26 protein-coding genes and 3 pseudogenes are annotated in these 42,132 nt (G+C 62.1%); 9 read left to right on the forward strand and 20 right to left on the reverse strand.

Going from position 1 to position 42,132, the window contains the following annotated elements:
• Positions 1 to 183: 183 nt before the first annotated feature.
• The 6 genes and pseudogenes from Pla108_RS21065 to Pla108_RS18750 all read right to left on the reverse strand — a co-directional run bounded on the left by Pla108_RS21065 (position 184) and on the right by Pla108_RS18750 (position 8,624).
• Positions 184 to 381 carry a hypothetical protein gene (locus tag Pla108_RS21065; RefSeq protein ID WP_197526698.1) on the reverse strand — a complete coding sequence of 66 codons (198 nt, stop codon included), beginning with the start codon at positions 379 to 381 and terminating at the stop codon, positions 184 to 186.
• Positions 382 to 410: 29 nt separating this feature from the next.
• Positions 411 to 512: pseudogene (locus Pla108_RS21685) on the reverse strand (hypothetical protein); the annotation flags it as partial.
• Between the two features lie 542 nt (positions 513 to 1,054).
• On the reverse strand, positions 1,055 to 3,955 hold the full coding sequence (locus Pla108_RS18735) for a hypothetical protein (protein WP_197526699.1): 2,901 nt from the start codon (positions 3,953 to 3,955) through the stop codon (positions 1,055 to 1,057).
• 44 nt (positions 3,956 to 3,999) lie between these two features.
• The gene (locus Pla108_RS18740) at positions 4,000 to 6,315 is read right to left on the reverse strand and encodes a BNR-4 repeat-containing protein (protein WP_146446508.1); all 2,316 of its coding nucleotides are present in this window, start codon (positions 6,313 to 6,315) and stop codon (positions 4,000 to 4,002) included.
• Positions 6,316 to 6,850: 535 nt separating this feature from the next.
• On the reverse strand, positions 6,851 to 7,828 hold the full coding sequence (locus Pla108_RS18745) for a DUF1559 domain-containing protein (protein ID WP_146446509.1): 978 nt from the start codon (positions 7,826 to 7,828) through the stop codon (positions 6,851 to 6,853).
• 100 nt (positions 7,829 to 7,928) lie between these two features.
• Positions 7,929 to 8,624: a hypothetical protein gene (locus Pla108_RS18750; RefSeq protein ID WP_146446510.1), complete on the reverse strand. Its 696-nt coding sequence runs from the start codon at positions 8,622 to 8,624 to the stop codon at positions 7,929 to 7,931.
• Positions 8,625 to 9,055: 431 nt separating this feature from the next.
• Here Pla108_RS18750 and Pla108_RS18755 point away from each other — a divergent pair, with 431 nt between their 5' ends.
• Complete coding sequence (locus Pla108_RS18755; protein ID WP_146446511.1) at positions 9,056 to 9,577, forward strand: sigma-70 family RNA polymerase sigma factor; 522 nt, start codon at positions 9,056 to 9,058, stop codon at positions 9,575 to 9,577.
• A complete protein-coding gene (locus Pla108_RS18760; RefSeq protein ID WP_146446512.1) occupies positions 9,574 to 11,409 on the forward strand; it encodes a LamG domain-containing protein in 1,836 nt (611 codons plus the stop codon). The genes Pla108_RS18755 and Pla108_RS18760 overlap by 4 nt, the downstream gene beginning before the upstream one ends.
• Before the next feature lie 206 nt (positions 11,410 to 11,615).
• On the opposite strand, the gene Pla108_RS18765 is transcribed toward Pla108_RS18760, so the two are convergent.
• The 4 genes from Pla108_RS18765 to Pla108_RS18780 all read right to left on the reverse strand — a co-directional run bounded on the left by Pla108_RS18765 (position 11,616) and on the right by Pla108_RS18780 (position 14,948).
• Positions 11,616 to 12,806, reverse strand: a complete 1,191-nt coding sequence (locus Pla108_RS18765; RefSeq protein ID WP_146446513.1) for a zinc-dependent alcohol dehydrogenase — start codon at positions 12,804 to 12,806, stop codon at positions 11,616 to 11,618.
• 54 nt (positions 12,807 to 12,860) lie between these two features.
• Entirely contained in the window at positions 12,861 to 13,619 is a 759-nt protein-coding gene (locus Pla108_RS18770; protein ID WP_146446514.1) for an SRPBCC family protein, read from the reverse strand.
• Positions 13,620 to 13,664: 45 nt separating this feature from the next.
• Positions 13,665 to 13,940: a hypothetical protein gene (locus Pla108_RS18775; protein ID WP_146446515.1), complete on the reverse strand. Its 276-nt coding sequence runs from the start codon at positions 13,938 to 13,940 to the stop codon at positions 13,665 to 13,667.
• A gap of 162 nt (positions 13,941 to 14,102) precedes the next feature.
• Positions 14,103 to 14,948 carry a manganese catalase family protein gene (locus Pla108_RS18780; RefSeq protein ID WP_146446516.1) on the reverse strand — a complete coding sequence of 282 codons (846 nt, stop codon included), beginning with the start codon at positions 14,946 to 14,948 and terminating at the stop codon, positions 14,103 to 14,105.
• A gap of 480 nt (positions 14,949 to 15,428) precedes the next feature.
• Between Pla108_RS18780 and Pla108_RS21690 the strand changes: the two are divergent.
• Positions 15,429 to 15,614 (forward strand): annotated as a pseudogene (locus Pla108_RS21690) (transposase); the annotation flags it as partial.
• Positions 15,615 to 15,875: 261 nt separating this feature from the next.
• Here the strand turns inward: Pla108_RS21690 and Pla108_RS21695 are convergent.
• Positions 15,876 to 16,259 (reverse strand): annotated as a pseudogene (locus tag Pla108_RS21695) (M48 family metalloprotease); the annotation flags it as partial.
• Between the two features lie 1,049 nt (positions 16,260 to 17,308).
• On the opposite strand from Pla108_RS21695, the gene Pla108_RS18790 reads away from it, so the two are divergent.
• The gene (locus Pla108_RS18790; protein WP_146446518.1) at positions 17,309 to 18,595 is read left to right on the forward strand and encodes a hypothetical protein; all 1,287 of its coding nucleotides are present in this window, start codon (positions 17,309 to 17,311) and stop codon (positions 18,593 to 18,595) included.
• A gap of 65 nt (positions 18,596 to 18,660) precedes the next feature.
• On the opposite strand, the gene Pla108_RS21070 is transcribed toward Pla108_RS18790, so the two are convergent.
• Entirely contained in the window at positions 18,661 to 18,840 is a 180-nt protein-coding gene (locus Pla108_RS21070) for a hypothetical protein (RefSeq protein ID WP_197526700.1), read from the reverse strand.
• A 12-nt stretch (positions 18,841 to 18,852) separates the two neighbouring features.
• On the opposite strand from Pla108_RS21070, the gene Pla108_RS18795 reads away from it, so the two are divergent.
• The 5 genes from Pla108_RS18795 (at position 18,853) to Pla108_RS18815 (ending at position 24,524) form a co-directional block, all read left to right on the forward strand.
• Complete coding sequence (locus tag Pla108_RS18795) at positions 18,853 to 19,245, forward strand: integrase core domain-containing protein (protein ID WP_197526701.1); 393 nt, start codon at positions 18,853 to 18,855, stop codon at positions 19,243 to 19,245.
• A gap of 343 nt (positions 19,246 to 19,588) precedes the next feature.
• On the forward strand, positions 19,589 to 21,751 hold the full coding sequence (locus tag Pla108_RS18800; protein ID WP_146446520.1) for a GmrSD restriction endonuclease domain-containing protein: 2,163 nt from the start codon (positions 19,589 to 19,591) through the stop codon (positions 21,749 to 21,751).
• Positions 21,752 to 22,561: 810 nt separating this feature from the next.
• A complete protein-coding gene (locus tag Pla108_RS18805) occupies positions 22,562 to 22,729 on the forward strand; it encodes an SEC-C metal-binding domain-containing protein (RefSeq protein WP_146446521.1) in 168 nt (55 codons plus the stop codon).
• 134 nt (positions 22,730 to 22,863) lie between these two features.
• The gene (locus Pla108_RS18810; RefSeq protein ID WP_146446522.1) at positions 22,864 to 23,304 is read left to right on the forward strand and encodes an HD domain-containing protein; all 441 of its coding nucleotides are present in this window, start codon (positions 22,864 to 22,866) and stop codon (positions 23,302 to 23,304) included.
• 101 nt (positions 23,305 to 23,405) lie between these two features.
• Positions 23,406 to 24,524 (forward strand): Fic family protein, encoded by a 1,119-nt coding sequence (locus Pla108_RS18815; RefSeq protein ID WP_146446523.1) that lies wholly within the window; start codon positions 23,406 to 23,408, stop codon positions 24,522 to 24,524.
• A gap of 400 nt (positions 24,525 to 24,924) precedes the next feature.
• Here Pla108_RS18815 and Pla108_RS18820 read toward each other — a convergent pair whose 3' ends face one another.
• From Pla108_RS18820 to Pla108_RS18855, 8 genes are all read right to left on the reverse strand, one after another.
• Positions 24,925 to 26,118, reverse strand: coding sequence for a DUF1501 domain-containing protein (locus Pla108_RS18820; RefSeq protein ID WP_146446524.1), 1,194 nt, complete (start codon positions 26,116 to 26,118; stop codon positions 24,925 to 24,927).
• Between the two features lie 14 nt (positions 26,119 to 26,132).
• A complete protein-coding gene (locus tag Pla108_RS18825) occupies positions 26,133 to 27,458 on the reverse strand; it encodes a DUF1800 domain-containing protein (protein WP_146446525.1) in 1,326 nt (441 codons plus the stop codon).
• Entirely contained in the window at positions 27,455 to 37,090 is a 9,636-nt protein-coding gene (locus Pla108_RS18830) for a M56 family metallopeptidase (protein WP_146446526.1), read from the reverse strand. The genes Pla108_RS18825 and Pla108_RS18830 overlap by 4 nt, the downstream gene beginning before the upstream one ends.
• Positions 37,091 to 37,102: 12 nt before the next feature.
• A complete protein-coding gene (locus Pla108_RS18835) occupies positions 37,103 to 37,480 on the reverse strand; it encodes a BlaI/MecI/CopY family transcriptional regulator (RefSeq protein ID WP_146446527.1) in 378 nt (125 codons plus the stop codon).
• Between the two features lie 650 nt (positions 37,481 to 38,130).
• Positions 38,131 to 40,026 carry a S16 family serine protease gene (locus tag Pla108_RS18840; protein ID WP_146446528.1) on the reverse strand — a complete coding sequence of 632 codons (1,896 nt, stop codon included), beginning with the start codon at positions 40,024 to 40,026 and terminating at the stop codon, positions 38,131 to 38,133.
• A gap of 22 nt (positions 40,027 to 40,048) precedes the next feature.
• The gene (locus Pla108_RS18845) at positions 40,049 to 40,741 is read right to left on the reverse strand and encodes a hypothetical protein (protein ID WP_146446529.1); all 693 of its coding nucleotides are present in this window, start codon (positions 40,739 to 40,741) and stop codon (positions 40,049 to 40,051) included.
• 6 nt (positions 40,742 to 40,747) lie between these two features.
• Positions 40,748 to 40,930 (reverse strand): hypothetical protein, encoded by a 183-nt coding sequence (locus Pla108_RS18850; protein ID WP_146446530.1) that lies wholly within the window; start codon positions 40,928 to 40,930, stop codon positions 40,748 to 40,750.
• Positions 40,911 to 41,786 (reverse strand): hypothetical protein, encoded by an 876-nt coding sequence (locus Pla108_RS18855; protein ID WP_146446531.1) that lies wholly within the window; start codon positions 41,784 to 41,786, stop codon positions 40,911 to 40,913. Before Pla108_RS18855 ends, Pla108_RS18850 begins: the two co-directional genes overlap by 20 nt.
• Between the last annotated feature and the right edge of the window lie 346 nt (positions 41,787 to 42,132).

Genomic DNA, 42,132 nt, shown 5'->3' on the forward strand with positions numbered 1-42,132 from the left:
CTGCCCTCCCTCCGCTCCGGAGACTGCTTCGGCTACGCCTCAGCAGTCTCCTCCGCTACGGCAGGGCAGCGGCGTTCCCCAAACCGTACTCTCATAGCAACTGGTACAGGTTTTTGGGGCAGGCCAGCATGTCGATCGGCGTCGTCGTCACCCACACCTGCGTGTTCGCCAGGTCCGCTGCGATCATCGCTCGGGCCTCGCTTCCAAAGCGAGCACCAACTCGGCAAGCCACGCCGCCGGAGTCGAAGCCGGCAGCTTCAGCACTTGACCGCCGACCAACTCGATGGCGATCGATGTGTCACTCTTCGGCTGATCACTGACCACGACTGGCACGAACGAGGGCGACGACTCACCGTCACGCTCGGAGATCGTTCCCGCCAAGCGTAGAACTGCGACTCCGTCAGCCGCTCACGCTTGCAAAACTCCCGCACCGACAAGCCGCTCGCAGCCTGCCGGCCAAGCACCTCACGCCACCGCCGCTCCTTCGCCGCATCCCGCTGCAACTTCGCCATGGACTTCCTCCAGAGTCGAGAAAGCCAAAGCTTGACCCGCTAGCGGGCGAGGGAGAAGATGCAGTTCGCGGAACGGACACTTCTCAGGCGGAATCCCATAACGCCCGGCATAGCCTGGATTCAACGGGCTTTCAGTTGCGAGAAACTGGCTCGATCCGGCTTCGCTTCTGCCAAGCCGGCCGCCCTTGTAGGCGGTCGCACCGCCCTGGAGCTGCGCACGCGTACGAAGAGCTGCTTCCGAGCCGTCCTGAATGGCTGCGCGATACGGCGTTCCGATTGAACTGGGGTTCGCGGATCGGACACCGCCGATCGATCCTCATAACCTTGAGGTCGGCGGCGTCGCTCAACCATCTCTCCCAAACGCCTAGGCCGCAGCGGAGGTCCGCGGGATAGAGATTACCGCGGACCTCTTTCCCGCTGCGTCTAACCACCCCGTCGGTTGCTGAGCAGTCGGCCACGGCTCAGTAGTCGGTGTCGACGGCGCCGAAGCAGCATCTCGGGCATTGTCTGGAAAGCCTAGTGCATCGACGCTGTCTGCCTGTTTAAATTCGGCTTCCCTTTGACGCGGCCAAACTAAGAGCTAAGACGATGGCCACGCAAGAAGCTGGCTCGGGAACAGCCGTTGAGTTAGCTTCGGAAATCGAGGTAGCGCCGTAGTTCGCAGCCCACAGGTCGTAACCGGCCTGCGTATCGTCGGGCGAGTTGCCGTCGCGCCATACCGTGTAGTCGGCCGCGTTGACCCTACCGTCGTTGTTATAGTCACCAGGCAGTCCCGCGACGGTGACGAACTCGACGAACCCGGTGTGCAAGTCATCGCTGCCAGTTACTCCATAGAGGAACTCCAATGAGTCGGCATCCGATTCGACACCCGCGAACGCTTGGCCAATCGATACGCTATCACTCGGCGAGAACGACATGCTGCCAAGCAAATTGGTTTCGGCAATCAGCGACGCCGTGCTGCCGCCAGCCTGCTCCCAAGTGATATCGCTCGCCGTGACCGCTCCGTCGATACCGGTCCATGAAGTGCTAAGCACGGCAGTTGAGCTGTGGATCTCGTAGTAGTTCATATCAACGGTCTCGATTGTGCTGCCGTTGACGATCTCAACCTGACCGTTGCTCAGCACCCGAAGGGCAAGACGCTCCGGAGCAGGGGCGACTGACAAAGCGCCGGTCGCTTCGTTGAACGTGTAGGTGCCGTCGAACCAGATGTCGCCGAGGTTTGAAAACCCCGGAATATTGAACTGATCGTTGAACGACTGGCTGGCGACGTTGGTGATCTGCCAAGTGTCGCCCAGAGTCGCACTCGCCCCAGTCAGGTCGAAGTTGAAGGCCCCGTCGAATCTCGCGGCGCCATCCCCAGCGATGCTGTTGTTGACTCCGGCCGATCCGATGTTGAACGTCATCGACCCAGTCGCACCGAGAGTGAGGACGCCTCCGGCGTTAACGGTAAGGTCACCGGTGTAGGTGTTGTTTCCCAGCAGGTTGACGAGACGTATCGACGTATCTCCTGGAACGTCGCTGGTCTCGATGATCAAACCGCCGGTTCCACTAATCGACGCGAGAATGTCGATGTTGCCTTGCTTTGCACGGATGGAAGAAGTGCTGGCAACCGTAATGGCGCCGTCAAGCTGGAACAGATCGCCGAGGCCGTTCCCGTGCGAGATCAAGCCGCCGTCGAGAATCAGATCGTCAATCGTGATAACGCCTGTGTTTCCCGTCCCCTTGTAAAACAAGCCCTGGGGGTACCCATTCGTGTTGTTCACCGTGAGCGAATCCCCGGCAAAAGTGTAGCTGCCGCCGTCCGCAGGGGTGCGGAGGATGAAATCGCCTGTGAAGTAGTCGTTGCCGGCGCTCGGGGCTTGCCCGTTTGACCAGCCAGCGGCGTTGTTGAATGAGGTGGAGCCGAAGCCGTTGCTCGCCGTCAAGTTGACGTTGATAGCGTAAGTTGACGCGGTCGTCAGCAAGAGAACCGTGAAGGCTAGGACCGCAAACAAAAGAGGACGTGTCATCGGAGGGACTCTCGTCAAAAGTTGGGGGCTCGATGGTTTATTCAAATGGTTGCTTCCGTCGTTCGATTTCCTCCGGCATCGACCCACTGCGAAGACAGCAATCAGCGATGCGAGTAATCCCGAAGAGGGCTCGGGAACCGCGGCTAACGCCTCGGCTAGAGAGCCCGGGAAGGCGTTACGGAACGAGATGAAGTCGCTGTGATTGACGACGAGGTCACCGTTCATGTCGCCACGGAGGTAAGCTTCCGCCTGCGTGAGCGCTGACACGTCCGTGAGCAAGTTGGAGCTGAACACGGCGTAGTCGGCCAGGTCGACGGCGCCGCTGTTGTCGAAATCACCGAGAAGATGCGCGTCGCCAGTGTAAGTCGGCGTCAACGCTATCGTTGTTCCACCGGCAAGGGTGAGCTGAACGGTAACGTCTTCGAACCTCGTGTCGTTCCAGACACTGCCAAAGCTAAGGGACTGGCTAGCCGAGATCGAAGACGGCCCGGCGGCGCCTGCTGACTGAACTTCAGTAAGTGCGGCGGTGAAGGCGGGCGTGCCGAGGGGGGCGGTTACTTCCCAAGGGTCCGAGCCGATCGTCCCCTCATCGTAGTTGTCGGTGATGGTGAGCCACGATGACGCATCGAGGGCGCCCGAGGTTGATGTGATTGACAAACCGGTGAAGTCGTACGCCGACGAGGTTCCATTAGAGAGCGTAAGAAGCCCCGTGTTGCGGTCGATTGTGGCGGTAAGCGAGATGGCGCTACCGGATGCGACGTAGGCGATTCCATCGATCCAGCTACGGTCGTTGGCTGTGTTGTTGGGAAGGTCGTCGAAATACACGTTGGCTTGTCCCGAACCATCGACGGTGACCGTACCCGCCAGAGCGAGGTACATAATGCGATCCGCCTCGGTATAGATCGGGGTTCCTCCGGAGGTGGGGGGCGACGCCCAGGCGGCGCTACCCGCCTCAATGCCGGCCACTGCCCCGTCGAGCGTTCCGTTGCGATCGTAAAGCGTGAGATTGCCCGGGGTAATTCCGGTACGGATTGGCCAGTTCGCACCGCCGCCCGCTGACCAGAAAACCGCGTATAGGTCGTAGCTGGTTGATGGGGTCAAGCCCGACACCGTCTGGAAAATCTCAGGAGCATCTTCAACGCCACTGGCAACGCCTCCCGACTCGTAAATGAAGCGTCCACCGGGCCCCTCGGCGCCGAAATTCTCTCGATAACCCCATCGGTTATCTTCGATCGCCTCAAGGTCGTTCAAAGCGGCTGACGGGAAGAGGGTCTGCGTCCCGATAAACCCGTCGTTTGCATCGACATACGTGAGCCCTTGCGCACTGGCCGATGATCTCGCTAAGAACAACCATGCCAGACTGGTTGTGAAGAGGGCTGCGTATCCCAACGATCGCTTGAGATTATGTCCGCCCATTTTCTCAATGAAAAGCATTACCTTGGTGTCCTATTAAGTGTGCCGTGGAAGAGATCGAAGGTCTATTGATGCACTGCGTTCCGAGTATTTCCGTGCCGAGTTTCACCAACAGGTGTTACGGAGTCGCCCGGTCCTGCGCGATAAGTCATAAGTCTGCCGATTAGCAGTCCCGAGGCGACTAACAGACCGCTCGGTTCTGGAATCGTGAGGGCAGCGAATGCGCCAGCTCCATTCCACTCGTCGTACATCCTTCGGAAGACTGTGAAATCGGCAAAATCGGCTTTTAGGTCGCCATTGATGTCGCCACGTGAGTAGGCTTCTTGCGACGTCAAGCCAGCGAAGCTGCTGTGCAGGTTGGCGCTGAGAATAAAGTAGTCCGCCACGTCAAACAGGCCATCGCTGTTGAAGTCGATGGGAGGTCCGATGAACGGCGCCGAGGCGGCATAGAGTTCGAGTCCATTTAGCGGCACGGAGCTTCCGACGAGCGACTCAAGGTTCAACACGACGTCGCTCTGTCCATCGGCATGGAACCAGTAGCGGGCCGATGCGACGCCAATCGACGGCGCTGAACCGTCTGTCGGAGCTAGCACTCCAAGTTGCTTGCCAGATTGGGAAACGCTGTACTCGCTCTGGGCAAAGTCTCGATCGTGGGCGTAGAGAACAATCTGATAGTCGCCCGCTTGAAGGTCGCTAAAGGTCACTGATAGATCGTTGTTCGCGAAGACGAAGTCGTTGACCACGTCGCCAACGGGGCTATCGACGTCGCTCCCCCGATTGCGGAATTGCGGGTCGCCGGCCAATGTCACAACGATGCCTGCGGAGCCCGCAGCGAATGCCGAGGGGTACGACTCGGTCTGGTCTCCCGAGACGCCGCTGCCAGCGCGGCTAAATGCCTCAAACCCTGGCTGAACGGATTGGCCGGTCGCACCGAAGTCAATTGACAGCGCCGGTGTTGGCGCCGCAACATTTGGGTTCACCATCGCGACGACGTCGAGGTCGTAGTCGACGTAGGTCGAGTACGTTCCACGCATCCAAAGAATTGCAGAGTTTTCAGCGTCCCACTTGGGGACGACTGGACGCAGATTGTCGACCTCGGAGTTGAATGTCAATGGCGTCCATTGCCAAGTTTGGCCGCTATCCTGCGTGTTGCCGCGGAACAACTCGTAGTGCCGCTCGCCATCTGCGCCTATCAGCTGAGCCTTGGTCGCCGGGTGCACTTCGGACGATAGATACACCGTGTTAACGTCGTCGGGGTCGATCGCAACTAGGCCGGTGTAGTCGCTTTCGGCGCCGTAGAGGTAGGACCCGGCGAAACCGAGCTGGTTGGTGTTCCACTGCGATCCGTCCCATCGGCTGTAGAAGAACCGGTGATCGCTGGTGTCGTTGTTAGCCCGCGCTTGGTGGATTGCGACCGGGTTGCCGCCGCCGTCAATCGCAACATCGAGCGTCCAGCCACGCCGCATCGTGTCGTCGTCGAACACGGCGCCGGTTGGCAGGACTGGAGTCAGTTGGCTCGGCGCCACAGCGGTTGAATTGAACAGGTTCGAGTCCAGCACGTTCCCTGCCGATCCAAAGAGCTGTCCGTCTTGCACATAGCCGTGATAAATGCTGTTATCATAGTTGCGCGGATGCCGCTCCGTGGCGATGAAGTGAATCTTATCCCCATCGGAGAAGTAGCGGACATACGGTCGGTCTCCACCGCCGCCTTCGCTGAGCAGCTTGCCGCCATAAGACCACGTAGCGCCTTGGTCTGCAGACGTCAGGATATTTGGATCGTAGTTTTCTGTCCGCGTGAAATTATACAAGCGACCCGCCCCGCCATCGTCGGCGGGCAGGAAGTGAAGATTAGAGTAGGTGGCGCCGGCGCCGTTAGGGAATGTTTCCTCGTCCTCCCAGGCCGTGGCGTCATGGGGATTCTTTGAGATTCGATAACGACTGAATGGGTCGGATCCATGTTTGGCGTACATCGCGACATAGCGTCCGTCGGGACGCACGTAGAGCGACGCCGAATTATGATCGTCGTCTTCGAGGCCGGCATGAAGCACGAAGGAATCGACGTGACCCGTATTGATATCGAGAGAGACGATGTCGATATCGCCGTCTCGATTGACGCCGCCAGACCCTGACGCGTCAGCTACCGAGCTAACCAGTAGTTTACCACTCGCCACATCAACAATGGCACGCTCGTCCTCGAACCAAGACCACGCGCCGTTGTCATTAAGCAAGATCGGCTCCGCCGCCACCTCATTGGCCGCATAAGCCTCTCTTAAACAGGCGTAAGGCGCAGCAAACGCCAGCGTCATCGTCGCGACGATGGCAATCTTACGATGAGGTGTTCGGCGAGTCGGTCGATTCTGCGTCATATGGTAGAGGTTCAAGGTGTCGATTTTATCTTTGCGTCAGTTGAGACGCGGGTTTATTGGCACGTCGAACTGAACCTCCATAGCGCGGCTGTCCTTCTCGACCACGAGTGGATCTGGCTCGTAACCTGGCGCCACGTAGGAAACGGAGGCCGTGGAGTCCCGTTGGCTAACGTCTGGGAGTCCCCTTAAGCAGCTGACTTTCACTTTGTAGGTGCCGGGGACCAGCCCGTCGCCATCGCGGAATGAACTGACTACGAACGTGCCTTGGCTGTCAAAACGCCCTAATCCGGGCCGTCGAGGCAATCCCTCGAGGACTTCGGTCGGAGTAAAAGTGATGCGTCCTCCCGCTGGAGGTGGCCCCCCGTCAAAAGTCACGACGCCGCTTACAGGGATCATGGGCAATCCATTCCCGCCACACCCGATCGCAATTAGGCAAACCCCGGTAGTGAGAGCCATCGCATAGCGAAGGCACTCGTCGAACAACCCCTTCGTCTCGGTCCGCATAACCGCTCCTACCTTGGCTTAGCTATTCCGCAGTCATGCACTGCATTCACTCTGTTGGCGCCACTTCGGCTCCCGCTCTCGTGCCGTACGCGTTGTAGACGTAGTAGTCGATCGCCTCGCTGACGAAACTGACGCTTCCGTCGACGAGCAACATATTTACCCCGCTAGGGTGGAAGCTCTTGAAACCGCTACTGGTCCAATAGCTGTCCTGCAGTCCCTCATAGTTCTCCGTCAGTAGGTTCAACGGTATATGGGTTGAAGCAACCGGGAAATTCTCGCAGAACACGCAGTTCCAGTCGGTGTGCCATGGGATTGTCTCACCAGCTAAGAAGGTGTGCGAGGTGCCGTCCACTATCTCTCGTAATTCGACACCCGTCGCGACCCGGCCTATGACTCCAACCATTCTGCGGTCGTCGGTGCAGGAGAGCCGTGAACTGAGTTTGCAAGGAGCGCAGGCGGTATCGAAAGTGCCGAAAGCACATCCCATGCAAACCTCCCCCGAGCGCGATGAGGTCGGGGTGAAGTCACATTGATCCGGAATCGTCGGGCCCATGGACGCTGGATACCAAAGACCTTGCGCCGTTGCCGGGTTGTGATTCAGGTCGGTGCGACGATTCTCGAGGATCGGCGTGGCGGAGCGGGCGTCGGACGGACAGGCGAATCCTGGAAGTACCGCCCTCGAAATCACTGCCAAGTTGTTGGGCGTGTCAAAGAAGCTCGTTAGGTCCAGCTGGTCTACAAGCCCCTGCTCTTCCATGTAGGGCATTACTTCAACGGTCCAAAGCCCCGGTTCGGTCTGTCCATTGAGGTTCCACTTCGACCCGTAAGGCAGCGACCCCTTGGTCGACTCGTAGTTGAGCACGGCTAGTCCGATTTGCCGGAGATTATTCAGGCATTGTTGCCGTCGTGCCGCCTCGCGGGCCGCCTGGACCGCTGGCAGGAGAAGGGCGACCAGTATGCCAATGATCGCAATCACTACCAGCAGTTCGACGAGCGTGAAACCGCGCTGCTTCGTGCTCTGCATCAATACGTTTCCTGTAAACTAAGGCCCTTCACCCAGAGAGAAGATTTCTCTCTGGGTGAAGGGAATTGATCACTTACAAGTAATCAGAGACGTCGTGGTTTCAACCCGCTTGCCGACGCCTCTCTGCGACCAATGCGAAAAGCGGCGAAAAGATCAAAAGGGCGGCGGTGGGTTCTGGCACGGCCTGGTAGGACACGCCGTCGTACCAAGAGCGCCGGTTAACTTCGCTGACGCCGAGATCATCCACGTAAACGATAATCTCGCCTGCACCATTGGCGGCGGTGACGCCTAGATCGCCGGACAGCATTTCTCGGCCTGAGTTCGGACCGAACTGCGTTGGCGCTACGTCGAACGCGAGCGAGCTAGCAAGCACGCTCGCAACCGATCCAGGCCCCGTCGCATCGGCTTCACGTGAGTAGTTCTGTAGGCTGGCGGGGGTGAAGCCCGCGCTAACGTTCCAGTCTTCGACTTCCGACTGCGGATCCCAGAAGTGGACGTTGACTTGATAGCTCGCACCAGGGGTCAGGCCAGAGATAGTCGTTTGGATCAGGGGAGACGGCTCGACGCCTTCGAAGACCGATCCGTTCGGCCCGGAACCGAAGGCCGCATCATCGCGCTGGCGCCATGTCGCGCCACCAGAACCGTCGGTCGCATCTAGCAGGCCGCCGCCGTCCAGAGCGGTATTGCCGCCGACGCCGTCTTCGGCATCAACATAAACGAGCCCGGCCGTCGCGGTGGCCGACATTCCAAAAAGGCCCACAACTGCCATCGTCAGCAAGCCAAGTGATCGGATCATTAGTCGCAGTCTCCAAGATGTGTGGTGAGGAGGTACGCTCGTCTCTGCTCCCGGAGAAGCACGAGTCGAGCTGCAGACGAGCTCCGGCATCCGTGAACGTCGCGGACGCTTAGGGTGGACAAAGCCTCGATTCGTCGGAGCATGCGGTTTGCACACTGCTATCTGCACAGACCAATCTGCCTAGGGACTGGAAAATCTGCGCGCAAAACTCGCAAAAGAAGAAAAATCCACAAAAAGACTTCGGGCACGTCCTTCATGGTAGACCCGGTCAACTCAAATACGGCGTCTTTTCTTAGTTTGCGCGCAAATCCAAGGGCTGCTTAGTCGAGTAGATCGAGGAAGTAGCCCGCCGATGCTCTTTTGCGCTTATACTGCCTGTGCGCGCTGAGGGAGCGTGGCACGGCCTCATCGGTTGCCATGAAGCGAACTGAATGGACGACACACGACACGACGAGTTTCTACGACTGTACTCTCAGCATTCGCGGAGACTGTTTGACTTCATCTCGATGCTGGTCTTCTGCACCAGCGACGCCGACGACATTTTTCAGAATGTCTGCGTAGTCCTGTGGAAGAAGTTCGACAGCTACGATCCGGACGGGTCATTCTACGCCTGGGCTTGTAAGATTGCTTACCTCGAAGTGCTGCATGCCCGCCGGAAGAGTAAGAAGCTTCGGATCTTTAGTGAGGAGGTCTTGTTGGGTTTTGCCGACGACATGGTCGCTCGAGCGGACGATCTCGACGCCCGCCAGCACGCCCTTGAGCACTGTCTGGCTAAACTACGGCCGAACGATAAAGAATTAGTCAGAGAGCGGTACCACCTGCGAAAGCTTCCGAAAGAGATCGCCGCCGCGCAGGGAGCGTCGGTCCATTCGATTTATCGCGCATTGGTTCGGGTCCACGACGCGCTGCGCGGCTGCGTCGAGAGCACCCTGGCGAAGGAACGACACGCATGACCCAACAACAGAAACAAGCCGACGTCACTTCGATCGTCCTCGCCGCGGTCGCGGGGGACGCTCCGATAGAGGACCTGCAGCGCCTCGAACGGATGCTGTCGGAAGACCCATCGTTGACGCCATTTGTCGTAAACCTGATGAACCAAGAGTCTTGGCTCGCGTGGCAAAGCGCAAAGGCCAGTGACGGAGCGACTCGTGCCGACATCCTGGCGGAGATTGCGAAGGCCGTTGGAACTGATTCGCGCGGCGCCCCTTTCGTGACGCCGCCGCAAGTCACCGAGCATCGCGCCTCGTCAAGGAGAGGAGAGCCGACGCCTCACGTAATCTCTCGGCTACGAATCGATTGGTCGGTTGCTTTGGCGGTCGCCTTGCTGGTTGCTACAGGCGCATTGTTGGGCGCCACGGTCGCCCGCAGCGGATGGATGGATAATGACGACTTGGTCGCTGTTTCCGAGAAAGGAGCAGTCGACGCCTCCGATCAGTTTGTCGTCCGTTATGTCCGTGGCACCGCCTGTCTATGGAACCCCGGGATTGAGCGGGGCTACCCCGAACCGAAGCGCGAAGTCGAGGCGGGTGAATCGCTCAACCTTTTGCAGGGGATTGCCGAGCTCGATTTTGAGTTGCCTAATGGTTCCGCCATCTTGAAGGTCGAAGGCCCTGCGGGGCTCGTCATCACGCAAGGCCACAGCGCGACCCTAAGCAGCGGCGTCTTCACGGTCGACACTGATCCCACGATCGATGAGTTCCGCCTCCAGACCCCCAGTGGCGTCCTTGAGTTTGCCGGTGACTGCTCCGCTGGGGTGCGGATCGCGGGGGGCGAGGCCGAGTTGCATGTCTTCGAGGGGCGCGCCCAAGTGACGGTGCCGTGGTCTTCGGGAGCCGGTGATAGCCAACTCCTCGATGTCGTTGCCGGCAGTTCAGTCGCACTATCTACCGCCAGTGATGGACGGATACGGATCGATCGAGGCGCCGCATCGGAGGCGAGTTTCGCCGCCAAGCGGTCGATGGAATCGGACAGCCTCAAACTGCCTGCGAATTACCCTGATATTGTGGCCCAGTCGAATCCGCTACTCTACTGGCGTTTTGAGGAGCGGAGGTCCGATGTCGTCCGCGACTACAGCGGTAACGGGCTGCACGGCAAGGTGATCGGCGAAGTCGATTGGGTCCAGAGTGACGCGAACAACTCGCTGTCGCTTGGTGGTGCGTTTACCGGTGATGCGATCGGTTCCTACGTGAAGTCGGCGCAGCCGATTTCCGATCGCCTCGCGGACGGCTACACCGTCGAGCTCTGGTTCAAGTCAAGCCACTACCACTGGGGCAACGTCTTCTCGTTGCTCGACTGCCGCCCCGGCTCGGCGTCGTATGGCGGCCATGGCGTCGCTCTGGAGCTGGGCGGCGCCCGATCGAATTTCACCGACCTCGAACGGCCCGCCCGGATCCGGTTTCTGCACCGCGATCCCCCGAGCGCTGACGTGGCAGTTGGAACCTCGATCTTCTCGGAGTCGCACTACGAGTTGCGGCGGTGGCAACACTTGGCGGCGGTAAAGACCGATTCGGGATTACGACTCTTTGTGGATGGCGAGCAGGTCGCCAGCGCCGACGAATTGTCGCCCCTGGCGTCAGGATTGAGCCTCTTGCTCGGGCAGCTCGACGAGCACCAGTTCTATCGCCGCTTCGTTGGTCAGATCGACGAGCTCGCCGTCTACGCACGGCAGTTGGATGCCAGCGAGATCGTCCGCCACTTTGAACTAGTGCGGCCAAAAATCAAGACGAATGGCGCGAAACCATCGGCAGATAGCGACCTGGAATCGTCAATCGAGTCTGCTATCTGAGATGCCGCAATGAATCGTCGAATAGCCGATTCGAACGCAGCCTGTAGGTTCTAGGACCGGCAATGCGACCCGTACTAATAACGTCGTTCGCTGGCTCCATGGAACCGCAAACTCTCCCTTAATTGCGTCTTCGCTTACGGCGCGCCAACTTAGCGAGCCCACTTTCCGACACCCATGTCGTCAACGGCAGTCACCCGGTATTCGTATTACGCTGCGGGATCGAGCACGACCTTGATGCACCCGTCTTGCTTCTTGCGGAATATCTCATATCCGTGTGGCGCCTCGCTGAGGGGGAGCCGGTGGGTGATCACGAAGCTCGGGTCGATCCTCCCTTGCCGGATCTCGTCGAGCAACTTGGGGACATACTTGTGGACATGTGTTTGCCCCGTCTTGATCGTCAGGCCTTTATTCATGATGGCGCCCAACGGGATCTTGTCGGCGAAGCCGCCGTACACGCCGGGGACCGACAGCGTCCCGCCCTTGCGGCAGCACTTCACGGCCTGGCGGAAGGCGTGCGGGCGCTCGGTCTCCAGCATCAGGCTTGTCTTGACGCGGTCGTAGACCGATCCGAGGAAATGATAGCCGTGCGACTCCATCCCGACCGCGTCGATGCAAGAGTCCGGACCGAGTCCGCCTGTCATCTCGAACAACCGATACGGCACGTCCTCGCTGTTCATATCGATTGTCTCGGCGCCTCCTTCACGAGCCATCTGCATCCGTTCGGGAACGCTTGATTCGTCGTCAATGGCGATCACCCGATGGGCGCCCATGAGGACAGCGCTACGTAGAGTGAACTGCCCAACAGGGCCACACCCCCAGATCGCGACCGTGTCGTCGGGCTGGATATCGGCCTGCTCCGCGGCCATCCAGCCGGTGGGGAGGATGTCCGAAAGGAAAACCAATTGATCGTCCGTCAAGTCCTCCGGCATCTTCTGGAGATTGACGTCCGCCAAGGGGGTGCGCAGATACTGTGCCTGCCCGCCGGCGTAGCCGCCGGTGAGATGCGAGTAGCCAAAGATGCCGGCGGTCGCGTGGCCGTGCATCGTCTCCCCCAGGGACGGCTTGGGGTTGGTGTTCTCGCAACAGCTCCACATCTGGCGCTGGCAGAAGAAGCACTCCCCACACCCGATTGGGAACGGGACGACGACCCGGTCGCCGACCTTGATCTTGTCGGGGTCGACGGCCGGTCCGACCTCCTCGACGATCCCCATGGGCTCATGGCCGAGGATGTCGCCCGGCTTCATAAAGGGGATGAAGCCGTCGACGAGGTGGAGGTCGGACCCGCAGATGCACGTCGACGTCACGCGGACGATGGCGTCTCGCGGATTGATGATAGCGGGATCGGGCGCTTCTTCGACGCGGACCAAGTGAGGCGCGCACCAGGCGACGGCTTTCATGGCGGAGACCTTTTCAAGAATATCGGCGGTGTTGCGCGCGGGTGGTTTAGTGGTTTAGGAGTGCAGCAGTTGGCCCAAGCCGTAGCAACTTGCGTGGGACTGGCCCTCAATCGTCGGAATCTCACGGGCTTCCATCAGCCGCTTGAATTTGCGTAAGTCGCTGCGCACCTGCTGCTCGGGCGCCTCGCCGAAGAGCTTGGCGATCCAGCGACCGGCCTGCCCGCCCGGCGGCGCATAGGTCAGCTCGACGCGGACGTAAACGCCGCGTTCTCCGGGGGCGGGCGAGAACTCCACCGACCCGCGGTGATCGACGCTCGACTCGGGCAAGGTCCGCCAGGCCAGACGCTGGTTCTCAATGTCTTCCACGATCTCGGCGTCCCATTGGATCAACCCGCCGGCGACGAGTGGCGCAGCGGCCGTCCAGCGGGATCGCCGCTCGTCGAGCGCCTCGACTTCTTTTAGATGCGACATGAACCGCGGCAGATTGCCGAGATGACGCCAGAAGCGGTAGAGATCTTCGACCGGTTTGGCGACGAGGAAGCACTCGCTTACCTCGACCCCGACTCGGTCGAGATCCGAGGCGGTGGCGCCGCACGCCGTATCGATGCCGAGCGCCTCGTAGGCGTGACAATGCCCGGTGAAGCCCCGATAGACTAAGGCGCTGCCGACCCCGAGCGCCGTCAACCGCTTGGCGCCACGACCGGAAAGTGCTGTCAACAAAAGGGCGCTGCCCAATGCGCCGGAGATCAAGCGCTCGGTCCGTGCTACGTTGATGCTTCCCTTATCGGAGAGCTTCGAGACGACGGTGCTCATACACAGCCCAACAGCATGAAAGGATGAAAAAAGCCGCAGGCCCGATCACACCTCGGCGACCGCAGGGCCTTCACCGAAGTGGACGACACTGAGGGTCAGCGGCCCGCACGGCTCGCCGAAGAACTGAACCGTGACCTCCGCGCCTTCGCGTCCCTCCTTGACCGCAGAAGCAGCCGACACCGAGATGACCGCTGGGTTGTTGGGGTCTTGTCGCGTCAGGGTGCAGAGGACGCATCCCCCCCGCTGGCCCGTCTCGACGAACCGCGTCAACCAGCGGCCTTCTCTGGCGGAGGGAGCGATGGTGGCTTCGAGCCAAGACATCGACGGCGCCTTTCCTGCGGCGGAGGGCGGAGCACAGACGCTCGCAAGCAGGGGGGCGACTCCGCCGGCTCCCAGGGCAGCGACAGAACGGAGCGCTTCACGACGCGGTAGGTTGGTCATGGTAACCTCGGAGGTGGAAGATGACGGGATGGCGGGCGCCGACTAGCGTGTGCTCTGCTGCGAAGGGAGCTGCGCCTCCTGTGCGGGGGCAGCGGAGGGGGCGGGGCCGAGCTTCGGCTTCTCTCCCAAGGGACGCATCGTGACGCTGGAGTATTGGGCTCGTCCGTCAAACGACTCGCCCTGAGTCCACGGGCCTTGCGGGGCTTTGTAGTCGTCTCCCAAGCCGAAGGACATGAAGGCGTAGTTGTACTCCTGGTTCTCTTGGTCTTGCGGGAACGAATTGGGGATTGGGTGGTTCTTGCGACCTCCCAGCTCTTCCCAGGCCGTCATCCATTGCTCTTGATGCATCGTGTCACGGGCGATCATGTAGCTGAGCATGTCCTTCATGCCGGGATCGTCGGTCATCTTCCACAGCTGGATCGCCAGCATCCGCCCCGTCGACTCGGCGGTGGCGTTGGCGAGCATGTCGGCCGCGATGTTGCCGCTAGCGTAGACATGGCTGCAGTTGAACGGGACCCCTTCGCTGTCGACGGGCATCGCCGCCATGCAGGTCCCGATGACATGTTGGATGTTCATCCCGCCGAGGGCCGCGTGTACGAAGGGGTCTTTCGCCGCCTCGTCCTGCTCAAGGGGCGCGCCCTCAAGGTTTAGAGCCACCGCGGTGGCGAGCATCTCGATATGAGCGATCTCTTCGGTGCCAGTCTCCAGGAGCATATCGCGGTATTTCGCTGGGCCCCGAGCGCCCCAGGCCTGGAAGAGATACTGTAGGCAGACCCGCACTTCGCCCTGAATTCCCCCGATGCCTTGTTGCAGAGCCTTGGCGAAGAGGGGGCTGGGCTTCTCGACACGAACAGGATACTGGAGCTTGCCACCGTCGTGATAGAACATCGTTTGTCCTCGGCGTGAGATTGAGATGAAGAATGCGTCATCGCTTGCGAATCAAGAAATGGACGTATCTTTGACGGTGCCCAGGCAATCTCCGTGCCATAGGGAGCTAGGTCGGCTTTGCTATAGGGGTAGCAACCTCCGGGGCTCGGCTAGTTGTGCGTCACGACTAGTGTGGCTGAAGGACGATGTGTGGTCGTCATGACAAATGTCAAAGCCGGATGAGGTGCGACGAGAGCGGTGTGTGGGATGCTTGCCGTTCGCACGCACTGTTATAGATTCCACCACGACGTCATAGTGAAAACGACCATGGGCAAGGAACGACGCCGCATGGCGATGCACCAAAGTGCGCGATGCGCGCTCAATCTGGGCGCTCTGCGACTAATCATTGCGGAAGTACTTAGTAACTATCCCAGAACTGGTCTTGGCGGCGTAGGGCGATGTTCGTAGAGGTTCTCGCAACCCGAGCCCTGGAGGTGCGAGATGGCCGTTGCGGCGCCGCTGGAGACGATCTGGGAAGTGGACGATACGTTGTGGGCGATTGTCGAGCCGATCTTGATTGAAGCGTATCCTGCCAAGCTTACCGGTCGGCCGCGGGTCGATTTCCGGCAGGTCTTCAACGCGGTCGTGTTCCGCATGCGGAACGGCTGCCAATGGAACCGCATGCCGCCGGAGCTGGGGAGCGATTCGAGCAACCACCGCTGGTTCCACCGTATCGAGGCCGGTGGCGACCTTCACCAGCATCGAGACGACGGTGTCCGTATCGCCATCGACAGCCCGCGCCGCCATGCGGTCACAGTAAACCTCTTGATACAGGTCGAAGAGCCGCATCGTTTCGAAGTGGGGCGTGTCGGCCGAACGATCGTTCGTCATCGCCGCGAGGACTTGGGAAGCGACCAGCAATTCGCCGTCGTCTACCTCGTACATCAGCACATGCCCCAACTCGTGCCCAAAGAGCGCCTGCAGCTCTCGCTCGTTGAGCTTCGTCGAGACCGGCCCGGCGAGGATGATGTGCGCCTCGTCGGGCAGGTAGGCGAGCGAGGCGTTGAGGCCCTCGGCGTGTTGGGCTTGGTAGAGGGTGATCTCGTGACCGACGCCGAGAGAAGCCGCGGCCGCATCTGCGACCCGGTAGAGGTCCGGCTGGCTATCACGGCCGATGCGGTACATGCGTTTGAGGAGGTCAAACCGAACCGCCTCGGCGTGCTCCTTCTGCACCCGGTTCGAGGCGAACCACTCCCACACCGGGGCTTCTTCGCGTTGGAGGTACTCACGAACCTCGGCGTGGTACAGTAGGACGGCGGAGTCGAGCGACATCGAACGAGGGGGCTCCGAAGGGATTGGGGCCCTTAGGATAGCCTGAAACGCCCCTCACGGCGGGATGCCTGCTCTAGGAGGTTCGGTCGGCGTCCCGCTTGGGGCTAAACCACTAACGGGCGTGCTCAACGCCATGGAGGGAGGGGTTCGTCGCGCCAGCCCCGGTTCACGGCTCCCCTGTCGTCGTTCCCGCCGCAACTTCGGCGGCTCGCCCCTCGCAGGCTATTCATGACGGCCTGCGCCGTGCGGCGAATACGCGCTATGACCACCGCATGAGGAGCGGTGAATAGACGCCCTCTATCCACGGACAACCCGGCTGGCCGGAGCTGATCTGGGAGAGCGAGCCGCTCGCTCCCCCCCTGGCCCAGGTGCGCCACGCCCTCGGGAGCAGGTCGTTTGCCACAGCCGGCTCGGCGGGGTGCTGAAGCACTACGAACGGGCCGCCGCCTGATGCGAGGCGCTTCCGGGTTGCGCCCGGCAACCGTCCCGCGAGGCGCGTGACGACGGCCGTTCACGAACGGGGCGGCTCGAACATCAGACACGAGTCGTGCACGCCTTGATGAACAAAGAGCGGGAGACCTTCGACGACAACGAGTTGCCGTACCGCAGGCGGATGCTCTCAGTCCCCGCAGCCCGCAGCCCGATCTTCGCCGCTTCCCAAAATGAGCAAGTGCGGCGCCGGCGAGATCCACGTCGCTCTCACTTGCGACCGATCAGCACGACGATCGTGCAGCTAAGCGTCCGAACGCTGCGGGACTTCCAAAGCAATTGCCGCGCGCGATCGAAAAAGCGTGGCGCCTCGGTGCCCGCGACAGGCGCAGCCGGTCGTCATGGCGAACGATCTGAGGCCAAGCCTATCGGGTTGGCGTCGGGGGTTCGGATCGCCAGCGACCCGGGAATCGCAAGCGTGGTACTCAAGAGAGTTCCTTTGAAATCGCCAGAAAAAGCATGCGCCGCCAAGCTTCCTGGCGTTCGTACTTGCAGCGAGCTCGATCGACGACGCGGATCGTTTTCGGCCTCGAATGCCCCGCCGAAGCTGGAGAACCGAGATGCCCCGCCCGGATAATCAAGAGCAGCACCGCTGGGGCGCCTACGACTACCGCACGCAGGCGGAGGACCAGCGGCTCTACGAAGAGGATCGCAAGCGTGAGGAGCAGGATCGGTGGTTTCGAGAAAACCAGCGTCAGCAACAACTTCAATCGGCCCGACCGGAGCAATCCAGTCGCCCCAACCCGGCGCCCGCGGCGAAGCAAAAGACCAAGGACCATCGCACCCCGGGCGCCAAGCCGCGAACCAAACGAAAGTGGAGCGTCATCGCAGCCCTGATTGGGCTCTTTGCAGGCTTGGTGTTCGCTGGTGGTCAGCTCGGAGCGAACCAAGGCGTGTCGTGGGCGGTGGCGGTGATGTCAGCGGTGTTCTGCGGCCGCTATTACCGACAGATCATCGTTGTCGGCTTGTTGCTCGGCGCCGCCAACGCATTCCTCACCAGCGAGCAGGAAGGGGGAGACCGTGAAGCGCCCATCGCGGAGTCTCCGCGAAACGCCGACCGCGCGCAGGCAGCGAGCCGCGGATCGTCTCCCCAACAGCAGCGACGAACGCCGACTCAACCGTCACAAGCACCGCCGGCGCGTGTCGTAGCGACGACGCTTTCTAATCTGACTCCGCTCGTCATCAACTACGAATACCGTTGGGGAACCGGGGATTGGCAATTGGTTTCACTCGCCTCGAACCAGTCGCGTTCCCATCCGCGTCCGATTGGACTCGGCTTCATGGGAACGCCGGTTCTGGAGATTCGGTACGATGAAGACCTCAGCGCCGAGAAGTCCACGCAGTCCAGATCGCTGCAGAGCGGCCTGGACGAAGCGCCCGCCCAGGAACCTGCGCCGCGGCAGTACACGTTCGTGAAATCTTCGGATCGCGTCGGGCTGCGGAGCGACCAGTGGCAAACCGGCTGGCCGCACCCATTCCGTCGTGGATTGGAAGCGGCTGAGGAGGAAGGGAGTTGGCGGGCGGCTGAAGGCTACCGTTTGTACGCTCCGGGCGGCACGCCGATGGCCGTACCAGTCGAGGCGGGGGTGGGGCTCTTGGGCATGACGCTCAGGAGAGACGCGATGTTCGGCTGGATGGTTTACGACGTAATCGAAGGAAGCTCCGCCGAGCGGGCCGGCATCGAGCCGGGGTTCCACATCGTTGGGACGACGGAGGCGGTGTTCAGCCGACTCGACCTCAAGGCCTGCCGAGAACTCTTGTCGGGGCCGGTTGGAACAACGGTCGATGTCGCGTTCCACGGCACAGGAGGGAAGTTCTTTATCAGCCGCGGAATGCTGCGGGAGTGAGGCCGCGTTACCGAAGTCGAACAAGCAGGGGGCGGAACCACAATTCAACTCAACGATCGGGTTGGTCACTGCCGACCTAATTCGAAGACGAGGCACGGATCGTTCCGGTCCGCGACGAACGACGAGCGGTCGACCTTCGACGAAGACGTCTTGCCGTACTGCAAACGGATGATTTCCGTCGCCGCCATCCGCAAGCCAACTTTCGCCGCCTCAGACACGAGCGGGTGCGGCAACGGTTGGAACACGCCCCGATCGCTGTGCCGCCGATCAACACGGCGATCTTCCCAGCAGGCGTCGGCACCCCGCGGCCGTTTCGCGGCATCTGCCGCGGCCGATCGAGGAGCAAGTCGAATGTCGGCGCTTGTGACAGGCCGACCTCTCCCCGGCCCCCGGACCAGAAGGCCTTCATCGAGCGGTGGATCGGCTCGATCAAGGGTGAGTGCCGCCATCGGTTCATCGCTTTTGGCCTGGGGCATCTCGACTACGTCGTGGAGGAGTACGTCGGCTTCTACAACGAGCTCCGGTCGCATTCTAAGAAGGGGGACAAACCGCTGCTCTCTGGCCCGAGGTCGATGCTCCTCCGCACAGCGGCGAGGAGATCGTCGGTCGAGATTGGCTCGGCGGCGTGCTCACGCACTACGAGCGGATAGCGGCCTGAGGAGCTACGGACCTGCACCTCGGCTCAACTCAGCGCTCGGCGATTCCCTGCCGTAGGCCGCTGACAAAACCGGGACGTTCTGTGACAATCCAGCATCGGCATCGAGGGCGGCAACTTCTTGCCCGATCGACACTTGCCGGTCGATATCAAGTGACACTCTTGCCGGACGGGGTGCTGGATGACTTTGGATACGATCATCGGTCTCAACTGCGGCGCTCGTTGCTGGAAGTGATCGCCAAGAAGAGCCCCTACGCGTTCGTTTAGGAACGCGATAGCTACCGGCGGCCGATGCCGCCGACACGTGACTTAGGATTGAACGAGAACAAGGCGACGAGATGGAAACGCAAGTCCGGACACCGCTGCAAGTGTTCAATCAACCGCAGCGATTGGTCGTGCCGTTGTTCCAACGCCCCTACGTTTGGAATGAGGAAAACCAATGGGAGCCGCTGTGGTCAGACATCGTTCGCATGGCTGAACGAGTGCTCGCCGAACCAGCCGGCAAGCACTATCCGCATTTCCTTGGCGCGGTCGTGCTGCAACAGGTCCCCAATGCAGCCGGGTCGATGCAGGAGCGAACGATCATCGACGGCCAGCAACGGCTGACGACTCTCCAGTTGCTGTTTGACGCGTTGCACGCCGAGTTGGTCGCGGCGGGATCGGGCTCGCTGGCGATGCGGTTGGAAATGCTCATCAAGAACGCCGAACCGTTCTGGGTGAACCCAGAGGATCAGTTCAAGGTGTGGCCGACAAACCGAGATCGGCCGGCTTTCAACGCGATCATGTCCGCGCCGCTGCCTGTTGACTACGAAGCGATCGAGTTCGGCGACCAGCGAATGGTCCAGGCTCATCGCTACTTCGCCGAATCAGCGTCGGCGTGGCTGCGTGAGGAAGGCGACGGCGGTATCGCGCTGCGGGCCAATGCAATCGAGACGGCTGTTCGTGACTTGCTGCAGCTTGTGGTGATTGATCTCGGGGCAGACGAGAACGCTCAGGAGATCTTCGAGACGCTTAACGCCCGTGGCGCCCAGCTCACCGCGGCCGACTTGATCAAGAACTTCATTTTCCAACGGCTGCTCGAGTCCGGCGCCGACGTTGAGGCGTCTTACGTCAGGTATTGGCGAGATTTTGAATCGTCGTTCTGGGAATCCGAATTGAGCGTCGGGCGATTGCGTTTTTCTCGCTCGTCGATCTTCCTGAATCACTGGCTGGTCGCCAAGACGGGCGAAGAGGTTGTCGCTCGCGAAGTGTTTACCCGGTTCAAGCGGTATGTTGACGAATCGGACGAGCCGATGGAAACGTTGCTGCCGCGATTGACCGACGCGGCCAAGGTGTACCGTGAATTCGTGTTGGCTGGCGAGCAAAAGACCGGCCCGATGGATCGGCTTGGATTGTTCGCCTACCGCACCGGGGTGATGGAGAGCGAAGTCATCAAGCCTTTGGTTCTTGTTCTTCTCGATCCCGCAAGACCGCCGGTTCGCGACGAACAACTTCACAAAGCGCTTGGCGCGATCGAGAGCTGGATGGTGCGGCGGATGCTGATCCGCTCAACAACCAAGAACTACAACAAGCTCGTTGCCGAGCTCATTCGCGACCTCGATTCAACCGACCGCGACAAGATTGGTGACGTCATCGAGCGACTTCTTCTTTCTCAGAAGAGCGACAGCCGTTACTGGCCCGACGACGGAGAGGTTTTGGAGCAACTGAAGGTCCTGCCGGCCTACCGACGACTTGGCCGCGGTCGTTTGCGGATGGTGTTGGAGGCGATCGAGGATCATCTTCGTGGCTGGTCCGATGGCAAGTCCGGCTTAGGCGGCGAAAGGGTCCCTCGGCGCAAGCTCGCCATTGAACACATCATGCCGCAAAAGTGGGCCGCGCATTGGCCCCTTCCGGCGGGACCGCGTGCCGAAGGCGAGCGAGAAGCTTTAATCCACACGCTTGGCAATCTGACGTTGCTGACATCACGGCTGAACTCCAAGGTCTCCAACGGCCCCTGGGCTAGCGAGGGTGGCAAGCGTTCGGGGTTAGAAATGCACGACGTTTTGGTGATGAACCGTGAATTGCTGAGGGGTTCGGAGGCCGAATGGGCCGAGTCAATGATCCGCGCCCGGTCGGAAGAACTCGCCAAGCGCATCACCGAAGTATGGCCGACGCCGGCGGGATACAAGTCCGGCTTCGCCGCCGAGACGGTTCGCCCGCGTCACCGTGTCGATTTGAGCGACTTGGTGAGCGCCGAGTTCCTCAAGCCCGGCGCCAAACTGGTCCCCCGATCGAAGAAGTTTCGCGACCATGTGGCTGTAGTTCTCTCCGACGGACGCATCGAATGGAACAACCAGTTCTTCTCCAGTCCATCACTTGCCGGCAAGGCGATCACCGGCCGTGTGGCAGTCAATGGCTGGAACTTTTTCTTGGTTGAAGGCGAGAGAAAATGTTCGCTGAAAGAGCTACGGATCCGCTACCTCGAAGCCATCTCCGCCGACCCGGAAGATGATGAGGAATAAGTTGACTAAGCACCGAAGCGCTCTTTCAGCTGACTGACCATCTCGACGGTCGCTCTGATTCGGTCGGCAGATGATGGCCATCGTGTCACAGCCCGAATCGGATCGACCGTTGGCAGCAGTTTTAGACGATTGCTTTTCGGCAACTAGCTCAGGCTCTTCGCTGACGCTCTCGTACCAGCGCGGTGTCCGGGGCAAGGTTCGGGGCCTTCGATCAGGCCGACGAGCAACTTTGCCTCGACGACGCGGTGGCCTACCCGCTGCGTGTCACGAGCGTTGAGACCTTTGTGCTCTTCGAGCGTCTCGACATGTTTTCCCTGAAAGTGCTTTACGCCGATGAGCTAGAAGCCCCATCCGTTGTTGGGCGACACAGGGTGTCGGGGCCTGGTGGCCGTGGTCGTTCCGTGCGGATCCGTCGGGTCACATCCTCCGACGCGGCGGTCCCTTGCTGGACGTGACTGGAGATTTGAATGTCTTGGTCACTGGACCTCTCCTTCTGCCTGAGTTGACGATGCCAAGCCAAGGGCGACCACTGGGAGCGGGTCGCTCAAGGGTCTGCCCCACGGGCCGGGGTGATCCGCGGAAAGGGGGCCCCCCTGCAGCCCCGCCCTTGAAGGATCGCTCGCGGGCGCCACGGTGCATGGAATGCTTGCTCAAGCCACGAGGCAGGGCGCAGTCAGGCAGCAAGACGAGGAAGACCCGAACCTGCGGCCGGTCTAGGTGGTCTACCTCACGTCGATCCCACCCACAGCAGCCGTGACAGGAGGTGCGTCATGCCACGCTCACAAGACAAGAGCCGGTCCTTTCGAGCCGATGAGCAAGCGTCGTCGGGGCTACCCGTCGGAGTCGCAAGTAAAGGTCGGCGTCCGGCTCGTTCACGGCGATAAGCTGCTGGAAGAGAAACTCGGCCGCAACGACCTCTGCCCGTGCGGCAGTAGGAAGCGCTTCAAGCGTTGCTGCCTCGAGCGGGGCCGTTTTTGACGGCGCGAACCGGGATCACTACTTTTAGGGATGAGTGAACGCTTCCTCGCGAGGCCTGCCCCCGGTTGGGGGTTGGGCCCCGCTTGCATGACGGGAGCAAGCTCTCACAGCCACGCAACAGCAAAGGCTCCACAATGCCGTCAAGCGACCCGCAGCAGCAGTCTGCCACGGACCTCGTCGAGCTGGCTTGCGCTATCGCCACCCAAGCCCACGAGGGCCAGTTCCGCCGCGACGGCGTTACCCTGTACATCGAGCACCCGGCCGCGGTCGCCTCACGATCGCCGAAGGCGCCGCACTCTCAAGCCGTTGCCTGGCTCCACGACGTGCTCGAAGACACCGAGATGACGCGCGAAGATCTCCTCGACCGGGGCATCCCCGACGGTGTCGTCTCGGCGGTCGAAGCCCTCACCAAACAAGAGGGTCTCTCGTACGAGGAGAATCTCGAGCGGGCCGCGGCGGACGTGCTGGCGAGAGAGGTCAAGATCGCCGATATGCTGAGCAATCTGGCCGATCACCCCACCCCGAACCAGATCCGCAAGTACGCCCGCGGGCTGCTGCTGTTGCTGGGTGAGTAGCGGAGCGGCCGCCCAACCGGCACAACCGGCCCAAGCGCACGCCGAGCTTGCGCCGTGCGGCGAATACGGGCTATAATCACCGCATGAGGAGCGGTGATTAGATGGCCTATATCCACGAACAACCCGGCTGGCCGGAACTGACCTGGGAGAGCGAGCCGCTCGCGGCTCCCCTGGCCCAGGTGCGCCACGCGCAGGGCCGGCTGCTGGGGAAGATGGAGGCCCTCGGCTTCGACCTCCGCAGCGAGGCGAGCCTCACGGTCCTCACCGCCGACGTCGTCCAATCCTCGGCGATCGAAGGCGAAGCGCTCGACCCGGAAGAGGTCCGCTCGTCGATCGCCCGCAAGCTGGGTCTGGAGGTAGGGGGGCTCCCCACCCCGAGCCGCAGCGTCGATGGCGTGGTCGAGATGATGCTCGACGCCACGCAGCGGTTCGATCACGAGCTGACCGCCGAGCGCCTGTTCGGCTGGCACGCCTCGCTCTTCCCCACCGGCCACAGCGGCATCAATCGCATCGCGGTCGGCCGCTGGCGTGACGACCAGTCGGGCCCGATGCGGGTCGTCTCGGGGGCGATAGGAAAAGAAAAGGTCCATTTCCAGGCGCCCAAGGCCGATCGCCTCGACAAAGAAATGAAGCGTTTCTTGGCGTGGCTGAACGGGCCGAGCGAGACCGACCCGGTGCTCCGCGCCGGCCTCGCCCACTTCTGGTTCGTGACGATCCACCCGTTCGAGGACGGCAACGGACGGATCGCCCGGGCGGTCGCCGACATGATGCTCGCCCGGGCGGACGGGACGAAGGACCGTTTCTACAGCATGTCGTCGCAGATCGAGGCCGAGCGCAAGGACTACTACCGCCAGCTGGAGCTGGCGCAGCGCGGCGAACTCGACGTGACCGGCTGGCTAGGTTGGTTCGTCGGCTGCCTCAGCCGCGCGATCGACAGCAGCGACGAGCGCCTCGCCGGCGTCCTCAACAAGGCCCGCCTCTGGCGAGGTCTGCAAGCCCGACCGGTCAACGAGCGGCAACGCCTCGTCATCAACCGGATGCTCGACGGCTTCGAGGGTTTCTTGAGCACGTCGAAGTACGCGAAACTGGCGAAGTGCTCCAGCGACACGGCCCTCCGCGACATCCGCGAGCTGCTGGAGCGGGGGGTCCTTGTCCCGAACCCCGGCCGCGGCCGCAGCACCAGCTACCGTTTGGCGCCGCCGGAGAACCTCGTCAAATAACGGCAACCTCGTAATGGTTCTAAACACACAAATTCCTCCGGCGTCAAAACGCCCGAGGCGTTTACGTCCTGCGTAGGTTTGGACCGGCGGCAGCATGCCATGCCGTCTGCGAACGCTTCGGTCAGGCGTCGCCGGCGGCCATCGTCTAGCGGTCGAATTGACCTCACATCCTCAGAGGTCTTCGCCACCGACCACAGTTCGGCGTCCGCCGTAAGCTCAGCGGATGGTCCAGCCGATGGAGACCTAAATGGGTCGGTATCCGCATCGGTCGATCCGACCTGTGATGATAGAATCGTCCATGGTCGTGCGGCGGTCGGCCTGAACTCTACAGCTCTACAACCACACACAGGCCCCTGACTATTGCATTTGTCACTGGCTACTGCTTAGGTAATGACACTGGTCAGATGAATGGCAACGGTTCGAACCTCGTACCGAGCACAACTTCGGATGGCACATCAATCCACCTGTCGAGCAGCGTGGCGTAGAGGCGACGGAAGTCGACCTGCATGGGGACATCGCCATCGACTAGCTTTGAGAGATCGCCACGGTCGCCGTAGAGGCCGGCCTTGATCGGCGTGCCGGCTACGAACACGGGGCCCGCGGCGCCGTGGTCGGTCCCCTTCGAGTCGTTCTCGGCCACGCGCCGGCCGAACTCGCTGAAGGCGAGCACAACGACACGCTGATCGAGTTGGTCCGTCCGCAGATCGTCGAGGAAGGCTTGGAGAGCTTCCGAAAACTCGCGCAGTAGGTTGGCGTGGGTGAAGAGCTGCGCCGAGTGCGTGTCGTAGCCGCCTTGCGACGCGTAGTAGACCCGCGCCCGCGACCCACTCCGCAGCAGCTTCGCCACCAGTCCCAGCCGCGACACGAGTTCTGACGTTGGGTACGCGGAGCGCGAAGCCGAAGCGGCGCGCTGGTCGCGGGCGAACGCCTCGGCGGCGGCGTAGGCCGACTGCGACTGCTGTGTGACGAAGGAAGCGATGCCCGTCGCCTGGTCGCCGGCTTCGCCTAGTGGCGGCGTCGGTCGATCGAGCGTCAAGTCGCCGGCCTCGGACAAACTGGTGGCGCTGGCCCGTCGTCCCCAGAGGGCGAACGGCGTTTCATCGGCGCCGACGTAGACCGCGTCGGACTCGACGGAAGCAGGATTGTTTCTTGTGGACTGATCGAGCGTGCGGCCGAGCCAACCGTAGGCCTCCCGATCGGCGTTCTCACGGCGCCCGGCCTGCCAGATCCGCATGCTGCTGAAGTGCGAGCGGTCGGGGTTCGGGTAGCCGACCCCCTGAACGATCGCTAGCCGCCCGTCATCGAGCAGCTCCTTGGCGCCCTTCATCCGAGGGTGGAGGCCGACGTGGTCGTCGATCTTGAGCAGGTCGGATTCCTTCAGCCGCAGCGCCTTGCGCGCGCGGCCGTAGCCGTCGTCGCCATAGGGGACGACCGTGTTGAGCCCGTCGTTGCCGCCGTCGAGCTGGATGACGACCAGCACGCGGTCATCGACCTGCATAGGCGCCGCCTGGGCCGTCTTGGCAAGAAAGGCCGGCACGAAGGGCGCCGCCGTGACGAGCGACGTCGTCCGTAGAAAGTCTCTCCGTGTAAACACCGACAGCCTCCTTCTCAGCCAAGGGTGGAATCGGAAAGGGACAACACCAGAGCGATCGCTGCGGCGGGAGACAGTTCGCCGGCTTCTTTCGAATCAGTTGCGACAGCGGGCGCACCGATCCCCCACAGCAATAGCGCGAGCCGATCCACGATCGGTCCTTCTCCGGGCGGCAGCCCCGCGGACAGATCGACCTCCGCGGGTGAACGCCATAGCACGCCCTCAGCGAGCGCGTTGGCGTAGTTGGCGCGGGCGACGAGGGTTCGGGTCGATAGCCACGATCGGCCTTCGTTCCAGCCGCCAACGTTCGGCGGGTAGAAGAGATCTTGGCCCATCCGGGTGATCCACTCGGCGACTAGCAACGTGCTCGGTGGCGAGTCGCACAGGCGCAATGATCGCAGCGTTTCGACGGCGTGCTGGGCGGGGCTGGTGACACGCGTGCGGAGGTTCTCTTTGCGGAAGAACGCGTCACTGCGGAGGATCGTCTCAACGCCCCACTCAATATCGAGATCGTTCTGTTGCAACCCTGCGGCGAGTGAATCGATGGCCTCTTGGTCGATAGCGCCTTCCCCCATCAGCAGCCCACAGAGCCGCCTAGCGACGCGCCGCGCCGTCTCGGGTCGGGCGAGCAAGAGGTCGAGCAGGCCGTCGCCGTCGAGCGGCGACGTTTGGCCGAGAATGGTTAACTCGCTGTCGTCGTGGCGACTCTCACGGCAAGCGAACGCCTGCCGCGTGATGGTCCACCCGGTGAGCGCCCTGGCTGCTGCACGGACATCGGCCTCGGTGTAGGCGCCGGCGCCGAGCGTAAAAAGCTCCATCAGCTCGCGGCCGAGATTCTCGTTGGGTCGCCCCTTGCGGTTGGAGTCGGCGTCGAGCCAAGTGAGCATCGCCGGGTGCTTGACGACCGCTCGCAGGAGGTCGCCAAAGGGCGCACGAGAATACCTGCGCAGCAGGTCGTTCTGCTCGCGCATCCAGACGAGGTTATCGACCTTGCGGTTACTCGTGGCGAAATGGTTGTGCCACAACAGCGTCAGGCGTTCGCCGAGCGGATCGGGCGACTTGAGCATCCGGAAGACCCACCACGCTTTGAGGCGGTTGGGATTGCCCGAGGCGGTGGCGGCGTCGCCGATCGTCGCGGCGAGTCGCTCGAACCCCTCGTCCACCTGCGGCTTAAGCAGCCGATCGATCGCGGCCTCGGGCCCTTCGCCAAGGTCGCGCTGGAGCGTCTCCCAGTCGGCCCCGAAGCCGGCGCGGCGGTGCAGGTGCACCACCCGCTGGAGGTCCCACGGCGCCGAGTCGCTCGGCTCGTAGAGTCGCCAATCGCTAGGCGCCGAGTCGTTCACGGGTCCACCCCGACATCGATCGTGAGGTCGCCGAGATCGATTTCCTCGTTCGCCTCCGCCTTAAAGTCTTTCAGAGTGACGAATCCCCCATCCTTGAGCGCGACGATCCGGTACGGAGCGCCGGGGATCAGCACGGGCAGGCGGAGGCGGCCGTCGATGTCGCTGTCGGTCGTTCGGGGATCTGGGTAGTTGATCCGGTCTACGTTCGAGATGAAGTCGGAGTCGGCTGAGACGACCCCTTTCCCGGACTCGGGGTTGTTGAGGGGGTCCGGTCCCGGTCGAACGACCATGTAAACGTTGACGCCAGAGAAATTGGCAACGGGATCCCCCGATTCGTCAATGAGGCGTGCCGTTGCCGAGCCGCAAGGCTCAAGTGCGACGCGTTCTTCCACGTCGCCGGCCCGGACCGTGACGGTGGCGCCAATTCTCTGCTCCTGCTGAAGGAAGTGGACGGTGTGCTCTGCTTTGGACGGCAGCCCGCGAACCTCGAACCGCGCGCCCTCCACTCGGGGAGAGTTTCCCCGCCATTCAAGGTTGGTGGCACGGATGTTTCTCCACGAGACCATTAGGGCGCCATTCACCGGCGCGCCCGAATCGTCCACTAAGCGGCCGCTCGCGGCGCCGCCGCGCGTTAGCCGCACGGTCATCTCGACGGGCGAGTCTTCGGCAGTGACGTCGATCCGCTCGAAGTGGTGGGCGTACTGGCGTCTGCCTCCTTCCTTGTTGCGGCTCAGTTCTTGGCTTGTCGATTCGGCGAGGACATAGTCGTCGGTCGGGCCGTGGACCACGATCCGGCCGGAGCCGGGAAGCACGGCGGTCTTGAATCGGCCCTCAATGTCGGTCGTTTGAATCGCCTGCCAGCCGGTGAGGATGTCGTCGGCGACGTTGGGGTTGTTATTCCTCTCGGGAACGTACTGCACCGACGCGTCGGCGATGGGTTGTCCCGTACCGGCCTCGACGACCTGCCCCGTTATGAGCACGCCGCGCGGCAACGATACATCTACCTGCTTGACGCGGTCGCCGTCGTTCCAGTGAATGCCTTTCTCGGTTGGGGTCTGGCGCGCGAGGTAGGGCGTCCCCTCGGGCGCGTAGGCATTGACGCCGAAACGGACCCCCGACTTGGGGCTGATACGGAACCGCCCCTTCTCGTCGGCCTGACCGGCGACGGAGACCATCGAGCCGAACTCCTTCTGTTGGCTTGCCCAGATGGTCACCCTGGCCAGCGGCGCCGGTTCGCCGGTGTCTTCGTAGGTGACGGTCCCCTCAAATACCTGCGCCGGCGCCAGTGGCAACAACAGTTCCTCGCCGGGCTCGCCGTTGCGCACCAATGAACGGTAAGTCCCGTCCCGATCGCCGTGTTGCTCGGGCTCGCCCGTGTTGAGCATGATGTCTTGTGGGGCGAAACGGTCGTCGCCATCGACTTCGAGGTAGGCGCCGTAGCCTGCGGGGACTCCTTGCAGCGCGAACCGCCCGCTAGGATCGGTGATTACCGGCTGGATCCAAGCGGCGGGCGCCGGACCTTCGCCCGAGTAGCCGGCCCCCGCGGGTTCGCGGCCGGGCATGGCGGCCTCCATCACTAATTGCACGCGCACGGTCACGCCGGCCGCTGGTTGCCCCTCGATATCGACGAGCCTGGCGACGATCGGCTGCTCGGCGGGCAATTCAAGAGACAGCGCCTCGTTCTCGAGCCCTAGGCTGACGTCCTTCGAGGCGACCCCCGCGCCGTCGCGGCGGGCGAGCAGTCTTGAGTAGTGGAACAACTCGGGGTCGGCCGTGTGCGTCAAGCGGAACGCGCCGGCTTCGTCGGCGGTCCCTTCGGCGAGCACGGCGCCGTTCGGCGAGTAGTCGCCTCCCTTGTTCGTTACCTTCCGCATAGCGACGAGGGCGACGTGCGCGCCGGCGGCGGGCTGACCGTCGGCGAGCGTCACCTTGCCCGAGACGCTTTTCGCCGCTTCCGCCGCTTGGTTCTGCTCGGATTTCTTTTCGGGCTTCTTCGCCGGCTTCTTTTCAGAGGCGGGCTTGGCGGCTTTGTCCTCACGGTTCTCGTCATCGTCGCCGATGACGATGTCGCCGAGGTCCTTCACCTCACCCGGCTCGATGGATTCGTTGACGAGCGCTTTGCCAATGCCCATCTGCTGCCGCTTCATGCTGTTGAACGAGCGCGGGGCGGAGACCCACGCCGAGTATTTCTTCTGGTGGTGGATGCCATGGAGCGTAAAGCGGCCCTCGGAATCCACCACAACTCGTTCAGGGTCGGAGAGTTTCCCGGGCTGCGGCGCCCAGACCGCGACCTCGCCGCGGTTGAAGGCCTCCATGTCGAAGGAGAGGCTCGCGTCGGTGATCGGCTCGCCGTCCGGATCGACGAGGCGTCCCGTGAACTTGCCGGCCGGGACCCATTCGATCACGACATCCTGGTCCTTCTCGGTGACCGTTGTCGCGCCGACACGGTTGCGGGATTCGTCGTAGACGAGGACCTGGCGGCGCTCGCCCGCCTTGAGGCCCTCGACTTGGAACTGAGGCGTCTCCTGTCGCTGCCAACCCCACATCTCGGCGGCGCCGTAGGATCGATAGCCCGTGGTGAAGAGGCCGCCGACCGACGGCACGGTGACGGTCACCGACGAGCTCGCCGTCAATGGCATGTCGGCCCGGACGACCTTGCTTTCCAACTGGGGATCGACTTCGAGCAGGCGACGGTAGTTGACCGGCATCAGGTAGTGAGGCTCGGTGGCGAACATGCCCTGATCGTCACGCCCCTCGATCGACTCGGCGCCCGCACCGCGCGGGTAGCGGTCGATGTCGCGACCGAGCGGCCCGTTCGTGGCCGTGTTGTCGTACTGGAAGGCGAGCACGCCGCGGGTGGGGAGCACCGCAACGCGGAAGCGTCCCTCGGCGTCGGTCCAGTAGCGGCCCTGCACGAACGTTCGGCGCGTGCCCGGGTAGGCGGCTTCGATCTCCTTGTTCGGGAAGTAGTAGTACTCGAGACTGCCGACGATCGCCTCGTCGGTGTCGGCGTCGTAAACACGGCCTTCGGCCCAGACGCCTTGCCGCAGGCGGAAGTCGTACGCCCCTTCCTTCGCTGCGGCGGACGTGTCGGCCGTGACGATTGCCGGCACATAAGCGGCGTCGCCATCCGTGAAGGCCATGACGCGGTTCTTGTCGCCGATCGGCAGGCCGGTGATTCGATACCTGCCGTCTGCGTCCGTGCGGGTGACAAACTGCCGGTCATGGAGATTCGACCAGCGGTTGGTGCCGTGGACGATCCCGTCGCGCACAATGACGCCGACGATTGGCTCGCCGGTATCGTAGTCAACGACGCGGCTCTCGACCGGGCGTGACGGCGCGGCGACGTGCAGCAGCTCGTTCGGATGGACCGTGTAGCTCGTTTCCGTCGGTCCCTCGTCGACCGTGAACTCAATCTTCTCACCCGGCATGTTCCGGGCGACGATCTCGGCGGTCTCGATGCCCTCCCCTTCGATCCGCAATTGCAGCAGCAGGTTGTCTTCGATGCCGCGTAACGCAAAGCGGCCGTCGGCGTTGGTTGTCGCCGTGGGAAGGGCTAGCGTCGTCTGCGACGGCTCGATGATGTTCAGCAGGTCGAACACCTTGGAGCGCCATTCGGAGTTCGGCTGTGTGTCGTCTGGCGTCCCGTACCAGGGGCCGGCGGGATCGTTCGCTCTACGAGACCAACGTGTTGTGATCTTCGCGCCGGCAACCGGATTGCCGTCGATATCGATGACGCGGCCGCGGAGCGGTTCGCCCTCGGCGGGGAGTTCGATGACGGTCTGGCTCGCCAAAGCCGACAAAGCGGCCCCGATCACCGTCACCGGATTCGATCGCGGCCGAGACTTGCCGAGGTAGCCGGGACGCTCGACCGCGAAGCCATAGCCCGGCGCCCGGACGACGATCCACTGCGAGTAGCTCCAGCTCGCTGGGGCGTCTTCGGCGAGTTCGACGGCGGGCGCTGGGAAACGGAAGCGTCCGTTGGCGTCGGTGGTCGCAAGGAGCCGCGGCGCCATCGGCTCAATGTCGTGGACACGCGTATGGAAGTAATAGAACTCGGCGCCGGCGATCGGCTTGCCGTCGGGACCGACGACGATGCCCGACTCTTCTTTGGTCTTACTCGCTTGCTTGTCTTGACGGTCCGTGGCGTCGTCCTCGGAGGGATCCGCCCATGCCTTGTCCGGCGGAGCAGCGGCCGCCGGCTTTAGGCCGGCTTGGTCGGGCTGCGTGACCCGCTTGGCGAACTCTTTCTCATCCGCGGCGAGGCGTACGTCGCCCACGTCCTGCGTGTGGCCCGGATCGACACGGATCACCACGTCCACCGGCCCGCTCGCAAAGCGCATCGACGGGGCCGTCGAGCTCGACATGGCCGCCTGGTCGTACGCATTGAGTCGGTAATCGACGCCCGGCACGAGGCACGCGATCTCGAATCGTCCCTCATCGTCGGTCTCATAGATCGCGTTGCTGGTGCTCTCGCGGTTGGCGGGGAGCGGCGCCGCTTGGTACGACTTGTCGAAGGTCCCGAAGTCGTCGTCGTTCCGCAGATGCCACGCCGAAATTTGGCAGTTCGCCAGCGGTTCTCCTTCGGCATCGACGAGACGACCAATTGCTTTGCCGGCGGGCTGCAGCCGGACAACTAAGTCTTCATGCCCTTCGCCGGAAACGATGACGCGGCCCCCGAGGTTCCGCTCAAGGTCCATCGCGTAGACGTGCCGCGGCTGGTCCGGTTCGTAGCCCACTAGCTCGAATCGGCCGTCACTGGACCGGTCCCATGAGTTCGCAAACTCAGCGATACGGTTCGTGTAACGAAAACTGGTGATCGGCTCTCCATCCGGACCCACGACGCGGCCAGCGACGGTCGTTCCGGAGTCCAGTTCGAGGTTTAACTCGATGCGGGTCGCTTCACTCGCCGGGTCGATCTCGGCAACCTCGTGGTAGCTTGACGGCATGAGATAGGACGGCTCGCAGCGGATCATCGACTCGGCCGCTTCCCGTGATCCGTCTAGTTTGAGAATCTCGGCCGCTCGGGGGTAGCGCTCGTGCTCGTGCGCTTGGAACGTTATGTAGCCGCGACCCGGCAAGACAGCGATCCGGTAACGTCCCCTGTCGTCGGCCAGCAACCTGTCTCGTTCATCGACCTGCAGCGATCGAGCGAAGCGATGGTCGGGATTCTCAGGAGGGACGTAATAGGCGACCCGGCCCGCGATCCCGTCACCGGTACGCTTGTCGGTGACGCGTCCCTCTAGCCAGACCCCGCGGTGGAGGTCGAAGTCAACCTCGAGCGGGCCCTCAACGCCTTCGGTGTTTGCGGGCTTCGATGAGGAAAAGTAGGCGACGTCCCCGTCAGGGGCGATGGCAGCGATGCGATTTTCCGCCCCGATCGGCATGCCGCTGAGCGTGTAACGGCCTTGCTGATCGGTAACCGTGCGGACGAAGTCGGCGCCCCATCCGTTGAGTTCGTTTCCGTGTCGCTTTTGACTCTTGATTGTCACGCCCGCGAGGGGCTGCTTGGTCTCTTCGTCACGAACGACGCCCGAGATCGGCGTCGAGGGGCCGACAACATAGCTGAAGTCCGCGGGGTAGTAGGTCAGCCGCCTTGAACTGGCGCCGTTCCGTTCCTCTGGGAGTTCGATCGGTTCGCCCGGCTCGGTGCGGACGTGCACCAGGTTGGTCTCAACGCCGGGCCCTTCCAACAGCAAGCGGGCGATGCGTCCCTGGCCGATACCACGTAGGGTGAAGCGGCCCTCCGAGTCGGTCGTTGCGGGATCGACCGCTGAGCGGAGCTGCCAATCGCCCAGCATGCGAGGCGTCATCAGTCGGGCGGAGTAGAAGTCTGCATCAGGCTCGGCGGCCGCTTCACGCCAAGCCGTGAGGTCATCGTCGGCGCTGCACCAGAGGCGATCGAGTGACAGTTTTGCGCCAGCGACGGGCTCGCCATTGATGTCGAGAACCCGGCCGCGGATCGGGGCTTCGTCCCGCGTGAGTTGCAGCGGCCTGCCCGCCGAACCGAGCATCGCTTCAGCTTGCTGGCGGAACGGCTCGGGAAGTCCCTTGACCCTCTCAATGGCTTCGCTTTGCCACTGGCCGGTGACTTCGAAAGCCGCTGCGGTTGAGATCGCAAAACCGAAACCCGTTTTCGACGCCACGATCGATGCGGCCTTGAACTCTCGGTCGATCGCTTGCGGACCGAAGTCGCTGGGCGCCACCTCGAATCGGAAGGCGCCGTTGGCGTCGGTCGTTGCGATGGGCTTCGACGCTGAATTTAGCACGCCGGTGGCGTTCGGGACATAGAACAGGTGGTACAGTTCGGCGTCGGCGACCGGCTTGCCGTCAGGATCGACAACCGTGCCGGCGAAGGCGACGGCAGCGTCGTCCGCTTTCGGGGCGACGCGGGTTGCCGCCGTCGCTTCACGCACCGGCTCGGGGCGCTCGTCGTCCGTGACGTCGATCTCGCCGAGGTCGATCGTTTCGCCCGGACTCACTTCCAGGTCTTCCGCGAGCACCTTGAATTTTACTCGCGTAGACTCCAAATACACGTCGTAAGAAGTTCCGGGCAGGACGCCCGTTTGCTCGAAGCGGCCTAATTCATCGGTGGTGATCTCTATGAGTTCGGGACTGAAGTCGCCGCCGGGTCGCGGGCTGAAACGGATGCGGGCTCCGGGCAGAGGCGTTTCGTCGCCTTCCGCAATCTGACCACAAACCGTCGCGCAAGGCTCGAGTTGAACCGAGAGATCGTCTGGTGACTCGCTGGCGGATATCTGCAGCGCTCTTCCAAGCCGCTTCTCTGGATGGTGAATCAGCAGCGTTCGCTCTTCGGCCTTCGCCAAGGCGGAGACCTTCAGCAGGGATCCCTCCGGCTGCGTCCATCGTGAGCGACGCAAGAGACCAGCCGCCGTAACGCCATCGATGGGTTCACCCTGATCGTCAGCAACCGAGACTTGCACCGTGCGACCGCGTTCCAGCGCGAAGTCGATCACGAACTCCGGCGTATCTTCAGGAATATTCACGCCACGAATGCTGGTGAGGCTCAATCGGCTCGGCGTGCCTCCTAGGCTGTAGTAGCCAGGCAAGTAGTCCTTCGCGTCAGCTTCTAGTATTTCGTCGAATCCCTGACCGCGGGGGTAAGGGGACTCACTCCAGAGAACGACCCCAGCAATCGCTTTTCCAGGCAAGCCGACCAATCGGTAGGTCCCGTCCGGGGCGACCGTGTAGCTATCCTGATAGCCGTCGGCGCTGCCGTCTTTGTATTCAGGTAGGGCGCTGGCGTAGGGGTTGGACCGGTGGGGGAAATACTGGGCGAACACGGATCGTGATCCAACGATGGGCTCGCCGCTCGCTTCGTCGGTCACCCGGCCGGTGATCCAGACACCGCGATGGAGTTCGATGGCCATCTTAATCGGCTCGATGCCGATACGTTCGGGGACGTCATATCGCCGAATTAGGTAGGGCTGATCGTCGTTCGGCGTGGCTAAGATCTGGTTCTGATCTCCCTTCGCCATCCCGACCAAGCGGAAGCGGCCTTCGCTGTCGCTAACCGCACGCAGGCGCAACTCCCCAGGCAAGAAGCGGCGTATCATCGATTTCTGCCTGATTGAAACCCCCGCCAACGGGGCGCCCGTCTCGGCGTCGCTTACGACGCCTTCGATCGGTTGTGTCGGTTGGGCGAAGATCTGAGCACGCGCGCCATAAATGATCTGCTTGTGTGAGAATTCGGGGTCGTCAGCGATTAGTGGCTCCGTGTCGCGGGTGATGATCGTCGCCAGCGTGTAGGCGATGGTTGGCCCCGACAGGGCGACACGGACCTTCCGTTCGCGACCGACGCCCGTTATTACGAACTCGCCTTTGGCGTTGGTCGTGACCTCGGCGGCCGCGTGCGGCGGGTGTTGCCGGGTGCGTCGCTTGAAGTGCTTGTCGATCGCGCGCCAGAACCACTCACCCCGGTTGATCGCCGCGAGCCACGCGTCGAGGCTCTCGTCGTCGGTTGCGGCGACGTTACAAACCGCAACGGTGACGCCCGCGAGCGGGTTGCCTTCAAGATCAACCACCTTGCCGCGGATCGGTACATCGTCACGCACGATGTGGAGCGTCAGCGAATCAACCGCCGGTTCGCCATCCGGGATCACCTCAAACCCAGGGCCAAAGCCCTTGAGACTGGCGACGATCGCCACTTCACTGCTCTTCGGATAAGTCAATTCGAATCGGCCGTCAGCGCTCGATACGGTTTTAGCGAGCGGCAGCTTCGGCGCGTCCGGATCGTGGATCCACGTCTGAGCTTCGACGATGGCGCCGCCGACCGGCTCGCCACTCGGAGCCACCACCCGCCCGCGAACGCTGACGTCGCTCGACGCGTCATCAACAGCGAAATCATCGTTTGACGCCTCCTCCTCCAATGCCAAGTCGGCGCTGGCTTTGGAGACCGCCGAGTTCAACCCCACGAGCCCCGCCATTGTCGCGCCGACGAGTCCGCCGCCGATCACCAGCGCCAGCAGTAGATTGCCCACACGGGTCGAGAGCGGCCGCGAAGTATCGAGGATCCGCGCCACACGCCGGCCAAGCATCGATCGGAACGACACAATACCGACGCCCACCGCGGCGATCGGCGTGGCGCCCAGCTCGGCGATGCTCACCAACCGGTCGGCATAGTCCGTGCGGTCCGATCCGAGTTGCACGACGTAGTCGTCGCACACCTCCTCGGCCGCCGCCTCGATGCGGCGCGACAAGCTCCATAGCAAGGGTTGGAAGAACATCGCCGAGGTCGATAGGCGCCTAGCGAGGTTCCACACCGTGTCGTGACGCTTTAGGTGCGCCAGCTCGTGGACAAGGACATCCTGGAGCGAACTCCCATCATGCTCCTCCGGTAGCAGCACCGCCGGGCGCCGGATCCCCGCGAGGCAGGGGCTCGGCAGGTAGGGGCTCCGCAGCACCTGCGGCGTGGCAACGCCGAGTTGAGTGGCGAGTTCGTCGCAGAGCCGATGCGTCGGCTCGTCGGCGACCGTCGAAGCGGACCATAATCGCAGCAAAGCTCGCCATGCCAACGCGAGGCGAGCGAGCAGCACCCCAGTCACCACGACCCACAGAACGATGGCGCACATTGCGACGGTGCCAAACACGGTGAGCGCCGGCGTCGGCGTCGAAGGCGCTGGCTGCATCACCGACGACGCCAGACCATCGCTGGAAGGAAGTAATAAACGGTCAGAATCTTGCAAGGCTGTCAGCGGAGCGACCGGTGGCATATCGAGAGCGGGCACGGCGTTGAACTCGACGACAGCTGGCGGCGCTTCCTGCGGAACGGGGACTAAAGCTGGGACCCTCTGCTCCTGTGGCGACTTGGCCACTAGCTCTGCTTCTGGCGTGGGTGGTTCAGCCTGAGCCACTAAGGCGGGCAGTTCCACCGACCACCCGCGGACGCCGGCGAGCGAAAGCATCCAAGTCGCCAGCGGGCATGCGATCACCGCTATGAGCGTCGTACGGTACACGGCCGATTGCACGGCCGATCCTCGCTTCCGCAGCGCGTGGCCGAGAGCCAAACCCGCCGTGATGAGGAGCGTCGATTGCAGGAGCCAGTTGACAACCAGCTCGAAAGTGGCGCCTAGGACCTCGACTGCCGACGCCGCCAATTCTTGGTCGACCATGGTGGGGTTCCCTTACGGCTTCTTGCGGCGTTGTTGGATGAGTTGACGAATCTGCTCCAATTCGTCGGGCGACACCTTCTCGTGCTTCAAGAGATGAGCCACCAAGTCGCTGACCTTGCCTCCAAAAACACGCTGAACGAGGTCATTGGTCGCTTTCCGCTGGTAGTTGTCTTCCTTGACAAGCGGAAAGAAGTAGAACGTCCGTCCCTCGGACTCATGCGAGACCGCGCCTTTTTCTTCCAAGCCACGCAGCAGGGTCTGAACCGTGCTATGGGCGATCGCCTGTTCTTCGTTGAGGGCGTCGGTGATCTCGCGCGCCGTCGAGCGTCCGCGGTCCCATAGGACCTGCATGATGCGGAGCTGGACACGGCCGAGCTGACTGGGGGGCATCGGGGGACCTCCTGCTGTCGTTTACTGCGGTAAATCTAACGACGTAGATGTGCGACTGCAAGTATATTTTTTCGCTGGATCGCGGCGGCGTTCGCGGCTGAGACTTGAGGCGACGAGTTGGATCGTCAGCAGACATAGTGAGGACCGAGACGCCACGCGGACAGCTAGGCTGGAAGCGCTTGTCGGCCCTAAACTCTGACGGCCGTAGCGATTCAGATGCCTGCTAGACTCGTCGATTTCCATTCGACTGACCTTCTCAAGATGGCTGCCACGGCTTTCAACGCAATCCGCGTGTGGCTACACCTGGGATCGTCACAGGTCCGACCGACCGAGGGGACTTGGAGAGATGCCGATCTGCGGTCGGGTGCCTCACCCGCGGCGCCGAAGGACAAGGCCGAATCTGCTGAGGTCGTCTTCACCGACCACAGTTTGGTCGAGGCCGACAGAAGTCGATCCGATGGCGCTGATCTGCCCGTGGACCGGCTTGAGACCCGTCGGAAAGAACGGATCGTTTCGGCGCCGAACCTACTGAGGACCGGCGCTTCGAGGGCTGATTCCGTCACGGCCAAATCCGCGGAGAAGTGAAACTTCTCGGCGCTGAGAACGATGAAGCCTCCGCAGGACTGGCGCAGGTCGAAAGCCGCAATCGCTTATTCTGAAGGCGTCTCCCTAGCAAACCCCCCTAGGTAGGCCAGCGTCCGCGCCACGGTATTGGCCTCCCAGTACCAACGCAGCGACTGGAGCTGTTCACTCTCGTCGCCGCTGCGCATCGTACCGGCGGAGATGTAGTCAAACACGACATCGGAGGGATCGACATCCGCGCTGCGCAGCAACTGGATGTTCCGCCGGGTTTGATCCTCGGCAAAGTCGAGCATGTACTTCAACGGGGCGTCAAGCTTGACGTTAGTCACCCCGCCATCCTCATCCATCTCGACACCCAGCGAGTAGTGCTTCGCGATTAGGCCCGAAGAGAGCGAGTAGGTGCGGATTGAAAGCGCCAGCCGCGCCAGCGATAAGCTGTCTCCCTCAAACTCATTGAACATCTGTGCTTGAGAGAATTGACCCGCCCCCCACGCCAAGAGGTAGTCTTCGTCCTTGCCGAGCATGACGTCCTTAGCCTTGGTGAAGGTGACCCCCGCCCCAACGGCCGCCTGATCGATCACCATCTTTTCGAATTGGTTGAGGTTGGCCTGCGCAGCGCGACGGAAGAAGTCGGCAGTGGCTTCAAGCGGCATTGATTCGGGCGTGGGACGCCCCGCCACGCTGCCGGCCAGTTCAAGCACGTCCTGGACGTAGTCGTAGGAGTCACTGGCTGCTTGCATGTCGTACACCGCTTCGAGGATCCGTTCGAGCTCAACGTCGTCTTCCTCCGTCACCCGCGTGAGAATCGGTTTATCGATCTTTCCACTCAACAGCAAATTCGCCAGGTTCTCGTAGGTAATCCCCTCGATGAGACTCATGTAGGCGTAGATCGTGGTGCCGAGCGCGCCCAGAGTGCGCGGCGTGTGATTCTTAAGCCGGTCGATCGCCATGCGGCGTTTCATTGGCGCCTGAGCGAACCGCTGGGCGTACTCAGTCGCCGCCTCACGGCCCCGCTGCTCGTCTACCCAGATGGTGCGCGCCACTTCATTGGCGAGCGCAGCCTCCGCGGCGGCCGTTGTTGCCGCCACAAGTGCCGGGGGGACGAGTCCCTGATTGAGCAGGTCGTCCACGCTTGCTTCGATTTCGCGAGCATCCTCGATGCACTCGTCGGTATAGTCGCTACGGTATTCTTCCGGCACGCGGTCGTATTCGGCGGCTTCGTCGCGGTACTTAATCCGCCACTTGGCGATAATGATCTTGGCCTGCTGATAGTTGGCGTTGCTGAGCGTCGGAACCGTCGCCGGGGCGGGACGCGGCAGCTCCTTGCCGGTCGCTAAATGGTACGCTTCGTAAATGTCACCTACGGCGCGGAGCTCGACGCCGCGGTCGGCGGCTCGCTGGAACAAATCCACATCACGGCCGAGGGACTCGTCGCGGTCGTTCCGCATGCCGAAGGGGATGAGCACCAACCGAATTCCCGCTGCGGCGGCGCCGTCGATCTTGTGGGGTACGCCGCCGACCGGGCCGATGGTGCCATCGGGATTGATGGTGCCGGTCATCGCAACGTCGGTTAGCACCGTGTCTCCGCGTAGTGCAGCGAGTACGCCGACGGTCGTCATGGCGCCCGCGCTAGGGCCGTCAACGCGACCGCTACGTTGGAAGAAGAGCCGTACGCCTGCCACATCGCGTCCAGAGAGGTCAGCGGCCACCAGAGCCGCCTGCCAGGCGGCGGCACGCCACAACTCGCCGTAGCCGTCGATCTCGTCTTCGATAAACGCAAGCCGAAAGGACTTACCGGGGCTTTGATCGAACCAGATTTCCACCGGCACGGAGACACCCCCGACTTCACTTCCTGACTTGTAGTAGGAGAGCGTGCGAATCGTCACCGGCTCCATGGCCCAGCAAAGGTTGGGGGAAGCGCCTGCCAGCAACAGTAAGGTGATCGCGGATTGGATGCGCGCCATCAGGAGTCTCTAGGGAGGTCTTTCATGCACCCCGCATGCTGCTGAAGCGGCCCCCCCAACGCGAGCAAACCCTGCTTATGCAGTCGTCTGGGTCGCTGAGCGGGCGGATCGGCAAGGTTCGGGCCACTAAGAATCGGTCGCCGCCACTATGCACTGGGACGTGCAAGCGAGTCAAAGAGAAGCCCGCCAAACGTGGCGAGGGGAGTCGGCGGAGGCCGCTTTCAGCGGGAAGACGTGCGGTTTGGAGGGAGTGTTTTGGGTTCACCATCTCCTCGGTGCTGGTCACCGCTTCGTAGAACCATGTAGCCCGCTCGTCGAGTTCGACCTTGGTGTCCGTGACCTGCGGGATCGAGAAGTCGAAACTCTTATACCACTGAGTTCCCTCCCAGTACGGCTCGGCGTACCGTGGGTTGACCTGCAGGTTGCGGGTCATCAGCTCACCGAGCGCCGCCCCCTGCCGAAGCAGCTTGGCTTGCCTCGCGTCGGGCTCGAATGGCTGTCCTTTGCGGAGCCCCAGCGGCTCAAGCATCGCGATCCACGGCTTGTCTTGTTCGCGGACTGGTTCTTCGTCGAGGACTGCTTTCAGCGTCCGCCAGTAAGCGAGGCCGCGAGGCGCCGTGCCCGACCACTCCTTATCGAGCCCTTCGATGAACCGGATGGCGACCGGCTCAGCGTGAATGGCGGAGATCTTTAGCTGCTGCCTGAACCGCTCCATGAACCCTTAATCGCTATCGATCAGCCGCAAGCCGAAGAACCGGTTGTTGGTATCGGACCGATAGACCCGCACGCCGGGGCGTTTGAATTGGTTTGGGTCGTGCTCGGGACCGACGACGACATACGTGCCGACGAGGCGGCGGTGGGTGGCGAGTGCGAGCGAGCAATTGCTACCGAAACCGCCTCCCAAAGAACATGCACACCCCAAGCAGCCCAATCGCCAACGACGTCGGCTCAGGGATCGCCGCGATTATTTCGTATGTCGTACCCGAAACGCTCGTAAAGTCGCTCGTTGCAAGCAGCATGCCGGAGTCATCACGGGCTTCGATTCCTAGCAGTTCGACCGTATTGCCGAACTGTGCATAACCGCTTGCGAAACCGCCGTCGCCCATGAATTCAGTCTCAGCGTCGAAGGATGTAACTAGCTCTAGCGAGAACAGCTGATTTGGGGCTCCGACAAAGGAGTTCGATACGATTGTCACATCGATCGGACCTGGTTCGGAGAAAAACCATCGTTGGGGTAGCGCCATCCCGTGTGTCAGCTCGATCGAGGCATAGGCGTTGGAGTCCGAGATATTGCCTGTCACTCGGAATATGTACTTCGAGTTGTAGCCGACGGCAGTGCCACCGTACGCCAGGGTGTCTTCGAACCGGGCGATCGATTGAACCGTGTACCGTGTCGGCACGTCGCCGGTTCCGTTGTCGTGGTGGTAGTCGGGGTCGTAGTACGTGTTGCTAACCTCACCTTCTGCGCTGGTGCGGAGGAACGAGTAATTCGCCAACGCAGTCGCTGAACCCTGGAACGTGAGATCGCCCTCCCCACCGAGCGTGGATACTTCGTACGAAGTTGATCCCGAAACCTCGAGGGGCATGGGGATGGCGGTTTCGGACTCCGCGAATTCGATCCCAGAACCAGTGAACTGATCTCCCACAATGAGGACGGCTTGTGAATACAGTCCAGCGGTCGCAACGAGTGGCTCACCGAAAACTAAGGTGAGGGTCAAGCAGGAAAGTGCAAGCGACTGCCGTGCGATGGGAAGTATCATTAGTTGTGGCCTTAGACAATTAAAAAGCGAGGTTCGCACCCTGAACGTCGCAGCAACATTGATGCCATATAGCGTAAACTCGGGCTACAAGCGATACAAGCTGTGCTTTGGAGATCGCGTGGTAGTTCGTCGTCTATCCCCGCCGCCACTTCCGCCGGCTCAGTGACGCGCCGTGGAGGCCTGCATCGCTCGTTAGGCCAACCAGCCATCAGCTGGCGGTTGCCTCACTCTCAGCGAGTTTGGCCGCTCGCCGAACTGCACACTTGGCCCGCCGGCGGACTAATCTGGAGCCATCTGTGCAGCTAGCGTAGGCTGCCGATCCTACCACCGAGCGACAGGAGGTCCT

The sequence above is a fragment of the Botrimarina colliarenosi genome (assembly GCF_007859955.1).
Taxonomy (GTDB): Bacteria; Planctomycetota; Planctomycetia; order Pirellulales; family Lacipirellulaceae; genus Botrimarina; species Botrimarina colliarenosi.

Bases quoted from the DNA above. Each gene is read 5' to 3' on its own strand.
- Pla108_RS18745 (WP_146446509.1), bottom strand. From the start codon at position 7,828: ATGCAGAGCACGAAGCAGCGCGGTTTCACGCTCGTCGAACTGCTGGTA.
- Pla108_RS18835 (WP_146446527.1), bottom strand. From the start codon at position 37,480: ATGCCCCCCAGTCAGCTCGGCCGTGTCCAGCTCCGCATCATGCAGGTC.
- Pla108_RS18815 (WP_146446523.1), top strand. From the start codon at position 23,406: ATGGCCTATATCCACGAACAACCCGGCTGGCCGGAACTGACCTGGGAG.
- Pla108_RS18810 (WP_146446522.1), top strand. From the start codon at position 22,864: ATGCCGTCAAGCGACCCGCAGCAGCAGTCTGCCACGGACCTCGTCGAG.
- Pla108_RS18790 (WP_146446518.1), top strand. From the start codon at position 17,309: ATGCCCCGCCCGGATAATCAAGAGCAGCACCGCTGGGGCGCCTACGAC.
- Pla108_RS18755 (WP_146446511.1), top strand. From the start codon at position 9,056: ATGGACGACACACGACACGACGAGTTTCTACGACTGTACTCTCAGCAT.
- Pla108_RS18775 (WP_146446515.1), bottom strand. From the start codon at position 13,940: ATGTCTTGGCTCGAAGCCACCATCGCTCCCTCCGCCAGAGAAGGCCGC.
- Pla108_RS18735 (WP_197526699.1), bottom strand. From the start codon at position 3,955: ATGCTTTTCATTGAGAAAATGGGCGGACATAATCTCAAGCGATCGTTG.
- Pla108_RS18800 (WP_146446520.1), top strand. From the start codon at position 19,589: ATGGAAACGCAAGTCCGGACACCGCTGCAAGTGTTCAATCAACCGCAG.
- Pla108_RS18780 (WP_146446516.1), bottom strand. From the start codon at position 14,948: ATGTTCTATCACGACGGTGGCAAGCTCCAGTATCCTGTTCGTGTCGAG.
- Pla108_RS18770 (WP_146446514.1), bottom strand. From the start codon at position 13,619: ATGAGCACCGTCGTCTCGAAGCTCTCCGATAAGGGAAGCATCAACGTA.
- Pla108_RS18760 (WP_146446512.1), top strand. From the start codon at position 9,574: ATGACCCAACAACAGAAACAAGCCGACGTCACTTCGATCGTCCTCGCC.
- Pla108_RS18765 (WP_146446513.1), bottom strand. From the start codon at position 12,806: ATGAAAGCCGTCGCCTGGTGCGCGCCTCACTTGGTCCGCGTCGAAGAA.
- Pla108_RS18845 (WP_146446529.1), bottom strand. From the start codon at position 40,741: ATGGAGCGGTTCAGGCAGCAGCTAAAGATCTCCGCCATTCACGCTGAG.
- Pla108_RS18840 (WP_146446528.1), bottom strand. From the start codon at position 40,026: ATGGCGCGCATCCAATCCGCGATCACCTTACTGTTGCTGGCAGGCGCT.
- Pla108_RS18805 (WP_146446521.1), top strand. From the start codon at position 22,562: ATGAGCAAGCGTCGTCGGGGCTACCCGTCGGAGTCGCAAGTAAAGGTC.
- Pla108_RS18750 (WP_146446510.1), bottom strand. From the start codon at position 8,624: ATGATCCGATCACTTGGCTTGCTGACGATGGCAGTTGTGGGCCTTTTT.
- Pla108_RS18855 (WP_146446531.1), bottom strand. From the start codon at position 41,786: ATGATACTTCCCATCGCACGGCAGTCGCTTGCACTTTCCTGCTTGACC.
- Pla108_RS18830 (WP_146446526.1), bottom strand. From the start codon at position 37,090: ATGGTCGACCAAGAATTGGCGGCGTCGGCAGTCGAGGTCCTAGGCGCC.